The 56,442-nt window shown below is 65.0% G+C and carries 52 protein-coding genes (1 of these 52 only partly in view); 26 read left to right on the top strand and 26 right to left on the bottom strand.

The window, feature by feature from the left end; translation table 11 throughout:
* Together ACQKPS_RS26025 and ACQKPS_RS26020 are read left to right on the top strand one after the other, a co-directional pair.
* On the top strand, positions 1-361 hold the final stretch of the coding sequence (locus ACQKPS_RS26025) for an MFS transporter (protein WP_427606124.1). The gene continues 968 nt to the left of window position 1, outside the view; 361 of the gene's 1,329 nt are visible here — the last part of the coding sequence; its start codon lies off the left edge, out of view; its stop codon occupies positions 359-361.
* Positions 362-489: 128 nt separating this feature from the next.
* Entirely contained in the window at positions 490-1,344 is an 855-nt protein-coding gene (locus ACQKPS_RS26020; protein ID WP_427606122.1) for a LysR family transcriptional regulator, read from the top strand.
* 16 nt (positions 1,345-1,360) lie between these two features.
* Here ACQKPS_RS26020 and ACQKPS_RS26015 read toward each other — a convergent pair whose 3' ends face one another.
* The 13 genes from ACQKPS_RS26015 to ACQKPS_RS25955 all read right to left on the bottom strand — a co-directional run bounded on the left by ACQKPS_RS26015 (position 1,361) and on the right by ACQKPS_RS25955 (position 15,934).
* Positions 1,361-2,158 (bottom strand): cyclase family protein, encoded by a 798-nt coding sequence (locus tag ACQKPS_RS26015; RefSeq protein ID WP_427606120.1) that lies wholly within the window; start codon positions 2,156-2,158, stop codon positions 1,361-1,363.
* Positions 2,155-3,141: an NAD-dependent epimerase/dehydratase family protein gene (locus tag ACQKPS_RS26010; protein ID WP_427606118.1), complete on the bottom strand. Its 987-nt coding sequence runs from the start codon at positions 3,139-3,141 to the stop codon at positions 2,155-2,157. Before ACQKPS_RS26010 ends, ACQKPS_RS26015 begins: the two co-directional genes overlap by 4 nt.
* Entirely contained in the window at positions 3,132-4,124 is a 993-nt protein-coding gene (locus tag ACQKPS_RS26005) for a fumarylacetoacetate hydrolase family protein (protein WP_427606116.1), read from the bottom strand. Before ACQKPS_RS26005 ends, ACQKPS_RS26010 begins: the two co-directional genes overlap by 10 nt.
* On the bottom strand, positions 4,121-4,693 hold the full coding sequence (locus ACQKPS_RS26000; protein WP_254485124.1) for a cupin domain-containing protein: 573 nt from the start codon (positions 4,691-4,693) through the stop codon (positions 4,121-4,123). Before ACQKPS_RS26000 ends, ACQKPS_RS26005 begins: the two co-directional genes overlap by 4 nt.
* 11 nt (positions 4,694-4,704) lie before the next feature.
* Entirely contained in the window at positions 4,705-5,478 is a 774-nt protein-coding gene (locus ACQKPS_RS25995) for an SDR family NAD(P)-dependent oxidoreductase (protein ID WP_427606113.1), read from the bottom strand.
* Positions 5,475-6,665: an MFS transporter gene (locus ACQKPS_RS25990; protein ID WP_427606111.1), complete on the bottom strand. Its 1,191-nt coding sequence runs from the start codon at positions 6,663-6,665 to the stop codon at positions 5,475-5,477. The genes ACQKPS_RS25995 and ACQKPS_RS25990 overlap by 4 nt, the downstream gene beginning before the upstream one ends.
* Positions 6,655-9,120, bottom strand: coding sequence for an efflux RND transporter permease subunit (locus ACQKPS_RS25985; protein ID WP_427606109.1), 2,466 nt, complete (start codon positions 9,118-9,120; stop codon positions 6,655-6,657). Before ACQKPS_RS25985 ends, ACQKPS_RS25990 begins: the two co-directional genes overlap by 11 nt.
* A 3-nt stretch (positions 9,121-9,123) precedes the next feature.
* Entirely contained in the window at positions 9,124-10,185 is a 1,062-nt protein-coding gene (locus tag ACQKPS_RS25980; protein ID WP_427606108.1) for a WD40/YVTN/BNR-like repeat-containing protein, read from the bottom strand.
* A 54-nt stretch (positions 10,186-10,239) separates the two neighbouring features.
* A complete protein-coding gene (locus ACQKPS_RS25975) occupies positions 10,240-11,607 on the bottom strand; it encodes a DUF1329 domain-containing protein (protein WP_427606106.1) in 1,368 nt (455 codons plus the stop codon).
* Positions 11,608-11,621: 14 nt separating this feature from the next.
* The gene (locus ACQKPS_RS25970) at positions 11,622-13,292 is read right to left on the bottom strand and encodes a DUF1302 domain-containing protein (protein WP_427606104.1); all 1,671 of its coding nucleotides are present in this window, start codon (positions 13,290-13,292) and stop codon (positions 11,622-11,624) included.
* 85 nt (positions 13,293-13,377) lie between these two features.
* Positions 13,378-14,502, bottom strand: a complete 1,125-nt coding sequence (locus tag ACQKPS_RS25965; RefSeq protein ID WP_427606102.1) for an FAD-dependent oxidoreductase — start codon at positions 14,500-14,502, stop codon at positions 13,378-13,380.
* 139 nt (positions 14,503-14,641) lie between these two features.
* Positions 14,642-14,989, bottom strand: a complete 348-nt coding sequence (locus ACQKPS_RS25960; protein ID WP_427606138.1) for a Rieske (2Fe-2S) protein — start codon at positions 14,987-14,989, stop codon at positions 14,642-14,644.
* Positions 14,990-14,992: 3 nt separating this feature from the next.
* On the bottom strand, positions 14,993-15,934 hold the full coding sequence (locus ACQKPS_RS25955; RefSeq protein WP_427606100.1) for a VOC family protein: 942 nt from the start codon (positions 15,932-15,934) through the stop codon (positions 14,993-14,995).
* A 276-nt stretch (positions 15,935-16,210) separates the two neighbouring features.
* Here ACQKPS_RS25955 and ACQKPS_RS25950 point away from each other — a divergent pair, with 276 nt between their 5' ends.
* From ACQKPS_RS25950 to ACQKPS_RS25935, 4 genes are all read left to right on the top strand, one after another.
* Entirely contained in the window at positions 16,211-17,149 is a 939-nt protein-coding gene (locus ACQKPS_RS25950; RefSeq protein WP_254485115.1) for a LysR family transcriptional regulator, read from the top strand.
* 182 nt (positions 17,150-17,331) lie between these two features.
* Positions 17,332-18,489 carry an alpha/beta hydrolase family protein gene (locus tag ACQKPS_RS25945; protein ID WP_427606098.1) on the top strand — a complete coding sequence of 386 codons (1,158 nt, stop codon included), beginning with the start codon at positions 17,332-17,334 and terminating at the stop codon, positions 18,487-18,489.
* A gap of 170 nt (positions 18,490-18,659) precedes the next feature.
* A complete protein-coding gene (locus tag ACQKPS_RS25940) occupies positions 18,660-20,003 on the top strand; it encodes an amidohydrolase family protein (protein WP_427606096.1) in 1,344 nt (447 codons plus the stop codon).
* Positions 20,004-20,005: 2 nt separating this feature from the next.
* Positions 20,006-20,449, top strand: coding sequence for a GlcG/HbpS family heme-binding protein (locus tag ACQKPS_RS25935; RefSeq protein ID WP_427606094.1), 444 nt, complete (start codon positions 20,006-20,008; stop codon positions 20,447-20,449).
* Here the strand turns inward: ACQKPS_RS25935 and ACQKPS_RS25930 are convergent.
* The 6 genes from ACQKPS_RS25930 to ACQKPS_RS25905 form a co-directional block, all read right to left on the bottom strand.
* Positions 20,440-21,369, bottom strand: coding sequence for a LysR family transcriptional regulator (locus ACQKPS_RS25930; protein WP_427606092.1), 930 nt, complete (start codon positions 21,367-21,369; stop codon positions 20,440-20,442). The two genes, ACQKPS_RS25935 and ACQKPS_RS25930, sit on opposite strands and share 10 nt — an antisense overlap.
* Positions 21,370-21,462: 93 nt before the next feature.
* Entirely contained in the window at positions 21,463-22,704 is a 1,242-nt protein-coding gene (gene codA, locus ACQKPS_RS25925) for a cytosine deaminase (protein ID WP_427606090.1), read from the bottom strand.
* 4 nt (positions 22,705-22,708) lie between these two features.
* Positions 22,709-23,926 carry a PucR family transcriptional regulator gene (locus ACQKPS_RS25920; protein ID WP_427606088.1) on the bottom strand — a complete coding sequence of 406 codons (1,218 nt, stop codon included), beginning with the start codon at positions 23,924-23,926 and terminating at the stop codon, positions 22,709-22,711.
* Positions 23,923-25,188, bottom strand: a complete 1,266-nt coding sequence (codB, locus tag ACQKPS_RS25915; RefSeq protein WP_427606086.1) for a cytosine permease — start codon at positions 25,186-25,188, stop codon at positions 23,923-23,925. The genes ACQKPS_RS25920 and codB overlap by 4 nt, the downstream gene beginning before the upstream one ends.
* Before the next feature lie 244 nt (positions 25,189-25,432).
* A complete protein-coding gene (locus ACQKPS_RS25910; RefSeq protein ID WP_427606084.1) occupies positions 25,433-26,329 on the bottom strand; it encodes a DUF2950 domain-containing protein in 897 nt (298 codons plus the stop codon).
* Positions 26,326-27,783, bottom strand: coding sequence for a DUF3300 domain-containing protein (locus tag ACQKPS_RS25905; protein WP_427606082.1), 1,458 nt, complete (start codon positions 27,781-27,783; stop codon positions 26,326-26,328). Before ACQKPS_RS25905 ends, ACQKPS_RS25910 begins: the two co-directional genes overlap by 4 nt.
* A gap of 270 nt (positions 27,784-28,053) precedes the next feature.
* Here ACQKPS_RS25905 and ACQKPS_RS25900 point away from each other — a divergent pair, with 270 nt between their 5' ends.
* Entirely contained in the window at positions 28,054-28,197 is a 144-nt protein-coding gene (locus tag ACQKPS_RS25900) for a hypothetical protein (protein ID WP_254485105.1), read from the top strand.
* A gap of 64 nt (positions 28,198-28,261) precedes the next feature.
* On the opposite strand, the gene ACQKPS_RS25895 is transcribed toward ACQKPS_RS25900, so the two are convergent.
* Positions 28,262-28,399: a hypothetical protein gene (locus ACQKPS_RS25895; RefSeq protein ID WP_254485640.1), complete on the bottom strand. Its 138-nt coding sequence runs from the start codon at positions 28,397-28,399 to the stop codon at positions 28,262-28,264.
* A 301-nt stretch (positions 28,400-28,700) separates the two neighbouring features.
* Between ACQKPS_RS25895 and ACQKPS_RS25890 the strand changes: the two genes are divergently transcribed.
* The 3 genes from ACQKPS_RS25890 (at position 28,701) to ACQKPS_RS25880 (ending at position 30,239) form a co-directional block, all read left to right on the top strand.
* On the top strand, positions 28,701-28,952 hold the full coding sequence (locus ACQKPS_RS25890) for a hypothetical protein (protein ID WP_427606080.1): 252 nt from the start codon (positions 28,701-28,703) through the stop codon (positions 28,950-28,952).
* Positions 28,953-29,030: 78 nt separating this feature from the next.
* Positions 29,031-29,414 (top strand): VOC family protein, encoded by a 384-nt coding sequence (locus tag ACQKPS_RS25885; RefSeq protein WP_427606078.1) that lies wholly within the window; start codon positions 29,031-29,033, stop codon positions 29,412-29,414.
* Between the two features lie 105 nt (positions 29,415-29,519).
* Positions 29,520-30,239, top strand: coding sequence for a TorF family putative porin (locus ACQKPS_RS25880; protein ID WP_427606076.1), 720 nt, complete (start codon positions 29,520-29,522; stop codon positions 30,237-30,239).
* Between the two features lie 411 nt (positions 30,240-30,650).
* On the opposite strand, the gene ACQKPS_RS25875 is transcribed toward ACQKPS_RS25880, so the two are convergent.
* Positions 30,651-31,538 carry a LysR family transcriptional regulator gene (locus tag ACQKPS_RS25875; protein WP_427606074.1) on the bottom strand — a complete coding sequence of 296 codons (888 nt, stop codon included), beginning with the start codon at positions 31,536-31,538 and terminating at the stop codon, positions 30,651-30,653.
* Between the two features lie 126 nt (positions 31,539-31,664).
* On the opposite strand from ACQKPS_RS25875, the gene ACQKPS_RS25870 reads away from it, so the two are divergent.
* The 8 genes from ACQKPS_RS25870 (at position 31,665) to dctM (ending at position 40,228) form a co-directional block, all read left to right on the top strand.
* Positions 31,665-32,504, top strand: coding sequence for an FAS1-like dehydratase domain-containing protein (locus tag ACQKPS_RS25870; protein WP_427606072.1), 840 nt, complete (start codon positions 31,665-31,667; stop codon positions 32,502-32,504).
* A 21-nt stretch (positions 32,505-32,525) separates the two neighbouring features.
* Positions 32,526-33,689 carry an acyl-CoA dehydrogenase family protein gene (locus ACQKPS_RS25865; RefSeq protein WP_427606070.1) on the top strand — a complete coding sequence of 388 codons (1,164 nt, stop codon included), beginning with the start codon at positions 32,526-32,528 and terminating at the stop codon, positions 33,687-33,689.
* 10 nt (positions 33,690-33,699) lie between these two features.
* The gene (locus tag ACQKPS_RS25860) at positions 33,700-35,049 is read left to right on the top strand and encodes an MmgE/PrpD family protein (protein WP_427606068.1); all 1,350 of its coding nucleotides are present in this window, start codon (positions 33,700-33,702) and stop codon (positions 35,047-35,049) included.
* Between the two features lie 15 nt (positions 35,050-35,064).
* Positions 35,065-36,264 carry a CaiB/BaiF CoA transferase family protein gene (locus ACQKPS_RS25855; protein WP_427606066.1) on the top strand — a complete coding sequence of 400 codons (1,200 nt, stop codon included), beginning with the start codon at positions 35,065-35,067 and terminating at the stop codon, positions 36,262-36,264.
* Positions 36,261-37,079, top strand: coding sequence for an HpcH/HpaI aldolase/citrate lyase family protein (locus ACQKPS_RS25850; RefSeq protein ID WP_427606064.1), 819 nt, complete (start codon positions 36,261-36,263; stop codon positions 37,077-37,079). The genes ACQKPS_RS25855 and ACQKPS_RS25850 overlap by 4 nt, the downstream gene beginning before the upstream one ends.
* A 164-nt stretch (positions 37,080-37,243) precedes the next feature.
* On the top strand, positions 37,244-38,242 hold the full coding sequence (locus tag ACQKPS_RS25845) for a TRAP transporter substrate-binding protein (RefSeq protein WP_254485095.1): 999 nt from the start codon (positions 37,244-37,246) through the stop codon (positions 38,240-38,242).
* Between the two features lie 70 nt (positions 38,243-38,312).
* Entirely contained in the window at positions 38,313-38,945 is a 633-nt protein-coding gene (locus ACQKPS_RS25840) for a TRAP transporter small permease (RefSeq protein ID WP_427606062.1), read from the top strand.
* The gene (gene dctM / locus ACQKPS_RS25835) at positions 38,945-40,228 is read left to right on the top strand and encodes a C4-dicarboxylate TRAP transporter large permease protein DctM (RefSeq protein ID WP_254485094.1); all 1,284 of its coding nucleotides are present in this window, start codon (positions 38,945-38,947) and stop codon (positions 40,226-40,228) included. Before ACQKPS_RS25840 ends, dctM begins: the two co-directional genes overlap by 1 nt.
* Positions 40,229-40,362: 134 nt before the next feature.
* On the opposite strand, the gene ACQKPS_RS25830 is transcribed toward dctM, so the two are convergent.
* The 3 genes from ACQKPS_RS25830 to pobA all read right to left on the bottom strand — a co-directional run bounded on the left by ACQKPS_RS25830 (position 40,363) and on the right by pobA (position 44,418).
* Entirely contained in the window at positions 40,363-41,244 is an 882-nt protein-coding gene (locus ACQKPS_RS25830) for a LysR substrate-binding domain-containing protein (RefSeq protein WP_176509941.1), read from the bottom strand.
* 65 nt (positions 41,245-41,309) lie between these two features.
* Entirely contained in the window at positions 41,310-43,112 is a 1,803-nt protein-coding gene (ggt, locus tag ACQKPS_RS25825; RefSeq protein WP_427606059.1) for a gamma-glutamyltransferase, read from the bottom strand.
* Between the two features lie 118 nt (positions 43,113-43,230).
* Complete coding sequence (gene pobA, locus ACQKPS_RS25820; RefSeq protein WP_427606057.1) at positions 43,231-44,418, bottom strand: 4-hydroxybenzoate 3-monooxygenase; 1,188 nt, start codon at positions 44,416-44,418, stop codon at positions 43,231-43,233.
* A gap of 128 nt (positions 44,419-44,546) precedes the next feature.
* Between pobA and ACQKPS_RS25815 the strand changes: the two genes are divergently transcribed.
* From ACQKPS_RS25815 to ACQKPS_RS25805, 3 genes are all read left to right on the top strand, one after another.
* On the top strand, positions 44,547-45,425 hold the full coding sequence (locus ACQKPS_RS25815; RefSeq protein ID WP_427606055.1) for a helix-turn-helix domain-containing protein: 879 nt from the start codon (positions 44,547-44,549) through the stop codon (positions 45,423-45,425).
* Between the two features lie 63 nt (positions 45,426-45,488).
* Positions 45,489-45,887, top strand: coding sequence for a MerR family transcriptional regulator (locus ACQKPS_RS25810; protein WP_060513138.1), 399 nt, complete (start codon positions 45,489-45,491; stop codon positions 45,885-45,887).
* Between the two features lie 13 nt (positions 45,888-45,900).
* On the top strand, positions 45,901-46,800 hold the full coding sequence (locus tag ACQKPS_RS25805) for a hydroxymethylglutaryl-CoA lyase (RefSeq protein ID WP_427606053.1): 900 nt from the start codon (positions 45,901-45,903) through the stop codon (positions 46,798-46,800).
* Between the two features lie 532 nt (positions 46,801-47,332).
* On the opposite strand, the gene ACQKPS_RS25800 is transcribed toward ACQKPS_RS25805, so the two are convergent.
* Positions 47,333-47,851, bottom strand: a complete 519-nt coding sequence (locus tag ACQKPS_RS25800; protein WP_254485088.1) for an MgtC/SapB family protein — start codon at positions 47,849-47,851, stop codon at positions 47,333-47,335.
* A 173-nt stretch (positions 47,852-48,024) separates the two neighbouring features.
* Between ACQKPS_RS25800 and ACQKPS_RS25795 the strand changes: the two genes are divergently transcribed.
* The 5 genes from ACQKPS_RS25795 (at position 48,025) to ACQKPS_RS25775 (ending at position 55,013) form a co-directional block, all read left to right on the top strand.
* Positions 48,025-48,264: a DUF3203 family protein gene (locus ACQKPS_RS25795; protein ID WP_254485087.1), complete on the top strand. Its 240-nt coding sequence runs from the start codon at positions 48,025-48,027 to the stop codon at positions 48,262-48,264.
* 122 nt (positions 48,265-48,386) lie between these two features.
* A complete protein-coding gene (gene ccoG, locus ACQKPS_RS25790) occupies positions 48,387-49,757 on the top strand; it encodes a cytochrome c oxidase accessory protein CcoG (RefSeq protein ID WP_427606050.1) in 1,371 nt (456 codons plus the stop codon).
* 39 nt (positions 49,758-49,796) lie between these two features.
* The gene (mapR, locus tag ACQKPS_RS25785; RefSeq protein ID WP_427606048.1) at positions 49,797-51,206 is read left to right on the top strand and encodes a GntR family transcriptional regulator MpaR; all 1,410 of its coding nucleotides are present in this window, start codon (positions 49,797-49,799) and stop codon (positions 51,204-51,206) included.
* Positions 51,207-51,266: 60 nt separating this feature from the next.
* Positions 51,267-52,883, top strand: coding sequence for an ATP-binding protein (locus tag ACQKPS_RS25780; protein WP_427606136.1), 1,617 nt, complete (start codon positions 51,267-51,269; stop codon positions 52,881-52,883).
* A gap of 63 nt (positions 52,884-52,946) precedes the next feature.
* Positions 52,947-55,013 carry a PAS domain-containing protein gene (locus tag ACQKPS_RS25775; protein ID WP_427606046.1) on the top strand — a complete coding sequence of 689 codons (2,067 nt, stop codon included), beginning with the start codon at positions 52,947-52,949 and terminating at the stop codon, positions 55,011-55,013.
* 11 nt (positions 55,014-55,024) lie between these two features.
* On the opposite strand, the gene ACQKPS_RS25770 is transcribed toward ACQKPS_RS25775, so the two are convergent.
* Positions 55,025-55,771 (bottom strand): SDR family oxidoreductase, encoded by a 747-nt coding sequence (locus tag ACQKPS_RS25770; protein ID WP_254485083.1) that lies wholly within the window; start codon positions 55,769-55,771, stop codon positions 55,025-55,027.
* Positions 55,772-56,442: the final 671 nt, after the last annotated feature.

Below are 56,442 nucleotides of genomic sequence, written 5' to 3'. Positions count from 1 at the left end.
CGCCGCTGGCCTGCTGATGACCCTGTTCACCTCCTCGCTGCCGGCCACGGTCGTGATGCTGACAATGGTGCTGGTGGGCGCTTATTCGATGAAGGGGCCGTTCTGGGCGCTGGTCTCCGGCTGGCTGTCGTCGTCCACGGCAGCCGCCGGGCTGGCGGCCGTCGGCGCGATGGCCAACCTGATCGGTGGCGGCCTGATGGTCAACGTCTACGGTGCCATCCACGACGCCACCAACAGCTATGCACTGGCATTGATGCCCCTCGCGACACTGTGCGCCCTGGCCGCCATGGGGGTATTGGTGATCGGCCGCAAGCGCCAGCGCGAACAGGCTGAAGCCGCTAGCGTGGCAAGCGTGAAGTAAGCCCTGGCCACAGCGCTGCGATGGCCACCTTCTGCAAAGGAACGTGGTCATCGCCCAAGCGTATGCTTGCCTCGCACGTTGACCGGTTCGATACTCATGGCCATTCTTCATGGTTTTTATCGATACCCATGCGCTATTCCCCCGAAGCCCTCCTCGCCTTTGTCGAAGCCGCTGCCCTCGGCTCTTTCTCCGCCGCCGCACGCAAACTGCGCAAAAGCCAGTCGACCATCAGCATCGCCATCGCCAACTTCGAAGCCGACATCGGTTGCCCGCTGTTCGACCGTGCCGGTCGCCACCCCACGCTCAATGCCGCCGGCCATCAGGTACTCAAGCACGTCGAGGCGATCCTCGATGCCAGCGCCAAACTGGATGCCTTGGCCGTGCGCCTGGCTGACCAGGTGGAACCGCTGGTATCAGTGGTCATGTCGGACAGTTACAGCGTCACCTTCCAGGGCGCGGCGATGGGCCGCTTCGCCGAGCATTACCCGCACACCGAACTGCGCTGCGGCCCCTCGGAAGACGCCGACGTGATCGACCTGGTGCAACAAGGCCTGGCGCATATCGGCATCCTCGCCGCACAGGACCGTTACCCGGCCGATGTCAGCGTGGCACGCCTGCCCGAGCAGGCGGAGTTCTGCTTGTATGCCAGCAGCGAACACCCGCTGGCGAAGCTGCCGGCGTTACAGCCAGAGCACCTGGAGAACGCGCGCCAGCTGTACATCAAGACCTACGCTGCAAGCCTGCCCCATGGCCACGGCCAGGCCTGGTCGGCACCGGACTACCTGACCTTGCTGGAGTTCGCCGTGCGCGGCTTCGGCTGGGCCGAACTGCCCAAGGCGCTGGTGGCGCGCTTCGGCAGTGGCCTGGTGGAGCTGCCCATGGCCGGCTACCCGCGGCGGGTGGCCATGGATGTGGCCTGGTCGCGCCAGCGGGCGCTGGGGCCCGCCGGGCAGTGGCTGGTGGGGCAACTGCTGGGGCGCTAGGCGCTCTCCCCTAAGACTAGGGCGCTGTCGCCTCATCGAAGATCGCTACTGCGCGGACAAAACCGGCAGAAGCATGGCGGATCTTGTAGGGGAAACAGCTGACCAGGAACCCGTTCGCCGGCAGTTGCTCCAGATTGGCCAGCTTCTCCATCTGCCCATAACCGATGTCGCGCCCGGCCTTGTGCCCCTCCCAGACAAGCGAGGCATCGCCCGTTGCAGTGAAACGCTCACGGGTGTACGTGAACGGCGCGTCCCAGCTCCAGGCATCCGTGCCAACCACCCTTACCCCGCGTTCCAGCAGGTACAGCGTCGCTTCCCGGCCCATACCGACCCCGGCCTCCAGGTAGCCGGGCTGGCCGAACAGGCGGCCGGCCCGCGTATTCACCAGCACGATGTCCAACGGCTGCAATGAATGACCGATGCGAGCAAGCTCGGCCTCGACCTCAGCGGCCGTGACCACGTGACCATCCGCCAGGTCGCGAAAGTCCAGCTTGACGCCCGGCTGCAGGCACCACTCCAGCGGCAGTTCGTCGATGCCGAACGCCGGTTTGCCATGGTCGGTAGTCGAGGCATAGTGCCAAGGCGCATCCATGTGCGTACCGCTGTGGGTGGTGATCTGCAGGCGCTCCGCAGCCCAGGCCTCGGCCCCCGGCAGGTCCTCCTTGCGCAGCCCGGGGAACATCGTTGCCATCTCCGGCCAGCCTTGTTGGTGATCCATGTAGTCGATCTTCGGCAGCAGCGGCGGCGGATCGGTATAAGGGTTGTTGTCCAGGGTCACGGACAGGTCCAGCAGGCGACGCTTGTTCAGGGTCATGCGATGAATCCTTTGCGAATGGCCACGCTTCGGCTGCGCCGCGTTGGCAGGTCAAGGGCGTTGCGCAGCAGGCCGGCTACCGAACCGTCATGGCAAAAGCCCAGTTCGCGCGCCAGCCGGCTGCGCAGTGGCGGATAGCAACCAAACAGGGCCTGGAGCTGCGGATCAGGGTCGAAGCTGATGCGCGCGAGGCTGGCCTCGCCGAAACGCTCGGCCAGGCCAGCCAGTACCTGGGCAACGGACAAATGCAGCACTGGCAGTTGCCAGACGCGCTGGCTGCCTGGGGCGTCCAGTTCTGCTGCGTGCAGCAGGTTGTCCACGCAGCAGCGCGCCGACATCCACCAGGCACACGCGTCGGCTGAAACCGGGCAGGTGTAGGCCTCCCCTGCCGCATAGGCATGCAGCAGGTCGCTCATGAACGCCGAGCGCAAACCGTTGGGCTGTCGCGGCCGGGCGACGATACCGGGCAGCCGCAATGCGCGGCCATCGACCTCGCCGCGTCGGGCCAGGTCCTGCAGGGCGATTTCCACCATGCGCTTGTGCGCCGCGTAGGACAGCTGCGGTGAAGCCGGCTGGTCTTCATCCATCCGCGCCGGCAATTCGCCGCCATACACCGCGACACTGCTGGCGTACACCAACACGGGTGGACAGCATGGGTTGCGCAGCTGGTCGAGCAGCTCCAGGCTGGCCTGCAGGTTTACCTGATAGCCCAGCTCGTACTGCGTCTCGGCAGCACCACCGGGCACACTGACCAGGTGGAAGACCACATCGACCCCATCGGCCAGCACCCGGCGCAGCAAGGCGGCGTCGGTCACACTGCCGTGGTGGCAGCGCAGCCGGGGATCCTCGGGCAAGCCGTCGAGTGTCTGGTCCAACACCAGCAACGCTTCGATTCGCTGTCCGCGCACGTGACCCGCCTGCAACAGGCGCTGCACCAGCTGGCGACCGACGAAGCCGTTGGCACCCGTGACCATTACGCGCATGGCCACCCTCCCTGTACGACACACTGATCGATCGCACCGAACAGCACTTCGCCCTGGGAACCACGGGCTTCCATGCGTATGCGGTCGCCAAAGCGCATGAAGGCCGTGCGAGGAGCTCCGCTGGCGATGGTTTCAATGGCGCGGCGCTCGGCGATACACGCCGACCCTACGCTACGATCGGCATTGGAAACCGTCCCGGAGCCGACCAGCGTGCCGGCACTCAAGCGCCGCGTCAGCGCCGCATGCGCAATCAACTGGTGAAAGCCAAAGTGCATGGCGCCGCCATGGGGATGGCCAAACCACTCGCCGTTCCATTCCACCCGCAACGGCAGATGCACCCGGCCATCGCGCCAGGCCTCTCCTAGCTCATCCGGGGTCACCGCGACCGGCGCAACGCTGGTAGCGGGTTTGGCCTGGAGGAAGCCGAAACCGGTCTTCATTTCCCGCGGTGCCAGCGCACGCAGGCTGACATCGTTGAGTTGCAGCACCAGGCGCACATGCTGCAAGGCCTGCTCGGCGGGGCAGCCCATGGGCACATCATCGAGCAGCACGGCAAACTCACCCTCGAAATCGATACCGTGTGCTTCGCTGGGCAACGGGATGTCCGCACGCGCCCCGAGGAAGTCATCACTGGCCCCTTGATAGATCAGCGGCGTATGCTCGACGCCCTCGATCGGCTCGAGGTTGAAGGCTTTCTGCATCAGCTCGCCATGGCTGAGGAAGCAGGAGCCGTCCAGCCACTGACTGGCGCGCGGCAGGGGCGCGGCCAGGCGCGTCAGGTCGAGTTCGAAGGCCTCCGCCACCCGGTTGTCGTTGAGCCGCTGGTACAGCGCCTGCAAGCGGGCTTCGACCTGCGGCCAATGTTCCAGCGCAAGCTGCAAGGTGGCCGCGATGCCGCTGGCATCGACGGCCCGTCCAAGGTCACGCGCCACCACCAGCAGCCGGCCGTCACGGCTGCCATCGTCAAGCGACGCGAGCTTCATGGCAGCAACGCCTTGAGCTCGTCGGCATAGCGGCCGTCGAGCAGGATGAAGACCATTCGCGCCATCTGCTCGCTGCGGTTGCTCCAGGCGTGGTTGGTTCCACGCTGGACCACGATGTCGCCGCGCTTGAGGTGCACCTCACCGTCATCCAGCACCAGCCAGACTTCGCCCTCGGTGACGATGCCATAGTCCAGCGTCTGGGTGCGGTGCATCAGTTTATGCCGCGAATCGGCCTTGCCGGTCCCGGCACTGGCTTCGCCGATCTCGGCAAAGACAGCCGCTGCCGCTTCGGCGCTGACCTGATTCTGCACGCTGTCCGGTGGGATATCGACCACCCGGATCACGCTGCCCAGCGGACCCGGGCTCAGTTGCAGGGGCTGGGCCGTAGGGTCATCGCCGTTATCCAGCAGCGCCGGGCTGGCGCTGCTGTTCCATACCTCATGAAACAGCGTGCCGGGTACCGCCTTGAGCGGGAAGTTGTTCGGCGTCGGGCCGCAGCTGGCCACAACCGCCTGGCCTTGGGCATCGTGGCCAGTGACCACGCGTTTGAATGCAGGAAGTGCTTGCATGTTGTCTCCTTTCAGTTGCCGTCGCCGATGGTCGTGCCACCGTCGACAATAAGATTCTGTCCGCTGATGAACGCGCCACCCGGCGCCGCCAGCAGCATCGCCAGGGCCGCCACTTCCTCCGGGCGACCGACCCGACGCAACGGCGTCAGGGCCAGGCGGCGCTGCAATACCTCGGGGTTGTCGGTCAATGGGCGGGCGAACTCGGTGTCGATGACGCCCGGGCTGATGGCATTGACCCGAATGTTCGCCGGCCCCCACTCCACCGCCAGGTTGCGCGCCAGTTGCGCCAGGCCGGCTTTCGACAGCCCGTACAGACCAAGGCTCTTGTTACCGCGCACGCCGGCAATGCTGGCCATCAGCACCACGCTGCCGCCACCGCCATCGGCCATGGCAGGCAACAAGGCACTGGTCAGCCACACGGCACTGCGCAGGTTGACGGTGAAGGTCAGCTCCCAGTCGGCATCGTCCGCACTGGCCAGGGGCCCAAGGTGCGGTGCGACACCGGCATTGCACACCAGCGCATCGAGCCGCCCGAAGTGCGCCAGGCAACGCTCCGCCAGACGCTGCACGGCCACGGCGTCGCGTAGGTCGGCGACCAGGGCGATGGCCTCGATGCCCTCCTGCGCCAATTGCGCCAGGGCCAGGGCGCAGCCCTCGGCACTCTCGCTGCTGATGGCGATGCGCGCACCGGCGCGCCCGTATTCACGCGCAATGGCCAGGCCGATGCCACGGGTGGCACCGGTAATGAGGGCGGTTTTGCCAACCAGAGAGAACAGCGCGCTCATCGGGCACCTGCCATTACCGCTGCACGCCCACGGCGCATCAGCACCAGGCACGCCGGCGCCAGCACCAGTTGCCCCACGGCAACCAGCAACAGCGCGTGGGGCAGTTGCGCCGCCACGCCAGCCGTCAATGCCAGCACCAGCAAGGGGCTGAGGAATTCACCGGCGAAGATCGCTGCGGTGAACCCACCCGTAGCACGGCCGCGTTGGGCGAAGCCGACCTGCTGCATCACCCGGGTGATCAGCGTCGGCAGCAACAGGCCAACGCCCAGGCCGTTGACCAGCACAGCCACCACCACCAGGGCGTGGCTGCTGGCCAGCGCCAGCAGGCCTCCGCCGGCCCCGGCCGTGGCGAAACCCAGGGCCAGCAGCCAACTCGCCGGCAGACGTGCCAGCAAGCGAAAAGCCAGGGCGCCGGCCAACACACCGAGCTGGTTGGCGCCCATGGCCAGGCCCACTTGCCGGGGCGCATCGACATGCAGCAACTGCAACACATAGCCGGCCTGTACCGGCACGATGAACAGGCTGATGCCGGCTACTGCGGTGAGCAGGTACAGCGGAGCCAGGGCAGCCCATGGAAAGCCATCGCCAATCGTCGCTGCGGGCGCGACGGCAGCGGCACGCGGTTCCCACAGCAGCATGGCCATCAGCGGCAGGCACAGCACGCCCACGGCATAGAGTGCGAACGGCGTGCGCCAGTCGCTCTCGCCCAGCGCGCCACCCACCCCCATGAACAACGCCGCCGACAACGAGGTGACCACCATCTGCAAGGCAAACAGCCGCTCCCGGCGCTGGCCGTCGAAGTAGTCACCCATCAGCGTGGTACAGCAGGTCATGATGCCGGCTTCCGCCAAGCCGATACCGGCGCGGCTGGCGACGATCAGGCCAAGCGTATCCAGCCACAACGGCAACACCCCGCACAGGCTGTACAGCAGCATGCTTGCCAGCAGCAACGGGCGCCGCCCGACACGGTCCGCCAGGACTCCCGCCAGAGGCGCCAGCAAGGCGATCATCAGTGCCGGCAGGGTCAACGCCACCGGCACCAGCACGGCAACGCCCGGGGTCTCGGCAAAATGTGCCTGCATGCGTGGCAGTACTGGCGCGATCAACACCGCACCCAATACCGGCAGGCAGCTGCCAAACAGCAGCAGCCCGGCCTGGGCGCTGCTAACAGTGCGTTCAACGGCCATGGCTCATCTCCTTGAGCGAGCTAAAACGGGTGTCCTGTTCAAGCTGCAGGGTGGGTTCAGGCGTCGCAGCCCGGTGCGCACACGCCTGGCGTTGCGGTAGGAGGAAATACGCCAGTGCCGGCAGCAGGATCAGCGCGCCGACCATGTTCCAGACGAACATGAAGGCCAGCAGCACGCCCATGTCGGCCTGGAACTTGATCGGCGAGAACATCCACGTGCCGACGCCAATGGCCAGGGTGATGCCGGTCAGCATGACCACCTTGCCGGTGAACAGCAGCGCGCGGTAATAGGCCTCGGACAGGCTCGCACCCTGGCGCAGCTGGGCCAGCACGATGCTCATCACGTACAACGCGTAATCCACGCCGATGCCGACGCCCAGGGCGATCACCGGCAGGGTCGCCACCTTCACGCCAATGCCCAGCGCGACCATCAGCGCTTCGCAAAGTATCGAGGTGAGCACCAACGGCAATACCGCGCAGAGCACCGCACGCCAGGAACGGAAAGTCACCAGGCACAGCAGAATCACGGCGCCATAGACCCACCAGAGCATGTCGCGGTTGGCCTGTTTCACCACCTGGTTGGTAGCAGCCTCGATGCCCGCGCTGCCAGCTGCCATGAGAAAGCTGGCCTGCTCGCTGTCGTTGGCCAAGGCGAACGCCTGGACACTGTCCACCACACGCGACAGGGTGTCGGCCTTGTGGTCGGTGAGGTAGGCGTAGAGTGTCAGCAGGCTGCAATCGTCGTTGTACAGGCCGCGGGGGGCATTGGCAGTGACCATGTTCAGGGTCGCCTGGTTGTCGACCAGTTCGTACCACTTCGGGCTGCCTTCTGAGAGGCCGACCAGCACCTGGCGGTTGAGCTGCGCCAACGAATGGGTCGTGTCCACGCCTGGCAGGCCGCGCAGCTGCCAGTCCAGATCATCCACGCGCTTGAGCGTCCCGTAGGCCGAACAGGCACCGGGCGCGGTGCGCACCATCACCGCGAACACATCGCTGCTGGCACCGTAATGCCGGGTGACGAAGGCATTGTCGCGGTTGTAGCGCGAATCAGCGCGCAGCTCGGGGGCCCCCGCGTCGAGATCACCCACCTTCAGGTGCAAGCTCACGGCATAGCCGCCAGCGGCCAGCAACGCCGCCACAGCGATGCACCCAGCCGCCCAGCGGCGCTGGGTGAACAGGTCGAGGAAACGCCACAGCGCATGCTTGCGCGCCCCGCTCGCCTGCGCCTGTTCGGCACGCAGGCTGCGCCGCGCCGCCTGGGCACTGACGCCAACGTAGGAGAGCAGTACCGGCAACAGGATCAGATTGGTGAAGATCAGCACCGCCACGCCCAGGCTGGCGATGACGGCCAGGTCCTGGATCACCTGGATCTGGATGATCATCAGCACGGCAAACCCCACGGCATCGCACAGCAGCGCGGTCAGCCCGGCGAGGAACAGCCGGCGGAACGTGAAGCGCGCCGCCACCAGGCGATGCATGCCACGGCCGATGTCCTGCATGATGCCATTCATCTTCTGCGCGCCGTGGCTCATGCCGATGGCGAACACCAGAAACGGCACCAGCACCGAGTACGGATCGAGCGCGTAGCCTAGCAGCGGCAACAGGCCAAGCTGCCAGATCACCGCCACCAGTGAACACACCACCACCAGCGCGGTGCTGCGCACGCAACGGGTATACCCGTAAAGCACCACGGCGGTGATGGCGATGGCGGCGGCGAAGAACAGCAGGATCTGCCGCAGCCCGTCGATCAGGTCGCCTGCTACCTTGGCAAAACCGGTGATGTGGATCTGCACGCCCTGCGCCTGGAAGCGCTCACGCAGGTTCTCCAGCTGGTGGGCGAAGGCTGTGTAGTCCAAGGCCTGACCGTCAGGGGTGTGCGCCAGCAGGGGCACATAGAGAATGCTCGAACGCTGGTCGAAGGCCACCAACTGACCGATCTCGTTGGAACGCTCGATGTTGCGCTTGAGCGCTGCCAGGCTCGCTACCCCACCGTCATAACCGTCAGGGATCACCGGGCCGCCTTCCAGGCCCTCCTCGGTCACCCCGGTCCAGCGGGTAGACGGGGTCCATAACGATTTCATTGCCGCGCGGTCCACCCCGGGCAACAGGTACACCGCATCGTTGAGCTGTTGCAGGCTATGCAGGTAGCCCTGGTCATAAATGCTGCCGCGCGGGTTGACCACGGCGATGCGCACTGCGTTGCCCAGGCCGGCAAGCTCGTGGCGATGCTCCAGGTAATTGTGAATGAACGGATGATCACGCGGGGTCATCTTCTCGAAGCTGGCGTTGAGGGTCAGGCGCGTGGCCTGCCAACCGAGCAGCAAGGTCGTTGCCAGGCACAGCAGCAGGACCAGCGCGCGGTGGTTGAACAGCGCACGCTCGAGCAAGGAGCCAGACGACCTGTCGAAGTCATCGAGACGGCCGCTGGAGGGCGCAGGGGAATTCATGGCGTGCATGGCTCAGTCCGTCGTGGTGGGAAGTGAGGAAGTGTCCAGACGGCGGGCACCGGCCATGCCGACCGCGATGATGGCGCCATCGGCAGCGGTGGTGGCTGCGGTCAGCGGCAGGCCTTCGGTGACCGGCATGGGCTGTGCGGCAAAGGCATCGAGACCGCTGCGCAGCAGCATCCCCGCCTGGTTGGCGAGCAGCAGCTGGCCGCCGCTGACGCGCATGCCGTTGAGCGATGCAGACAACGGGTTGACCAGCGCCTGGAAGCTGTCACCGCCGTCATCGGAGGCGAACAGCGAACCCCGCAAGCCACCCACCAGCAACCGGCCTTGGGGCAGCACGGTGCCAGCGAAATAGCTGCCGTCATACGGCCCTTGCAGCGCCTCGAAGTGCGCGCCGCCATCAGCCGAACGCAACAACAGTCCCTGCTCACCGGCGATGTACAACCTGGAGCCCTGACGTGCCAGCGCATACAGATGCAGCCCCCGTTCATTCGGCAGCAGCCCCATGCTCGAACTCCAAGTGCGGCCGCCGTCCTGGGTACTCAGGGCCAGCCCGTAGGCGCCGACGACCATGCCGTGTCGGGCATCGGCGAAGTTCAGCGCCAGCAGCGGCTTGTCTGCGCCATCGGCCTGCAACCGTTGCGCGGCAGACAACCGCCGTGGGTCGGCTGACGCCTCGGCCGCCTGTCGTTCGAGGGCAGCGGCACGCTTGCCATCGAGCTGCAAGGTCCAATGCTCGCCAGCATCCTCGCTGTGCAGCACCACGCCGGCATGGCCAACCGCCCAGCCTTGCCGTGCGTCGACGAACTGCACTGCGGTCAGGCTGACACTGACCGGTACGCCCATGGCCTGGCGCCAGCGCTTGCCGTTGTCGTCGGACAGCAGCACCACGCCACGCTCGCCCACTGCCACCAGCCGCGCGCCGGCCAGCGTCACATCCTGCAACACCGCATTCAGGGCCTGGGCGCCCTGCACCGCGGGCTGCGAGAGCACTTCCACGCCATCCCCGGCAAAGACCGTGGGCAGTCCGCAACAGGCTGCCAGCAGCCAGCCATAGAGCATCTTGTTCATCGCACGCAACCTTTTGTTCTTGTTGTCTGTAAAGCCTGGGCACAAGGCGCCTGCTCAGCGCACACCCTCGCCTGCCATGGCGTCAGCGGTGAACACTGAGTCCTTGTACGGCGGCACGATGCGGTATTGCTCGCTTTTGCCGGCGAACAGGTCACCGGCGAACCAGGCGCCAGAGAGCAGGTCGTAGAAACCGTTGGTGAGGGTCACCACACCCGGCAAGTCCGGCAGCACCACGGGCGAGGTCCAGACCACCTTGGCCAACTGGTCGCGGGCGTCGTAGCGCTCACCCAGCACGGCGGCCCAGGTGTCCTCGTCGAGGTAGTAGGTGCTGCGCGGCATCACATGGCGCTGGCCCTGTTTCAGGGTCGCCTCGACCACCCACACGCGGTGCAACTCCCAACGAATCGACGCGGGGTTGAGGTGGTGCGGGTCGAGCAGCGCTTCGGCACTGGCGGCGGTGAACACCTTGTTGGCGTTGTAAGGGATATACATTTCCTTCTTGCCCACCAGCTTCCAGTCGAAGCGGTCCAGGCGCCCGTTGAACACGTACAACTCATCGAAACTCATGACCCCGGCCGTGGCCGGCGTCGGCGTGTCGCAGCAGGCGTTGGGCAGGCGGCGCACGCGGCGCTGGCCCGGCAGGTAGGTCCACACGGCGGCCTTTTCGGCGTTGAGGTTTTCCAGCCCGGTGATGGCCTCGCCGGCGCGCAATGGCGGGCCGTCGTTGGTCATGCGAATGGACCAGAACACGCCCTTGTCGCCAGCGCCGCCTGGCAGATACCAGGGCATCTGCAGGTCGGCGCGCGAGTCGTTGGTCAACACATGCTTGCCGTCGGCAGTGGTCAGATACTGGTTGAAACTGGCGTGCCACGAAGCGCCACGCCAACGCAGCAGGTGGTTCCACATGGCTTCCACGCCATTGGCCGGGATCGGGAACGGGATGCCTCCGGCCGCGCCCTCGGGCATGGGGCCGGCAGGGCCGTCCACCAGCTTGCCGCTGGTGGCATTGGCGAACGTGGCGTCATAGACCGATTGCGGCGCAGCCGCGCTGCGGTGAGTCGGGTATACGTCCAGCCGATAGCTGTCCGGGTACTTCCTGAGCATCGCCTGGATGCCGGGGGTCAGCTTGTCGGCATATTGCCCCAGATTCTGCGCGGTGATGGTCAGCAGCGGCTTGTCGCTGGCGAACGGGTCGCCGCGCTTGCCGCCCTCTTTGTAAGCCGGATCGGCCTTGGTGTAACCGCCGTTCCAGGCCGGGATGCTGCCGTCGGCGTTGCCGGCGCGCTCGCCACCGAGCGGGGTCAGGGTGGTCTTGAGGGTGGCCGCCTGTTCGGCGCTCACTGCGGCACAGGCGCCTTGGGCGAACAGCAGCGAGGCACTCAGGGCAGTGAACAGGGAAACGACTTTATTGTTGTGTTTCATCGGGTAGTCCTCGGTCAGAAGGTGCGGCTGACGGTGAAGGCGATGAAGTCGCGGTCTTTGAGCGACTGTTCGAAGGTGTAGTGGTTGTCGGCGTCGAGGAAGGTGTTTTCCGGGCCGTAGTAGTGCGTGTAGGTCAAGCCCAGGTTCCAGGTATTGAGGTAGTTGCCCTTCAGGCCGATGTTGAGGTCGCCGCCGTGATCGGTGCCAAAGCCGGTGCCCAGCGCCATCGAAGCACCGTTGGTGTAGCTCGCGCCGAGCGGTACCGAGAGGTCGAGGCCCGGCAGGAACTGCCGGTACATTGGCTCGAACACCAGGCGCAGGCTGGTGGCGTCGCGGTCGGCATTGGGGTCGACGGCGTCGGCGTTCTTGCTCACGCTCATCACCCGGTTCCAGGCGATCTCGCCGAGGAAGCTCGATTCGGCAGCGATGAAGTTCGGCTCCAGGCTGGCCAGCCAGGAGAAGTTGGCGTGCAGGGTGCGGCCAGTGGCGTATACGGGGTTATCGTCATTGTCGATCACCTCGCCAACGGCCAAGGCATGCTGGTTGGTTGAAGCCAGTGGCTGATTCCAGCGCGTGGACAATTCCCCCGCGAGGTTGAAGTTGCCCAAGGTGGTGGAGAAGCTGGCACCAAGCGCCTCGATGCCTTCGGGGTACACCCAGTAGAACTCGCCGGCCTTGCCGCTGACCGGGTCGAGGCTGGCGAAATCAGGGCGCACGTTGAGCTGCGGCGATTTGTCGTGGAAGCGAATGGCATACACGCCCCAGTCGACAGTCTCGGTGCGCCAACGCACTTGCAGGCCGCCCTGCCCCGAGTCTTTGGCTTCCTTGTCATTGCCATGGAAGAACGCCAGTGGCTGGCCGCCGGGGAACACGGGCGAGCCGACGAACATGCGCTCTGCACCCTCGCCGAAGAAATCGTCGGTGGAGAAGTAGCTGCCCGCCGCTGGCAGGCGGTTGGCCTCCCATTCGAACTGGTAGTAGGCCCCCACCGAGACATCCGGGGTCAGCTGCAACTGCCCGGAAATCTGCTGCACCGGGCGGATCAGTTCCTTGAACTGGGTATTGGGCACCGACAGGCCCTTGACCACGTCTACCGGCGCCATGCCCCCGGCGATGCCGTTCATGCCGTAGAACAGGCTTTCGCCCCACTGCATGGCGTATTGCCCCAGGCGGCCGGACAGCGGCATGTCGCCGATTTCGGTCTTGCCGAAGATGAAGGCATCAAGCAACTCGCCCTTGCGCCCGTGCAGCGTGCGGGTGTCGTCGGTGAATGCGTCGTAGTCCACCGAGTAGCTGTTGGCACGGCTGGGGTCGTTGTTGTCGGTGCCCCGGTTGTAGACATCGTCGTACCAGGCCGCGCCGCTGACCCGCGCCCCGATGTCGTGGTAGGTGATGTCAAGCTCCGACAGCAGGTCCAGGCGGTTGGAGATCAGGCCCTTGTCGAAATTGCGGTCGCCGTCATCCAGGTTCAGCGCGGTCTGGCCCTCGGTGAGCTTGCTGCTGGCATCCTGGGTACGCCAGGCGGCGCTGTACTTCAGGGTGTTGTCCCAGCGCACGCGCAGGTCAGGGTTGCCGGTGGCAAATTCGAAGGCCTGGGCCTGGCCGGCGGCCAGCGCGAACAACGCCAGGCTGATGGGTTTGAGCGACGGCAATGGCCGTGCGAGTGCTCCTTTGCGAGTCAACATCGGGGTTTCCTCATTCTTGTTATTGTGCGTCGGTGTTGGCGTGTGAGCTGGCGCCAGCCAGGCAGGCAGCGCCGGATTCGCAGCATCAGATGGGGCGCGCAGTGACCTCCAGCATCTGCTTGACCAGGCCGATGCGGTCGAACGACGGATCGCGCTGGACTTCCTTCTCGCCGGCCAGCAGGGACATCTCGCTGATGTACTTGCAACGCTCGAAACGCCGGGCCATGAAGCGCTGCAGTTGCGCCTCCAGGTGGCCCCCAGCGGTAAGCTCTTCGGCCAGCACCACCGCGTCTTCGATGGCCATGCCGGCGCCCTGCCCCAGGTGCGGCGTGGTGGCATGTGCGGCATCGCCGATCAGCAGCACGCGGCCGCGGTACCAGGGCTCATCGACGAACACTGCTTCCAGCGGCTTGTAGACCACGTCGGCGCTGTCGACGATCTGCCCGCGCAACTCGCCGATCAGCCCGCCGAAACCGGCCAGGCGCTGGCGCAGGCCGTCGGCCAGGGTGGCGGGTTGCATCCACGGGTTGCCCGGCTCATGGGAGGTGGTGAACAGATACATCAGGTCATCGGCCAGCGGCACCAGGCCGGCGTTGCCCGAAGGCCCCTGGTAGTTGGCCAGGTGGTCGATGCCGGCAGCCCGCGGGAAGTTGTAGCGCCACACCGACTGGCCGGTGAAGCGCGGTTGATAGCGGTCACCGAACAGCAAACCGCGCACCTTCGAGAACAACCCGTCGGCGCCGACCATCAGCCCATACCGGCCGTGGCTACCGTCGCTGAACAGCACATTTACTGCGCTGTCGTCCTGCTCGAAGCGCTCCACCGAAGTGCCCAGGCGTATCTGGGTGCCCAGTTCGATGGCAGTTTCGCTCAGCACCTTGTGCAGGGCACGGCGTGAGATACCGACGTTGGCCGGGTAATCCGGGCCGGCCAGGCGCTGCCCGGGGATGCGCGCCAACTGCTGGCCTTCGGTGGTATAGATGGCCACGTCTTCAAAGGCGTAGGCCGCGTCGAGATAGGCATCGAGCAGGCCCAGGCGGTGCATCTCGCGCACCACATTGCTTTGCTGGATGATGCCGACACCGTAGACGGTCCATTCAGTCTTCAGCTCGACCAGGTCGACGGCGATACCCTTGCGGCGAAGGGCGATGGCGGCGCACAGCCCGCCAATCCCGCCGCCCACGATCAGCACGTTGTTCACAGAATTCATGGCATGTCTCACGTCTTGTTCTTGTTGTCCGCCCCGGCATGCGCGGCGACCGTTTTCTGTGCCTGGGCACAGCTTCCCGGCTGCGCCGGGCTTTGACCAATCGAGTCGCGGGATGCGACCTATCGCGCGGCGCGATAGCTCAGCGCTCGAGCTGCGCCAGTGGCAATAGCAGCCAACCGTCCACTTGCTGATGCGCCAGTGCCTGCAAGGCCTGACCACGGCAGGGGCCGTGGACGCAAGTGCCGTCCTCGGGCCTGAAGCGCGCGCCATGGGCATAGCAGATGACCCACTGCCCGTCGGCACTCATGAAACGGTCCTTGCGGTATTCCAGCGGCACCTGCAGGTGCGGGCAGAGGTTTCGATAGGCACGTAGCTGGCCCCTGTGGCGCAGCACGAACAGGCTGTCCGTGCCCTGGCCCTGCGGGTCGAAACCACGGGCCTGCCCTTCCTCCAAGGCGTCCAGCCGGCACAACGCCACGCAGCGCATCAATCAGGCCTGCTTGGGCGGTGGACCACCCGGTGCCCATTTCTCCCGCGAGCTGAACAGGAACAGCTGCGAATTGTCGGCCGACATCGGCGCCACGCGCGCGGCCCAGGCGTCATCGTGCTTGTCCATGTCGGCGTCGTACTCGATGTGGCAGCCGAGCGGGCTGTTGAAGTACCAGAACCAGTTGGAACCCAGCAGGTGCCGACCCGGGCCCCAGAAGCTGGTCCAGCCCCGCTGCTGGAAGCGCGTACCGGCCAGCAGCACCTCGGTGCCGCTGCCCATGTGGAAGGTGAAGTGTTCGCAACCCTGCATGTGCGGCGGGGTCTGGATCATGAACAGGCAGTGGTGGTCGTCCATGCCGGCGCTGCGCATGAACGGGCCGACGCCGCTGAAACTGTCGGTGGTGACGAAGCCCAGGCGATCACGGTAGAAGGCTTCGCCCTTGGCCGCGTCAGGCACGAAATACACCACGTGCGACAAGGTGCGCGGGCGTGTCGGCATGTCCAGGCTGATGCCCAACTGGTTGAGCGGGCGCTGCGGTGCGCTGCCGGGGGCGTTGGTGAGGTCAGCGGGGGCTTCGAAAGCACGCCGGCAGGTGACCTGGAAAGCGATCGCAAACCCCAGGTCGTCGACGGTATGCAGCGCGCCATCGGCATCGCGGTGCACCGCTCGATCACGGCCAAGCTCATCGGCGATGGCCTCCAGATCAGCGGCCGAAGCGACGCCGTAGACGGTTTCGCGAAGTGAAGGGGTTGGCCCGAGCGCGGGCGGCAGGCTGCTGTCGTCGCCCCGGCGGATGACGATCGCGGTACCGTCGAGCGCCTCGAAGCGGCCACCGTCAGCATTCAGCCGGGTGGCCGTAAGGCCATAGTCACGCAGGCAATCGGCACAGGCCTGGATATCGTCGACGCCGAACACCAGCGCGTCGAGACCAAGAATGTTCATGGCTACCACTCCATTGCAATTGTTATTCGGCGAGGCAGGGTCACCGTTCTGGGTCGTGGCGGCGCAGCGGCCGTTCGACTGGTGTGCAGGTTGCTCGGTGCCGGGGTGGCGTGACCAATCGCGACGCAGGATGCGAGGCATCGGCAATCGCGATACCTGTGCGCCAGCCCATGGCGCCTGGCGTTGGCCCGCCGGCAAGGCGCGCAGGTCTTGACGTATCGGCAATGCAGCGGGAAGGTATCGCGAAAATAACTACAAGAACCGAGAGCTATTCCCATGCGCTTTCACCACCTGGATCTGAACCTGCTGGTCGCCCTGGACATCCTGCTCGAGGAGCAGAACATCACCCGTGCCGCCGAACGCCTGCACATGACCCAATCGGCCACCAGCGGTGTGCTGGGCCGTTTGCGCACGTTTTTCGAGGATGAGCTGCTGGTGCAGGTCGGCCGCAAGATGCAGCCCACGCCCTATGCCCTGGAGCTGGCCAGGCCGGTGCGCGAGGTGCTGCTGACCATCCGTTCCTCGATCACCGCCAAGCCGGTGTTCGAACCTGCCAGCAGCAAGCGGCACTTTCGCCTGGTGGCCTCGGACTACCTGATCAGCGTGCTGTTCGCCCAGGTCATCCAGAACATCCACCAGCAAGCGCCGCACATCACCTTCGAAATGATCAGCCCCGGCGACAACAGCGCCGAGCTGCTGATGCGCGGCGAGGTCGACATGATGATCGTGCCCGAGCGCTACCTCATCGACGGCCACCCGGCGCAGTTGCTGTTCGAGGAAGACCATGTCTGCGTGGTCTGGCGCGACAACCCCGAGGTCGGCGAGCAGTTGACCCTGGAGCAGTACATGCAGATGGGGCATATCTCAGTGGGCTTTGGCCGCAACCGCCACTTGAGCATCGAGGACTGGTTCATGAGCCAGTACGGCTTCAACCGGCGCCTGGAAGTGATCACCAACGACTTCAACACCCTGCCCCAATTGCTGGTAGGTACGGCGCGGATTGCTACCATGCACCGCCGCCTGGCCGAGCTGTATGCCGGTTACCTGCCCCTGCGCATCCTGCCGCCACCGGTGAAGATCCCGGTCATGCGCGAATTCATGCTCTGGCACCGCAGCATGGACGGCGACCCCATGCACCGCTGGCTGCGCGAGCGCATCAGCGCCTTCATCCGACGCGCCGAGCAGCAGCCGGCGCCGCTTCGCGCCAGCGCCTGAACCCTGGCCATCGCCCCGGCCTGCACCACCGCGCCGGGGCATCGCGTTTGGCGATACCTTGCATCCCCGATCACGATTGGCCTCGCCCTGCCCTGCCTGCGTACCTTGCCTTCGAACCGTGCCCTGCGTGCCTGCCACAGTCGCGGGCACCGGACTCAACGACCGCAGAAGGACAACAACAAATGTTCCGTTACTTCCCCACCAATTACGTCTGGAACCTCTCGGTGGACCTGGCCATCGAGATGGGCGCCCGCCTGGGCGAGATCGAGGCAATGTGCGCCCCGTTGCAGGACGCCGCCAGGCAGCCCGACGCCGCGGGTACCCAGGCCTTCCGGGAAACCTGGGCAAACATGGCCGACAAGCTCTGTGCGCTGGCCGAGGAAGACCAGGCCGCTGGCCGGCGCCTTTCTGCGGGCGAGAAATACAACCGCGCCGCCACCTACTACCTGACCTGCGAACGCCTGCAGGCCCACGGCGCGCCGGGGCGTGCGGCACTGTACCAGCGCTTTCTGGAGACCTTCGCCCGAGGTATCGACCTGGCCAGGGAAAACTGCGAGCGGGTCGAAATCCCGTATGAGGGCAAGCACCTCTCGGGCCTGCTGGTACGGGCGCAAGGCGTGAGTGGCCCGGCGCCACTGCTGGTGCAGGTCAACGGTCTGGATTCGACCAAGGAGATGAAATACCGCGTCGGCCTGCCCGCCTGGCTGGCCAAACGCGGGGTGTCGTCGCTGATCGTCGACCAGCCTGGCACCGGCGAAGCGCTGCGCCTGCAGGGGCTGAATGCACGCTACGACAGCGAGCACTGGGCCAGCCGCGTGGTCGACTGGCTGGAGCGCCGCGCTGACGTAGACGCCAAGCGCATCGGTATGGAAGGCGTGTCCCTGGGTGGCTATTACTGCCCGCGCGCGGTGGCTTTCGAACCGCGCTTCGCCTGCGGCGTGGTGTGGGGTGCCAACCACGACTGGCGCGATGTGCAGAAACGTCGCCTGGAGAAGGAAGGCGACTTCCCGGTGCCGCACTACTGGGCGCACGTGCAGTGGGTCTGGGGGGCGAAGGACATGGACGAATTCATGGCCATCGCCGAGAACGTGCACCTCGACGGCGTGCTCGATCGCATCCGCGTGCCGTTCCTGGTCACCCATGGCGAGAAGGACTCGCAGATCCCGCTCAAATGGGCGCACCGCACTTACGAGCAGCTAGTCAACAGCCCCAAGCGCGAGCTGAAGATCTTCACTGATCGCGAAGGCGGCGTGCAGCACTCCAGCTTCGACAACAGCATCAATGCCGGCCATTACATCGCCGACTGGGTGGCCGAGACCCTTGGTGGCCATACCGACTGACCCGCTGCACTGAACAAAACGGCGCCTTTGGGCGCCGTTTTTCATTCCTGCACGCGCAGGGGGCCAGCTATCGATGGCGTCGATGGCAGGGCATCGACAGCAACTGTTGGTGCCGGGCAATGGCCACGGCCTAGCCTGTTGCAACACAACAAGACGAGGAGATTTCGTCCATGCCTGCCCTGCACCTGCATTGCTCCACCCTGTTCGACGGCACCAGCCTGCAGGCCCGCCCGTTGCACACGCTGATCATCGAAGGCGGCGTGATCCGCCATGTCGGGCCGACCCGCGAGGCACCGCCGCCACGGCCTGGCGACCGTGAAGTCAAAGGGCATTTCGTCATGCCCGGGCTGGTGGATGTGCACACCCACCTGGCGTTCGGCAATGCCCAGAGCGAGGAAGACATCGATATCTGGACCAGCGACGAATTCCGCGCCTTGCGCGGGCTGTTCTTCGCCCAGCACGTGCTGGCTGCCGGCGTGACCTCGATGGTCTGCCCCGGCGACAGCGGCCAGCTCAGCATCGCCGTGCGCAACACCGTCAACGCCGGGCTGTTCGAGGGCCCGCGCATCGCCGCCAGCAGCCGCGTGATCACCAACCGGCAAAGCCTCAACGACTGGTTCCCCAGCCGTGTTGGCGCACCCGAATACTTCACCGCCGCGCTGGTCACCAGCCGCAGTGATGCCATCGCGCAGATCCGCAAGCAAGCCAAGGACGGCGTGGACCTGATCAAGATCGCCATGGACGGCACCCACCGGCGCCCCAACGGGGAGATCATCGCTGCCTTCACCGCCGATGAAACCCGCGAAATGGTCGATGAAGCCCACCGCCTCGGCTGTCGCGTCGCGACCCACGCCTACGGCCGCGAAGCCGTGATGTACGCGGCCAAGGCCGGTGTCGACCTGGTGTTCCACGCTTTCTACATGGACGACGCCTGCATCGAGGCGCTGCTCGAAGCCGGCAGTGTGCTGGCACCGACCATGACCTTCCCGCAGAACACGGTGGACTTCTGCCAGCCCCACGACCCCGCCATCAGCACCGGTTACGCCGGCTACTGTGCTCGCACCCTGGAGCTGGGCACGCCAGTGCTCAAGCGCGCAAAGGCGGCCGGAGTACCTTTCGCCTGCGGCAGCGACAGCGGTTTTGCCGTCACCCCGTATGGCGAATGGCATGCCCGCGAACTGGAGTTGCTGGTGCGGCGCCTGGACTTCACGCCGGCCGAAGCGTTGTTCGCCGCAACCCATGTCGGTGCACGCCTGATGCCGCGCGGCGAGACCCTGGGTACCCTGGAGCCCGGCAAGCAGGCCGACCTGCTGGTGCTTGACGGCTCGCCCCTGGACGACATCCGCATCCTTCAGGACCGTGATCGCCTGCAGGCCGTGTACAAGGCCGGCGAGCCGGTGCGGCTGCAACGCACCGCCTACAACCCCAAGCAAGTGTCGGACTTCAACTCGCTGAAATGGACCGACCTGTATACCCGTGACCGCGTTGCCGAACTCGGCAAATGGAGCCTGTGAACATGCCCGCCCTCGATTGCGAACTGGCCGTGCAACTGGCCCTCGCCACCCTTCACCACGCCCGGGCGTTGGGCATGCAGCCTGTGGCGGCTGCCGTGCTCGACCACGCCGGCCATCCGCTGGCGGTGCTGCGCGACCAGCAGGCCAGTTTCCTGCGCCCGCAGATTGCCACCGGCAAGGCCCGCGGTTGCCTTGGCATGGGTTTCGGCGGCCGCGAACTGGCCCGTCGGGCCCAGGCGATGCCGGTATTCTTCGCTGCCATCAACAGCCTCACCGCGGGCGAAGTGATCCCGGTACCCGGGGGGATTCTCCTGCGTGATGCAGAAGGCCGTGTACAGGGAGCGATCGGGGTCAGTGGCGACACATCGGACAACGACGAGCGTTGCGCCTTGCTGGCCATCGAAACGCTCGGGCTGATCGGCGATACTGGCGACCTTCAGCCCTGATCCAGCGCTTGGGCCTGCTCCGCCAGCAGCTGGCGAAGCCAGGCCAGCGCCGGGTCGGCGGCCTGCTGCGGGTGCCATTGCAGCACCTGCGAAGCCAAGGGAAAGGCAACGGGCGAAGGCAATACCTGCAACGGGTAACGTCGCGCCAGCGCTTCGGCCTGGCGGCGGAACAGGGTGGCGATGCGCGGCGTGCCAACGACGAACTCCGCCATCAGGGCGAAGCTCTGCACGGCCACCTCGACCCGCCGTTCGATACCGGCTTCGCGCAGGTGCTGGGTGTCCAGCGAGAGGTTCTGGCCATCGGTGAACTCGCGCACCACGTGCCCCGCCGAGCAATAGTCGGTCAGGCTCAGGCCATGCGGGTAGGCGGTTTGGTGGGCACAGGCGATGCAGCAAAGTTCATCCTTGAGCAGCAATGCGTGGGGGTAGCGCGGGTTGATTCGCGCCTGCGGCACGATCACCAGGTCACTGCGACGGTAGTCAAGGGCCTCGGCGACCACATCGCCATCGCGTGGCAACGGCAAGTCGCGCACCACCAGCGACGCCCGGGGCGCCAAACACGCCAGGTTACGGCTGACCGCAGGTATCAGGGTCGCAGCCACGTAATCCGACGCCACCAGCACGAAGCGGCGGTCGCAACGCGCCGGGTCGAAGCCCGTCGTGGTTTCGACCAGCTCGCCTGCCAGGCCCAGCACTTCACGCACCTTGGGTGCCAGTTGCCGCGCCAGGGCGCTGGGCTCCAGCCCCCGCCCCTGCGGAATTAGCAACGGGTCCTGAAAGTGCTCGCGTAGGCGCCCCAACGCGGCACTGGTCGCCGACTGGCCGAGGTTGAGGCGCTGCGCGGCCCGGCTGACGCTGCACTCTTCGAGCAACGCATCCAGGGCGACCAGCAGATTGAGATCCAGACGTCGATAGCGCATCACTGGCTTATACCGCAAAGCCGTCAGGCGCAGGAGGCGTGTTTCACGCTGGCTGGTATCCATTTTCTCGATACCGGACTGTGGCGTGAACCGTCAGGCAAAGCGCTCAACCTGCGCCGGGGTGCGGCGCATCAGCACCTTGCCGTTGCGCACCGATACCAGCGCGTGGCCCTGGCTGCGGACCATCTCGTAGTCATCCGGCGCCGACAGCAGCAGCAGGTTGGCCGGCCGCCCGACCTCGATGCCATAGCGCTCGCCGAGGTGGAGGGTGCGGGCGCTGTTGTCGGTGATCAGGTCGAGGCTGCGTTGCAGGTCTTCGTAGCCGAGCATGTGGCAGATGTGCAGCCCGGCTTCGAGAATGCGCAGGATGTTGCCATTGCCCAGCGGGTACCACGGGTCGACGATGGAGTCCTGGCCGAAGCACACGTTCATCCCGGCCCGGTCGATCTCGGCCACGCGGGTCAGCCCGCGGCGCTTGGGATAGTTGTCGAAGCGTCCTTGCAGGTGGATGCTTTCGGTGGGGCACGAGACGAAGTTGATCCCCGACATTTTCAGCAGGCGGAACAGCTTGTAGCAGTAGGCGTTGTCGTAGGAACCCATGGCCACGGTATGGCTGGCCGTGACGCGCGCGCCCATGCCGCGCACCCGAGCCTCTTCGGCCAGCACTTCGAGGAAGCGCGACTGCGGGTCGTCGGTCTCATCGCAATGCACGTCCACCAAGCAGCCGGTGCGCTCGGCCAGGTCCATGAGGAACTTGATCGACGCTACGCCCTGGTCGCGGGTGTTCTCGAAATGCGGAATGCCGCCGACCACATCGGCGCCCATGGCCACCGCTTCGGTCATCAGCGACCGGCCATTGGCGTACGACTCGATACCCTCCTGGGGAAACGCGACGATCTGCAGGTCGACCAGGTGGCGAACCTCATCGCGCACCTCGACCATGGCCTTGAGTGCGGTGAGCTTGGGGTCGGTGACGTCGACATGGGTGCGCACATGCTGGATACCGTGGTCCACCAGCATGCCGATGGTCTTCCTGGCGCGGCTCTTGATGTCGTCGTGAGTGGTGATTTCCTTGCGCTCGGCCCAGCGCTCGATGCCTTCGAACAAGGTGCCGCTCATGTTCCACTTCGGCTCGCCTGCCGTGAGGGTGGCGTCGAGGTGGATGTGCGGCTCGACGAAGGGTGCCACCACCAGGTTCTGCCGGGCGTCCAGGTCATCGGCGCTGGCCAGCACGGCCACGTCAGCCTGCGGGGCGATGGCGGCGATGCGCTCGCCGTCCAGCTCGATGCGGAACAGGCCGGTCTTGCCACGCAGGCGGGCATTGATGATGTTCATGGCGTTACTCCTTACCTTGGGCTTCGTTCATCCGCCATACCAGCATGGCGACAGAAGCGTTCATCCGAAACAGCGGGTCGTCAAGGGACTGCCCGCTCAGTTGTTCGATGCGTTGAATGCGTTGGTTGACGGTGTTGCGGTGCAGGCCCAGGCGCTGGGCGGCCTTCAGGCCGTTGCCGTTTTCCTTGAGCAGGGCGTCGAGGGTGTGCACCAGCACATGCGGCTGCTTGCGCCCAGGGGCGATCAGCGTGCCCAAAGTCTGGGCAACGAAGTCATCGATCAGCGACCGGTCGGCGATACCTTGCAGCAGGCGCAGCACACCCAGCTCGCTGAAGTCGCAAAAGCCGTTGGCCGGGTGCAGCTGCTGCGCCACCTCCAGGGCCTGGCGCGCCTCGCTGAGCGCCTGACGGTAGTGGGCGCAATCGGCAGCCAGGCGCGACAGGCCCATGTACAGTGCCAGCTCACCCACTACCGCGTTCAGCTGCCGGTGCAGTGTGGCCAGGGTCTGCGGCAGGCCGGGAGCATCCGCCAGCAACAGCACCTGCAGATCGCCCGGCAACTGTGCGGTGAGCGTGCCCGGTCGTTCGCGGCACCAGGCTTCAAGCTGGTCTTCCAGGGCCTGGCGGGTAGCCTGCCAGAGGCGTTCACCCTGGGTCAGGCCATGGCGCTCGAACAGCTGCTCGACGTGCAGCAAGCGCAGCGCCACCACGCGACGCGGCTCATCCAGTGCCAGTTCCAGGTGCGCCGCACGCTGGCGGGCAATGGCCAGGCTCGGGTAGTCGCCGCTGAGCAACTGGCCGAGGATGTCGTTGCGCGAGCGGCGCACCTGGTTCATCTGCACAAGGGCCGTGCCGATCACGTGGGTGACGACTACCATCTTCAGGGCATAGGGCTGCTCGATCAACGGCAGGCCCAGTTGCTCGGCACGGGTGATCACTGCCGGCGGGATGGCCTGGATGAAGGTGCCGCCCGTGAGGATCACCATCCCGGCAATGCCCACCGCCTCGCCGTCCTCGACCAGGCTCAGCAGGTTGGCCTCGCCACGCGGGTGGTTGATGCCGGTGACGAACACCAGTTCGCCGCCCATCACCCACTCGGCGATACCTTCGTTCTCGGCCACGTAGGGCCAGCGCACCCGCCGCTGCAGGTTGCGCGCACCGGCACGCACGGTCATCTCCTGCAGGCCCGGCAGGTGCAGGATTTCGTCCAGCGCCAGGCTCACGGCTCGACGCTCGCCTGGCCCGGCGCCCGGCGCCGGCCGCTGACTTCAAGCAGGACGATGTAGCACAGGGCCGAGGCGCCAATGCCTACCAGCGGCGCGACCCAGGGCGAGGCGTAGGCCAGCACCGCACCCAGCGCATAGGCCCCCAGGCCCAACAGGTTATAGCGCGGCAGCTGTACCGAGGCCAGCGCCGGGTACTTGCCACGGTGGCGATACCAGAAATCGGCCATGATCACCCCGCCCACGGGCGGAATGATCGAACCCAGCAACACCAGGAACGGGATCAGCATTTCATACATGCCACCGATCGCCAGCACGATGCCCACCGCTGCCGCGACCAGCGTGGCAGTGCGTCGACGCTCGCTGCGCAGCAGGTGGCAGGCCGCTGCCGAAACGTTGTAGATCGTCGGCCCCTGGATGGTCCACAGGTTCAGGCAGAGCATCACCACGGCTGCGAACGACAAGCCTTGCAGCATCATCACTTCGACGATGTCGGCCTGCTGGTAGACCATCGCACACCAGGCCCCGGCCACCACCATCAGGCCGTTGCCGAGCAGGAAGGCGACGATGCTGGCCACCACCGCCACCCGCCCGCTGCGCGACAGCCGGGTCCAGTTGGTGGCCTGGGTCGCCCCGCTGGCGAAGGTGCCAAACACCATGGTCACCGCTGCCGAGAAGGTCATGGTTTCATGGGGCACCACCGCAGCCAGGCCGGCAAAGCCCCCGGCATCGGCGGTGGCGATGTACATCGACACCAGCAGCAGCGCGAACATCAGCGGCACCGACACCCGCGACAGCAGGTCAAGGCCCTTGAAGCCGATGATCGCGGTAATGCTGAAGCCCAGGCCGAACAGCACCATCAACGGCACGGTGAAACCACCCGCCAGGCCGAGCAACTTGACCAGCACGATCGCCACGGTGGCGGTGCCCCAGGCATACCAGCCCAGTTCGGCGAAGCCCAGGATGAAGTCGGAAAGCCGGCTACCCGCTTCACCGAAACAGAAGCGCCCCATCAGCACGGTGTTCAAGCCGCTGCGTGAGGCGATAAAGGCCAGGGCGGCGGCATACAGCGCCAGCAGCGTGTTGCCGATGGCGGCGACCCACAGCATGTCGACGAAATTGAAGGCCATGCCCAGCTTGCCACCGGCGAACATGGTGCCGGTGAAGAAGGTAAAGCTGAACAACACCATGGCAATGGGCAGCAGCCCCTTGCGCGAGGATGTGGGGGCTTCGCATAGCGGGAATTCGGTAGGTGAGCTCATGGCACGGTGCTCCGGGTTGTCGTTGCCACCAGGAGAGCAATATGCGGGCCGCTTTTGCCAAGTGCGAAAAACCGGAAATTTGCGGGCAATCGGCACAACCTTACCTGTTCACCCTGCACACTTTTTGCCTGACTGCTTAAGCAGACCTGTGCGATCAGACCTGTATTGAGGCAGGCGCGCACCAAAGCGGAACAGCACCGGGTAGTTTTCACCCAGCCTGCCGCTGGCGGTGCGCACACTGCCTTCATTCGCTGGCGTTGACGTCCACCTCTTTCCAGCTGTCATCCGGGTCGAAGCGCTTCATGGCCTTGGCAATCTTGTCGCCCTGCGGCCCCAGGTCCTTTTCGAACACCTGGCCGTCGTGGCTGATCATGAAGCTCATGACGCCGCTGTCGTTGTATTTCGCCGGCCAGGCGACCAGGGCGAAGCCGCGGCTCATCTGGTTGCCGATCAGGTAGCTGTAGGCGCCGCCCGGTGCCGACGGGCCTTGGCCATCGAGGATGCGGAAGTGGTAGCCGTACCAGGCATCTCCTACCACATCCTTGCCGAACAGCGGCCCCAGCGGGCTGATCTCGCCGCCCTCCTCGTCCTCCCAGAACAGGCCGTCATGCTTGCCTGGCGTGCTGAAGATCTGCTGGGCATATTCCAGCGCGCCGTTGCCGTTGCGGTCCTTCGAGGCGTAGTCCATCTGTGCGTCGTGATAGGCCAGCACCGACTGCAATGCCGCCAGCTCGTTGCGGCCGATGCGCCGGGCGCGGATTTCGGCGCTGCCGGCCTTGAGGTCGAAGCGCCAGCCGTTGCCAGCCTTGGTCAAGGGAATGGGCAAGGTCCAGTGATCAGGGCCAACGGCCAGGATGGCCTTGTCATCGCCCTGCTTGTCGATCTGATGCGCGGCCTTGTACTGCTCCAGGAAGGCATCGACGTCACTGCGCTGCACGCCTTCACGTGGGATGTAGGTGCGCCAATCTTCGCCGAGCAGCTGCGTCAGGCGCGCTTCATCGGCGTGCTCGACGCCCAGCGCCTGAACGAACGAATCGACGGCCTTCTCCGGCGTCGGGAAGGCTTCCTGCGCTGCGGCCAGGTGGGGCCAGGCCAGGCCCAGGCCGATCAACAACGTTGCAATCGTTGTCCTGGTGTTCATCGACGGCCACCTCCACCACCGCGACGCGCCGGGGCGCTGGGCCTGGATATCTGATGCCCCGCTGCGCGCGAGGCGTTGGGCCGCTGGGCGAACGACTGGCTGATACGGCCACGGTTAGCCTGCGCCGTGGTACGCGACGGCGAACGCACGCCGTCGAAGGCATTGTTGCGGGCGCGGCCTGCCGTGTTGCTCGGGCGGGTCTGCGCGGCCTGGCGGGCCTGGCCGTCACCCTGCCGACGCGGGTTGACCTGATTACGCGCATGCTGGTTGTCGCGGGTGTTGTCACGCATGTTGCGCGGTTCTGCTCGGCGCGAATTGTCGTTGACGCCTTGCATGCGATTGCCCACACCGCCTTCGGCGCGGGCCTGGCGTGCACTGTCGAGGGCCTCACGATTGCTGGTGGCCGGGCGCTCGAAACCCGCACGGTCCATCGAGCTGCGGGCACGATCACGGGCCTGGGCACGCTGGGCATCATCGCCACGGAACGCAGCACGCTGGTTGGCGCCGTCGAGCTGGCGACCGTACTGCTGGCGGCTGCGGTTGTCGCGGTACGGCACGCCATCGCGGTGCGCGGGGTTGTGCTGCCACTTGTTCTGGTTGTTGGTGATGCGGTTGTTGCCGTTGATGTTGTTGTAGCGATTGACGTCGATATCGACATCGCCGTGGTTCCAGTCGCAATCGCCCCACACCGAATCGATGATCGCCACGCCCGCGCCGAACGCCAGCCCGGCCATCAGCGCGGTACCTGCGTAGTACATCGGCGACGGTGGGTAATACACCGGCGGCGAGGCCGGATAGGCCCAGGTGCCGTAGGTGGTGGTCGGGTTGTAGGTGGGCACGTAGACCACCTGTGGGTCGGCCGGCTGAATGATGATGGTGCTGGTCGACGCACTGCTGGCAGGCGCGCTCTGGGAACTGGCTGAGCTGGCCGGGGCCGCTGCGGGCGCGGCCTGCACGGTGACGTTCTGATACTGGTTGCTGGTCAGGTTGCCAGCCGCCTGGGCTTGATGGCGCAGGCGCTGGACGCCGGCCATGACGTCATCGGGCTGGGCCAGGAAGGCGTCGCCCAGGCGCTGCAACCACACCGGGTCCTGGCCGAGCACCACCAGCACCTGCGGGAACGCCACCAGCGACTGCACGCTCGGGTCCCAGGTCTGGTTGGCCACTTGCTTGACCGCGTCATCACCCTGGGCCTTGGGGTTGGCCTTGGACCAAGCCACCGCCTCGGTCACCTCGCCCGGGTAGGTCGACGCCATCAGCACCTGGGCCAGCAGCGGATCGGGATACAGGGCAATCGGCGCGAGCATCTGGTCGAGCTGCTCCTGGCTGAACACTGCCTGCTTGGCTTGCGCAGGTGCCGGGTCGGGCGCTGGCACATCCTCGGCCAGCGCCAGGCTGGCAACACCGTTAAGGCACAACACGACCGACAAGACGCATAACAGTGGCATGCGCATCGCATTCCTCATCTGGCCATACCGCGTGAAAAGAGTGGATTGCCAACCCGGCAGTCGCTGCCGTGCGGTAAGGGTAGCAAAGGCGGCATTTTCGACCACTTTGCGCATTGGATTTCAATGCACTAATGGCAACTACGCTTACTGCCTTTAAATCTAGATCGCCTTGAAACGCAACTGTACTGAACAGGCGTCGAGCGATTAGCGGCAATAAACCCATCCATCAGGAGCCCGATTACCGAGCGCGCCGAACGGCGCCAGCAAGCCCGCGAGGTGCGCCAGGAAACCCGCCAGGATGCACGCCAGACCAAGCAGGACTGCCGCCACGCCGACCAGAAGAGCAACGCTGGTTGCCGCCAGGACAAACGCCACACCAAACAGCAAGGTCGCGAACGCGCCAGGGACATCAGGTACTGACGCCTGGCTCAGCCACCGAGGGCGATGATGGCCAGGATCAGCGCCACCCCGACCAGCGACATGATCACGCCAGTGACATCAGCCGGGCATCTTCGCGGCCGGCCGTGGCGACGCTCAGCGAGCCGGTGAAGGTGGTGGCCATCAACAGGCCGAACATCACTTCGGTAATGCGATCGATGGGTTCCAGTGCACGTCCACTCATACGCTGCCCTCCCGGATTGCCCTGAACTAACGGATGCCATGTTTCAAACGAGCATGTTGCGCATTCCAGTACTTGCATGTATCCGGCGGCAATTGATGAGACGCCTCGACCCGCTCCGCCAGTTTGCTGGCAAAACTGTGCGCCGCAGCAATGTTTTTCCAGCGTAGCGCAACAGCACCTGCACACGAGACTTGCAGCAGCCTCGATAGTCACTATCGACAACACCAATTTCTACCCATCGCCATCAATCAATAACCTAGCCCCATCGATTCCCACCGCCCGAATCCTGGAGCTTCCCCCGATGAACACCACGGCCCGCCTGCTGCTTGCTGCCCTCTCCGCCACCGCAATCGCCGTGCTCAGCGGTTGCGCCAGCCACCCGGAACTGCGCCCTTACACCGCCGAGGAAACCCGCCAGCTGCAACTGGAGGCCATCCAACGCCAGGGCCTGTCGCTGGACGAGTACGAACTGCGCAAGCGCGTCATCGAACGTTCCGCCAGCACGCAGGTGATCACCGAGGTTGCCGAAGGCCAGCCTGCAATCAAGGGCTGAGTTGAAAGACCGGCTAACCGCACTATCATGGCCCTGCCCGGACTGATCGCCTTCAGTCCCTGTCACCGAGGCTGGCCAATGATCGATCACCTGGACCACCTGGTCCTCACCACCACCGATGTCGAAGCCTGCACCGCTTTCTACACGCGGGTGCTGGGCATGCAGCTGGAAACCTTCGGCGATAAGCGCCTGGCACTGCGCTACGGCAACCAGAAAATCAACATCCATGTTCGCGGCCATGAGTTTGAGCCCAAGGCGCATCTGCCGGTACCCGGCGCCCTGGACCTGTGCTTCATCAGCAAGGTCAGCCTGGAACAGGTGATCGCTCACCTGCAGAAGGTGCAATGGCCCATCATCGAAGGCCCCGTTGCACGCACTGGCGCAACCGGCCCGATCCGCTCGGTGTACGTCCGTGACCCTGACCTGAACCTGATCGAGATCGCCGAACCACTCGTGGTTTGAGCGGCCCTTGACCAATGGTCGAGTAAAGGCCACCACCGGTAGCCTCCTGGCGGCTGAGGCAGGTATCCTCGACCGCTCAAGAGCAAGCCTTCCAGGACGGTGACCATGATCAGGCCCCTTCTCTTGCTGACTGTTGCCCTTCTCTCGAGCCCGGCACTGCACGCGCAACAGATCCAGCGCCAATTGGGCGACTTCGACTTCAAGCTCGGCACCACGCCCTCGCGCAGCATGGCCCAGGGGCTCATCTCGCCGAGCGCGGTGGGCGCCTTCCACGGCGGCCTCGACCTCAGCCACCCCAGCGGTTGGTATCTCGGCCAGTACGCGCCGAGCATGGGCCTGACGCCCGACTCCACCCTGCGCCTGGACAGCTACACCGGCTACAAGCATCACTTCGACAGCACCCTGGGCTATGAAATGGGCCTGATCCACTACAGCCAGCCGAACATCGCAGGCCCCGACAGCTACGCCCTGTACGGCGGCATCTCGGTGCTGGGCAGCCGCTTTGGCGGCGCCTGGCGCGACAATCCGGGCAACCGCACCGGCACGCTGTTCGCCGACTTCGGCCAGTTGCCGCTGTTCGATGTCGACCTCACCGTCAAGCTCGCCCACCACCGCCTGGGCACGCCTTTCACGATTGGCGACGGCAGCCAGATCAACGGGTTTTCCGACTGGTCGCTGGAGCTGTCGCGGCCATGGCTGGGCATCGACCTGAATCTGATCTACAGCAACTCCGACCTCAGCGGCAGTGGTTGTGACGCCTATGCCGGCATCAACACCTACTGCCAAAGCATGGTCACCCTGAAAGCCCAGCGCAGCTTCTTCTGATGTGGCCTCAGCATGCTCCCGGACCGCCTGAACGCCGACCTGACCTCGCTGACGGTGCATGCCTTGGGTTTTGTGAGGTGTTCGGATGTGTTCGCCGTGAAATGCTCAGCGCCTATGAGATCGAGCGCCGCCCGCGCGGCGCATCGCGGATAAATCCGCTCCTACATTTGTTGCAACGTGCCGAACCTGTTACGCCATGGTTGCCAGCCTTGGCGCATGTCTTGAGCCGTGCAAACCGCTGACAACCATGGCCTCACAGGCATGGCCACGTTGCAACAAATGTGGGAGCGGATTTATCCGCGATGCGCCGCGCGGGCGGCGCTCGATCTCATAGGCGCTGAAGATCCCCAGCCAAACACATGAGCAACCACCCAGGTGTCAAGCTACGACCGTACCCTTGAGTGGCACGTATCAAGCCTCCGGCATCAACGTCGCAATCAACGCCCGCACCGTCCCCGGCAATGCCTCCAGTTCACGCACCAGGATGCTGCGCTCACGCACCGCCCAGGGTTCATCCAGGCTGATGGTCACCAGCTCCATGGTCTGGCTGTGCCGCAGCGCTGCCGACTCGGGGATGATGCCGATGCCCACCCCTGCCTCCACCAGCCGGCAGATCGCCTCGAAGCTCGATAGCTGGATGCGCAGCGACAGGTTCAACCCCATGCGTTCCACATGGTCCCGCAGGAAGCTCAGCAAGGTGCTGCCGTCGTGCAGGCCGATATGCTGGAAGTCCAGGGTCTGCTTCAGGGTCACCCGCTTGCGATCTGCCAGTTCATGCCCCGCCGGGACGATCAGCACCAGGCGGTCAGTGCTGAAGTGCATCACTTGCAAGCCGCTGGCCTCAACCGGCCCGGCGATGATGCCCATGTCGCTGCTGCCATCGAGCACACCGCGCACGATGTCGCGCGACAGGCGCTCCTGCAGGTCGACCGTCACCCCGGGGCGCTTGGCCATGAAGCCGGCCAGTACTTCGGGCAAGAACTCGGTGACTGCCGTGGTGTTGGCGAAGATGCGAATGTGGCCGGCCAGGTCGGTGCCGAACTGGGTGAACTCGGCTTTCAGGTAGTCGACCTGGCGCATGATCAGGCGGGCATGCATCAGCAGCTGGTGCCCGGCCGGGGTCAACTCGACGCCGCGACTGTCGCGGTACAGCAGGCGTGTATCGAGCTGGGCCTCCAATGCCTTGATCCGTGCGCTGGCGGCGGCCGGCGACAGAAACGCCCGGCGTGCACCCTGGGTCAGGCTCGGCGATTCGCCGATGTGGATGAAAAGCCGCAGGTCTGCCAGGTCGAAATGCATGGGAAGCTCCGGTCGTGGCGAAGGCGTTCAGCATACCTGAACGCTGCCTTATACAAATGCAAATTCACAGAATGCCAGGGCCCTCGCATGATCGGCGCATAACAACAAATGCAGAGGCCCCTGGTTATGACTGCTTCCCACCCTCCCATCGACTACAGCGCCTGGATCGGCCGCACCGAAGAGGCCGTCGATGAGCTCAGCCGCAACCTGCTCAAGCGCATCGCCGCCACCTTCGGCGAAAGCGCCCCCGCCGTCGGCCAACCGCTGCCTCCGCTGTGGATGTGGTGCTTCTTTCAGGAGCCGATGGCCGAAGCGCAGCTGGGCACCGGCGGCCACCCGGCACGCGGCGGCTTCCTGCCCCCGGCCGACAACCGTAACCGCATGTGGGCCGGCGGCAGGGTCGAGTTCATCGCCCCGCTCACCGTCGGCGCCGAAGCCCATCGCCTGTCGACCATCCTGCACATCGAAGAAAAGCACGGTCGTACCGGCGCGCTGCTGTTCGTCACCGTGCGCCACGACTACTCGCAACACGGCCAGCTGTGCGTGCGCGAGGAACAGGACATCGTCTACCGCGAAGCCAATCCGCCCAAGCTTGAAAGCGCCCCAGCCGAGGTGCCAGCCGACTGGAGCGAAGCGGTCACACCGACGCCCACCCTGCTGTTCCGCTACTCCGCCGTGACCTTCAACGGCCATCGCATCCACTACGACTTCCCCTACGTCACTGAAACCGAAGGCTACGCCGGCCTGGTCGTGCACGGCCCGATGATCGCCACCTTGAACCTGCGTGCGTTCATCCGCGCCAACCCTGGCAAGCGCGTGCGCCATTTTGCCTACCGCGGCGTGCGCCCGCTGACTGTACCGACCCCCTTCGAAGTGGCCGGGCGCATCAGCGCACCCGGCCAGGCCCAGCTGTGGGCCGGCAATGCGGCCGGCGTGGCGCAGAGCGCCGACGTGCTTTTCGACTGATACCAGACAGAGAACACCCCCATGCATACGTACGACAGCGATGACCTCAACGCCATCCGCGAAGGCGTGCGCGCCTTGTGCGCCGAGTTCGACGCCAGCTACTGGCGCAAGATCGATGAAGAAAAGGGCTTCCCCGAGGCCTTCGTCAAGGCCATGACCGAGGCCGGCTGGCTGTCGGCGATGATCCCGGAAGAATACGGCGGCTCGGGCCTGGGCCTGGCCGAGGCGTCGGTGATCCTCGAAGAGGTGAACGCCTGCGGTGGCAACTCCGGCACCGTTCACGGGCAGATGTACAACATGTTCACCCTGCTGCGCCACGGCAGCGAAGAACAGAAGCGCCACTACCTGCCCAGGCTCGCCAGCGGCGAACTGCGCCTGCAGTCGATGGGCGTGACCGAACCCACCACCGGCACCGACACCACCAAGATCAAGACCACCGCCGTGCGCCAGGGCGACAAGTACGTGATCAACGGCCAGAAGGTGTGGATCTCGCGCATCCAGCACTCGGACCTGATGATCCTGCTGGCGCGCACCACGCCCTTGCCGGAGGTGAAGAAAAAGTCCGAAGGCATGTCGATCTTCCTGGTCGACCTGCGCCAGGCCATCGGCAACGGCCTGACGGTGCAACCCATCGCCAACATGGTCAACCACGAGACCAACGAGCTGTTCTTCGACAACCTCGAATTGCCGGCCAGCAGCCTGATCGGTGAAGAAGGCAAAGGCTTCCGCTACATCCTCGATGGCCTCAATGCCGAGCGCACGCTTATCGCCGCCGAGTGCATCGGCGATGGCCGCTGGTTCATCGAAAAAGCCAGCGCCTACGCCCGTGACCGCGTGGTGTTCGGCCGCCCGATCGGGCAGAACCAGGGCGTGCAGTTCCCTATCGCCGAAGCCCATATCGAGATCGAGGCCGCCGACCTGATGCGCTGGCGCGCCTGCGCCGAGTACGACAGCGGGCAGAACGCCGGGGCCAGCGCCAACATGGCCAAGTACCTGGCGGCCAAGGCCTCGTGGGAGGCGGCCAATGCCTGCCTGCAGACCCACGGCGGCTTCGGCTTTGCCTGCGAATACGACGTCGAGCGCAAGTTCCGCGAAACCCGCCTGTACCAGGTGGCGCCGATCTCCACCAACCTGATCCTGTCCTACGTGGCCGAGCATCTGCTCGAACTGCCACGCAGCTTCTGAGGGCCTGAGCATGCAAGCTACCCAAGCCCTGGCGGAATTCCTCGCCGACCTGCAATACGCACAAGTCCCCAGCCACGTGCTCGACCGCACCGAAGACCTGTTCCTCGACTGGCTCGGCTCGGCCCTGGCCAGCCAGGGTGCGCACCCGATCCCGCTGTTCGAGCGCTACGCCGAGCGCATGGGCCCCGCCCAAGGCAGCGCCCGCGTGCTGACCAGCGGGCGCAGTTCATCGCCCTACTTCGCCGCCCTGGTCAACGGCGCCGCCTCGCATCTTGTAGAGCAGGACGACCTGCACAACAGCTCGGTGCTGCACCCGGCCACGGTGGTGTTCTCCGCTGTGCTGGCGGCGGCACAGGACCTCGGCAAGTCCGGCCAGGAGCTGCTGCTGGCCAGCGTCGCCGGCTATGAGGCGGGCATCCGCATCGGCGAGTTCCTCGGCCGTTCGCACTACCGCATCTTCCACACCACGGCCACCGTCGGCACCCTGGCCGCTGCCGTGGGTGTGGGCAAGCTGCTGGGCTTCGACAAGGAACAGTTCATCAACCTGCTCGGCAGCGCCGGCACCCAGGCCGCCGGGCTCTGGGCATTCCTCCGCGATGCGGCCGACTCCAAGCAACTGCACACCGCCAAGGCCGCCGCCGATGGCCTGCTCGCCGCCTACCTGACCGCCGATGGCCTGAGCGGCGCGCGCAATATTCTCGAAGGTGACCAGGGACTGGCTGCCGGGATGTCCAGCGATGCCGACCCGGCGCGCCTGAGCGACCGCCTGGGCACGCGCTGGGCGCTGGCGGAAACTTCGTTCAAGTTCCACGCTTCTTGCCGCCATACCCATCCCGCCGCCGATGCACTGTTGCAGCTGATGCAACGTGAAGGCCTGAGCCATGAGCAGATCGCCAAGGTGGTCACCCGCGTGCACCAGGGTGCCATCGATGTGCTGGGCCGGGTCACCACGCCAACCACCGTGCACCAGGCCAAGTTCTCCATGGGCACCGTACTCGGGCTGATCGCCGTGCACGGCAGCGCGCAGCTCATCGAATTCCGCGACCTGGCGCTGACAGATCCACGGGTCGCCAGCTTCCGCGAAAAAGTGCAGATGCAACTGGACCCTGAAGTGGATGCTGCCTACCCGGCCCGTTGGCTGGGCCGAGTCGAGGTCACGTGCAGCGATGGCCGCCGCTTCTACGCCGCCATCGATGAGCCCAAGGGCGACCCCGGCAACACCCTTTCCCGCCCGGAGCTGGAAGCCAAGTTCCAGCGCCTGCTGGCCTATTCCGGCGCCCGCAGCCCGGCCCAGGGCCAGGCCCTGATCGAGCAGGTCTGGCAATTGCGCGATGCACGCTCGCTGGCCGCACTGCACTGATGACGAGGTGACTCCATGACCCAAACTGCACCCCGCCCGCTGGACGGCATCACCGTCGTCAGCCTGGAACATGCCATCGCCGCACCCTTCTGCACCCGCCAGCTGGCCGACCTGGGCGCCCGTGTGATCAAGGTCGAACGGCCCGGCAGCGGCGACTTTGCCCGCGGCTACGACCAACGCGTCGACGGCCTGGCCTCGCACTTCGTATGGACCAACCGCTCCAAGGAAAGCCTGACCCTCGATCTCAAGCAGCAGGCCGCCGACGGCATCCTCGATGCCCTGCTGGCCAAGGCCGACGTGCTCGTGCAAAACCTCGCGCCCGGCGCCGCCGCCCGCATGGGCCTGTCGTTCGAGGCCTTGCACGCGCGCTTCCCACGGCTGGTCGTCTGCGACATTTCCGGCTACGGCGCAGGCGGCCCGTATGAAAAGAAGAAGGCCTACGACCTGCTGATCCAGAGCGAGGGCGGCTTTCTGTCGGTGACTGGCGGCCCCGGCGACGAGGAAATGGCCAAGGCCGGCTGCTCGATCGCCGACATCGCCGCCGGCATGTATGCCTACACCGGTGTGCTGTCGGCGCTGCTGCTGCGCGACAAGACCGGCCTGGGCAGCCGCATCGACGTATCGATGCTCGAGAGCCTGGTGGAATGGATGGGCTACCCGATGTACTACGCCTACAACGGCGCGCCGCCACCGCCGCGCGCGGGTGCATCGCACTCGACCATCTACCCCTACGGGCCGTTCCCCACCGGCGGTGGCGGCACGATCATGCTCGGCCTGCAGAACGAGCGGGAATGGGCGCTGTTCTGCGAGAAGGTACTGCTCGACCCGGCGCTGGCGAGCGATGAGCGCTTCAACGCCAATTTCAAGCGCTCGGAGCACCGCGAGGTGCTGCGCCAGCTCATCGTCGAGCGCTTTGCCGCGCTGCCACTCGACGAGGTGGTAGCGCGCCTGGAGCAGGCGCAGATTGCCAATGCCCGGGTCAACGACATGCACGGCGTGTGGCAGCACCCACAACTGCAGGCCCGCGACAGCTGGCGTGAAGTGGACAGCCCGGCTGGCAAGCTGCCGTCGCTGCTGCCACCGGGGCGCAATGCCGCCTTCACCCCACGCATGGACGCCGTGCCGGCGCTGGGCCAGCACACCGCGAGCATCCTCGCCGAGCTGGGCCTGAGCGCCGAACAGCGCGCCAGCCTGGCCGCAGGAGGCGTGGTATGAACACGGTACGCTCCGCCCTGTTCGTGCCCGGCAGCCGGCCTGAACGTTTTGCCAAGGCCCTGGCGGCGGGTGCCGATGTGGTGATCGTCGACTTCGAGGATGCCGTGGAGGAGCCGCTGAAACAGCAGGCTCGCGACCACCTGGCGGCCTTCCTGCAGGTCACGCCGCAGGCCTCGGTATGGGTGCGGGTAAATGCACCGCAGCATCAGCAGCACGCCAGCGACCTGGCCTTCTGCGCGCAGCAGCCTGGGGTCGCCGGGCTGCTGTTGCCCAAGGTGGAGAACGCGACTCAAGTCGCGCTGGCCTGGCGCGGCGGCAAGCCCGTGTGGCCCATCATCGAGAGCGCCAAGGGCCTGCTGGCACTGGCCCGGATTGCCGCAGCTGAAGGCGTCGAGCGCTTGTCGTTCGGCAGCCTCGACCTGGCCCTGGACCTGGGGTTGAACACCGAGAGCGAGGCGGCCCGGCAGTTTCTCGACCAGGCGCGCATGGCGGTGCAGCTGCATTCGCGGGGGGCCGACCTGCTGCCGCCACTGGATGGGGTGTTCCCGGCCATCGCCGATACACAGGGGCTTCAACGGGCCATGCGGCATGCCTATGACATGGGCTATGGCGGCGCCTTGTGCATTCATCCGCAGCAGGTGCCGGTGATTCATGCTGCGTTGGCGCCGAGCGCCGAAGAGCTGGCGTGGGCGCGGCGGGTGCTGGCGGCGAGCAAGGCGGCCAACGGCGCCGGGGCATTCCAGCTGGAGGGGCAGATGGTCGATGCGCCGGTGGTGTTGCGGGCGCGGCGGTTACTCAGCCAGCAAAGCGGTTAAGGCTGCTGGCCTCTTCGCGGGTGAACCCGCGAAGAGGCCGGTACAGGTCACAGTGTTAAGCAAACCCGAACGCTGCCTTACACAAATGCTGATTCTCCACACGCAAGCCGTTGGTCCATCTTTACCCTCACTCCTCCTACAACAATAAATCAGAGGTGACACCGATGTTGAAGCTGACCCAGGCGCTGTGCTGCGCCGCCGCAATGTCCATGGCAGCCCTGGCCCAGGCCGCCGACCCCATCGTCATCAAGTTCGCCCACGTGGTTGCCGACAGCACACCCAAGGGTCAGGGCGCGCTGATGTTCCAGAAACTGGTCGCCGCCGACCCGCAGCTCAAGGACAAGGTCAAGGTCGAGGTCTACCCCAACTCGTCGCTGTTTGGCGATGGCAAGGAAATGGAAGCCCTGCTGCTCGGCGACGTACAGATGCTGGCGCCTTCGCTGGCCAAGTTCGAGCACTACAACAAACAGGTGCAGATCTTCGACCTGCCGTTCCTGTTCAATGACCTGGCCGCCGTCGATCGCTTCCAGCAAGGCCCCCAAGGCAAGGCGCTGCTGACGTCGATGGAGGACAAGGGCATCCGTGGCCTGGCCTATTGGCACAACGGCCTGAAACAACTGTCGGCGAACAAGAAGGTGATCCTGCCCAAGGACGCCCGTGGCCTGAAATTCCGCGTGCAGGCCTCCAGTGTGCTTGAAGAGCAGTTCAAGGCGATCCGCGCCAACCCGCGCAAGATGAGCTTCGCCGAGGTCTATCAGGGCCTGCAGACCGGCACCGTCAACGGAACCGAGAACACCTGGTCCAACTACGAGAGCCAGAAGGTCAACGAAGTGCAGCCCTTCTTCACCGAGACCAACCACGGCCTGATCGACTACATGGTGATCACCAACGCCAAGTTCTGGAACAGCCTGCCTGAGGACGTGCGCGGCGAGCTGCAAGCGATCATGGACGAGGTCACCGTCGAGGTGAACAAGCAGGCCGAAGCGCTCAACCAGACGTCGCGGCAGAAGATCATCGACGCCAAGACCAGCGAGATCGACCCGCTCACCGCCGAGCAACGCCAGCAATGGCGTGAGGCCATGCGCCCGGTATGGGAGAAGTTCTCCGACCAGATCGGCGCCGAGCTGATCAAGGCCGCCGACGACGCCAACAAGGCCTCCTGACCCTGCCTGTGCCCAATCCCGGCCACCTGCTGCACAGGTGGCCTGCCCTGTGTCTGTCTGGAGAATCCTTATGCAATCGCTCAGGCGTGTCTGGGAGCACTTCGAGGAAGGCATGATCGCCTTTCTCCTGGCGGCCATGACCCTGGTGACCTTCCTCTACGTGGCGCTGAACAACCTCTACACGATGTTCTACAGCCTCAGTGACCACTGGGCCTTCGCCAGCGACCTGCTGCTCGGCATCGGCGACCACCTGATGGCCTATGCCCAGGACATGACCTGGAGCATCGCCCTGACCAAGGCCCTGTTCGGCTGGCTGATCTTCTTCGGTATTTCCTATGGCTTGCGCACTGCCGGCCACCTCGGTGTCGACGTGCTGGTGCGGCGCACGCCCAAGCCGGTGCAACGAGTGCTGGCGATGATCGCCTGCGCCTGCTGCCTGGCCTATGCCGGGCTGTTCCTGGTGGCGAGCATCAAGTGGGTGAGCGCAGTGCTGGTGGCCGGCATCGGCGCCGAAGACCTCGACCGCTACGGCATCAAGGTCGGCCATATCGCGCTGATCGTGCCGCTGGGCTTTGCCCTGGTGATCGTGCGTTACCTGGAAATCCTCTACCGCCTGTTCACCCACCGCCAGTACGGCCTGGGCCTGGCCGACGAGGCCGCCGAAGCCAGCAAGCTGGCCAACCCCGGTGAGGAGCACCACTGATGACGGTAATCTGCCTGTTCCTGCTGCTGTTCGTGTTCATGTTCCTCGGCGTGCCGATCGCCATCTCCCTGGGCCTGTCGGGGGCGCTGTCGATCCTGATGTTCAGCCAGGACTCGCTCAGCTCGCTGGCGATCAAGCTGTTCGAGACCTCCGACAGCTACACCTTCCTGGCCATCCCGTTCTTCCTGCTGTCGGGGGCGTTCATGACCACCGGTGGCGTGGCCCAACGCCTGATCGACTTTGCCAACGCCTGCGTCGGGCATATCCGGGGTGGCCTGGCGATTGCCGCAGTGCTGGCGTGCATGCTGTTCGCGGCGTTGTCGGGGTCGTCGCCAGCCACCGTGGCCGCCGTCGGCTCGATTGCCGTGGCCGGCATGGTGCGCTCGGGCTACCCACGCGAGTTCGGTGCCGGGATCATCTGCAACGCCGGCACCCTGGGCATCCTGATCCCACCGTCGATCGTCATGGTGGTGTACTCGGCGGCCACCGAGACGTCGGTGGGCAAGCTGTTCATGGCAGGCGTGGTGCCTGGCATCTTGCTCGGCGTATTCCTGATGATCACCATCTACATCGTCGCCCGCATCAAGAAACTGCCGGCACAACCGCGGGCCAGCTTCGCCGAATGGCTGAGCACCGCCCGGCGCGCATTCTGGGGGCTGTTGCTGCTGGTGATCATCCTCGGCGGCATCTACAGCGGCATGTTCACCCCCACCGAAGCGGCGGCCGTGGCGGCGGTGTACTCGGCCTTCATCGCGCTGTTCGTATACAAGGACATGCGCCTGCGTGACTGCCCGAAGGTGCTGCTGGAGTCGGGCCGGCTGACCATCATGCTGCTGTTCATCATCGCCAACGCCATGCTTTTCGCCCATGTGCTGACCACCGAGCAGATCCCCCAGCAGATCACCCAATGGGTGATGTCCGAGGGGCTGACGCCGATCGGCTTCCTGATCATGGTCAACATCGTGCTGCTGGTGGCCGGCAGCTTCATGGAGCCATCGGCGATCATCCTGATCCTGGCGCCGATCTTCTTCCCGATCGCGATGAAACTGGGCATCGACCCGATTCACCTGGGCATCGTGATGGTGGTGAACATGGAGATCGGCCTGGTGCACCCGCCGGTAGGGCTTAACCTGTTCGTCACCTCGGCGGTGACCGGGTTGACCCTGGGGCAGACGATTCGTGCGGCGCTGCCGTGGCTGTCGATTCTGCTGTTGTTCCTGGTGCTGGTGACCTATGTGCCGTTCATCTCGCTGGCGCTGCCAGAGTGGTTGGGCATGCCGTAGCCATCGATTTCAAATGATGCTCCTGTGGGAGCGGGTTTACCCGCGAACACCGGCATAGCCGGTGCCATGCACCACGGTGTCATCTTCGCGGGTGAACCCGCTCCCACAGGGGGTGTGCAAGCGTTGAGTCTGAGTCAGATCCCACCCCCGGCCAGCAGCTGCGACATCACCCCGGCCAGGTCCTTGACCATCACATCCGCCGTCTGCTTGTGCACGATGACAATCTCGTAGCTGTCCACCTCCGGCAACCCTTGTGCCTGCCCCAGCACCCGGTGCTCGCCGGTTGCCGCTCGCGGTGGCAGCAGGCTGATGCCCATGCCGTCGGCCACCGCCGCCTGGATGCCGCTGAGGCTGGAACTGGTGAAGCTGATGCGCCAGCGCCGGCCCATGCCTTCGATGGCACTGATCATGTCCTCGCGGTACAGCCCGCGTGGCGGGAAGGTCACCAGTGGAACCGGGTCAAGCTCGAACGCCGGCATGCGCGCACTGTCGATCCACTGCAGGCGCTCAGGCCAGCAGGCTACACCCTCGCGGCTGTTGCGCCGCTGCTTGAGCAGCACCAGGTCGAGCTCGCCATTGTCATAGGCCTGGCTGAGGTCGCGGCACAGGCCGCTGGTGACTTCCAGCTTGACCTGCGGGTGCAGGCGGCTGAATGCCGACAGCGCGTTGGTGGTGCGCCCGCCGACAAAATCCTCGGGTACACCCAGACGCACGGTGACCCCGACCATTGCCCCAGCCAGGGCTTCGAGCATCTGGTCGTTCAGCGCCAGCATGTGCCGGGCATAACCGAGCAAGGTCTGCCCGGCGTCGGTCGGCAACACGTCACGGTTGCCGCGCACCAACAGGCGGTGGCCAACCATGTCTTCGAGGCGGCGCACCTTCTGGCTGATGGTCGACTGGGTCGAGTGCAGGCGTGCAGCGGCAGTGGTGAAACTGCCGCAATCGGCCACTACGACAATGGCGCGCAACAGATCGAGGTCGAACAGGGCTCTATTCGATTTAACGCTGATGGACATCTTGGTATTCGGCGAATGAATGACAAGACTGACTTCTACCACGCCACTTCTGGCCCGGCAACGCGCTAGTCACCCAGCGCCACACCTTCTCGCCGTGGATCGGCACCACCGGCCCAACCTTGGCCGCTGCGCTGGATGATCTGCAGGCCACTGGTCATGGTCATCGGCGTGACCTCGTGGCCCCACGCAGCCAACTGGCGGATCAACGCCGGGCTGAACAGCCCGGCTTCCACTTCAGTGCCGGCATTGCGGCTGCCGAAATTAGGCAGGTCGGCCGCCTGTTGCGGATCGAGATGCCAGTCCAGCAGGCCAATCAGCGCCTTGTTCACGTAGCCGATGATCTGCGAACCGCCAGGGGAACCGAGGCTCGCCACCAGTTCGCCTGAGGCACGCGAGAACACCAACGTTGGCGCCATCGCCGACAGTGGGCGCTTGCCGGGCTGCACCCGGTTGGCTACTGGCTTGCCATTTTCCGCAGGCACGAACGAAAAGTCGGTCAGGTGGTTGTTGAGCAAGAAGCCACCGACCATCAGGTGCGAACCGAAGGCGGACTCCACCGACGTGGTCATGGCCAGGGCCTGCCCGCGGTCATCGACGGCAGACAGGTGCGAGGTGGAAATCCGCAGCGGTGAGCGGTCGGGCGCCAGGGCCAGGTTGGCACCCTGCGGTGTGCCCGGGCGGGCGTGCTTCATGCTGTATTCGCCGACCTGCCTGGCGCGTTCGGCGAGGTAGGCCGGGTCGAGCAATGACTTGACCGGCACCGGCACGTAATCGCTGTCGGCCAGGTACTGGGCACGGTCGGCGTAGGCCAGGCGCTCGGCTTCAGCCATCAGGTGAACGGCCTGCGGCGCGGGTTCGAGGCCTGCTACCGACGGCACCTGGCGTGGCGGCAGCCTGGCCAGGTCGCGCTGCGCCGAGGCCTGCTGCAGGGCGTCGAGAACGCCCAGGGTCTGCAACACGGTCACCCCGCCGGACGACGGCGGCGGCATGCCGCAAATGTTCCAGGCCTTGTATGGGCCACAGACCGGCTCGCGCTCCTTGGCCTGGTAATGCTGCAAATCCTCGAGTGACAACTGCCCGGCATTGGTGTGGTGACGCACTTGCGCCACCATGGCTTCGGCAATCTCCCCCCGGTAGAACGCCTCCACGCCATGCTCTGCAATGCGTTCGAAGGTCTGCGCGAGTGCAGGGTTACGCAGGATCGTACCGACTGCCAGCGGCTCGCCCCGGTCATCCAGGAAGTAGCGTGCCATGGCCGGCGAGCGGGCAATGAAGGGGTCGCCGGCCACCAGCGTATGCAGCCGTTCAGAGACCGCGAAACCCTTGCGCGCCAGGGCGATGGCCGGCGCGAACAAGTCCCTCCACGGCAGTCTGCCGTGCTGGTCATGGGCCAGTTTCAGCGCCCGCAGCACGCCCGGCACACCCACCGAGCGCCCGCCGATCTGCGCGGCACGAAACGGCATGGGCGAGCCATCCGCTTGCAGGAACAACCTTTCCGTCACCCCTGCCGGTGCGGCTTCGCGGCCATCGAAGGCCTGCACGCGCTGGCCATCCCAATAGAGGATGAACGCGCCGCCACCAATGCCGCTGGACTGCGGCTCGACCAAGGTCAGCACCATCTGCATGGCGATCGCCGCATCGATGGCGCTGCCACCGGCACGCAGCATTGCCCGCCCGGCTTCACTGGCCAGCGGGTTGGCGGCCGCGACCATGTGCCGGCTGGCGTGCACCGGCTGCAGGCCGCCGCGGTAGCCGGATTCCAGTTCAGGTGGCGTGGGCAGCAGCTGGTCGGCCCAGGTTGCGGTACCGGCGGTGGCCAGGCAAAGGGCGGTTATCAGATGATTGAGGAATGGCGGGTGGCGGAACATTCGGGCTGCGTCCTTTCGGGTGTTCGCCGGCAGTGGGGGTGCGCCCTTGAAATCAAGGGCAGCCCACGTGGCGCTTGATCTTACGAGCGCCAGCTCTCTTTCGCCACCCCGAGCGCCCCTAGACCACCTCTTCGTACGGCAAACCCACATAGTTCTCGGCGATGTTCACCAGCCCCGCCGGCGATGTCAGGAAATACTCGCGATCAGCCTCCTGCATCTTCTGGTCCCAGGCATCCTTATGCTCGCCAAAGTCATGCAGCAACTGGGTCATGAACCAGCTGAAACGCTCGCCCTTCCACACCCGGCGCAGGGCCAGCGGCGAGTATTGCTCCAGCAAGTCGGTGCGCCCCTCGCGGTACACCTTGACCAGGATCCGGTACAGGTAATTGACGTCGGACGCCGCCAGGTTCAAGCCCTTGGCGCCAGTCGGCGGGACAATGTGCGCGGCATCGCCGACCAGGAACAGACGGCCGTACTGCATCGGTTCGACCACCAGGCTACGCAGTGGCGCGATACTCTTTTCCAGCGCAGGCCCGATGACCAGTTGCTGTGCAACGTCTTCGGGCAGGCGCGCCTTGAGCTCGTTCCAGAAGCGCTCGTCGGACCAGTCTTCCACCCGCTCGTCCAGAGGCACCTGCAGGTAGTAGCGGCTGCGGGTCTGCGAGCGCTGGCTGCACAGCGAAAAACCTCGTTGGTGGTGGGCGTAGATCAGTTCATGGTTGACCGGTGGGGTATCGGACAGCATGCCCAACCAGCCGAACGGATAGACCCGCTCGTACTCCTTGAGTACGCCTGCGGGGATGCTCTTGCGCGAGACGCCGTGAAAACCATCGCAACCGGCGATGTAGTCGCACTCCAGGCGGTGGGCCTTGCCGTCCTTCTCAAAAGTCACGTAGGGCCGTTCGCCCTTGAGTTCGTGCGGCTGCACGTTGCTGGCTGAATAGATGATCGGCGCGCCGCTGGCGTCTCGCGCCTGCATCAGGTCGCGGGTGACTTCGGTCTGGCCATAGACCATCACGGTCTTGCCGCCGGTCAGGCCCTTGAGGTCCAGGCGCTGACGACGGCCCGCGACCAGCAACTCGACGCCCTCGTGCACGAGGCCCTCACGGTCCATGCGTTCAGCTACGTCGGCTTCGCGCAGCAGGTCTACAGTGCCTTGTTCAAGCACCCCGGCGCGAATGCGGCCGAGGACGTATTCAGGGGTCTGGCGTTCGAGGATGACGGTGTCGATGCCCGCCTTGTGCAGCAACTGGCCGAGCAGCAGGCCGGAAGGGCCGGCCCCGATGATTGCAACCTGAGTGTTCATTGTTTTTATCTCGTTAGAGGGGGTGCCCTTGCATTTTTAATGGCAATAATCGCCAAATAAGTGTGCTATCCAATGCAAAAAATGCACTTTTAAAAAAACCGTTCGATTAACGGACAAGCGATCAAGCGATGAAATCCACCCTCCCCGGCGTGCCGCTGTTTCAGTTGTATGGCGAAAACCAGCACTGGCCCGGTACCGACCTGCTGCACTGCGAGTCGATTCCGGCCCGCAGCCGCTTGCACCACTGGGAAATCAAGCCGCACCAGCACGCCGAACTGTTCCAGTTGCTGTATGTGCAGCGCGGCGAGGCTCAGGTAGAAATCGAGGGCGTGCGCAGCGCCATCCTCGAAGCGGCGATCCAGGTGGTACCGCCGCTGACCGTGCATGGCTTTCGCTTCAGCGCCGATATCCAGGGCCATGTGCTGACCTTTGGCACCGCGCTGGTGGCCGACCTCGAACAGCGTCTGGGCGCACCACTGGGGGTACTGGCGAAAGCGGCGTGCTACCCGTTGGGCAAGGACCGCATCCAGCTGCGCGGCCTGATCGAAACGCTGCAAGAGGAATACCAGGGCAATGCCACTGCCCGTGCGGCCATGCTCGACGCGCTGGTGACCGCGCTGATGGTGTGGATCAGCCGCCGCCAGCAACTGGGCCAGGCCCCACGCAACCGGGATGAGCGTGACCGGCAGTTGTTGGGGCAGTACCTGCGCCTGGTGGAAGCGCATTACCGCGAACACCTGTCGGTAGAGGAATTCGCCGCACGCTTGAACATCTCCAGCCTGCAACTCAACCAATTGTGCCGGGCGCTGAGCGGGCAGACCGCGTTGCAGGTCATCCATCAACGCCTGTTGCTCGAGGCACGGCGCAACCTCATCTATACGCGCATGAGCATCGGCCAGCTTTCGGACAGCCTGGGCTTCAGCGACCCAACCTACTTCGCCCGCTTCTTCAAGCGCCTGAGCGGGCAGACGCCCAATGGTTACCGGCGTGCGGTACAGCCCGACTGATCTGCTTGACGTATACGTCAACCTGCCCTCAGGATACTGCCATACCCCACGCCGAGCCCAAGCATGAGCAGCCAGACCTACAGCATCTCCGACCTCTCCCGCGAACTGGACATCACCACCCGCGCCATCCGCTTCTACGAGGAACAAGGCCTGCTGAGCCCCGAGCGGCGTGGCCTGGAGCGCATCTATTCGGCCCGCGACAAGGTCAGCCTGAAGCTTATCCTGCGTGGCAAGCGCATCGGCTTCTCGCTGGCCGAATGCCGGGAGCTGATCGAGCTGTACGACCCCAGCAGCGGCAACCTCAAGCAGCTCCACAGCATGCTGGCGAAGATCGCCGAGCGTCGCGCCCAGCTCGAACAGCAGATGCTCGACATCCACCAGATGCAACTGGAACTGGACACCGCCCAGGAGCGCTGCGAACAAGCCCTGGCCGCCACCCTGAACAACAACGACAAACGCTGACAGGAACCCCACCATGCCCATGCCCGCAACAGTCCGCCTGGTCGAAGTCGGCCCCCGCGACGGCCTGCAGAACGAAGCCCAGCCCATCAGCGTCGCCGACAAGGTACGCCTGGTCGACGACCTGACCGACGCCGGGCTGAGCTATATCGAGGTCGGCAGCTTCGTTTCGCCCAAATGGGTGCCACAGATGGCAGGCTCTGCCGACGTGTTCGCCGGCATTCAGCAGCGCGCCGGTGTTACCTATGCCGCGCTGGCGCCGAACCTGCGCGGTTTCGAGGACGCCCTGGCAGCCGGGGTGAAGGAAGTGGCCGTGTTCGCCGCAGCTTCCGAGGCGTTCTCCCAGCGCAACATCAACTGCTCGATCAGCGAAAGCCTGCAGCGCTTCGAACCGATCATCGAAGCCGCGCGCAGCCACGGCGTGCGGGTGCGCGGTTACGTGTCCTGTGTGCTGGGCTGCCCTTATGAAGGCAAGGTCAGTGCCGAGCAGGTAGCCCCGGTCGCCAGGGCCCTGCACGACATGGGCTGCTACGAGGTATCGCTGGGTGACACCATCGGCACCGGCACGGCAGGTGACACCCGTCGGCTGTTCGAGGTGGTCTCGGCCGTGGTGCCCCGCACGCAAATGGCCGGCCACTTCCATGACACCTACGGCCAGGCCCTGGCCAACGTGTATGCCAGCCTGCTCGAAGGCATCAGCGTGTTCGACAGCTCGGTGGCCGGGCTGGGGGGCTGCCCTTATGCCAAGGGCGCTACCGGCAATATCGCCACCGAGGATGTGCTGTACCTGCTGCAGGGGCTGGGCATCGAGACCGGTATCGACCTCGACCGCCTGATCGCCGCCGGGCAGCGCATCAGCGCGGTGCTCGGCAGGGCCAATGGTTCGCGGGTGGCACGAGCGCGCAGCGCAGCATGAGCATCATGCAGGTGTCACATGAGTGTGGGTGAGTGTTACCTCCCCCACAGGTTCCAGCAAAAAATCGGGTAACAGGGAAACAAATCGACAGATTGTCAGGCTGCCCGATTTCGCCAAATTCAACTAACTCTTTGATTTTAAAGGATTTGCAAAAGTTGGCACGGCACCTGCTATAGCTTTGGTACAACAACAAGAAAAACGCGATAACCAATAAAAACAACATGTAACGGCTCTGACATAACAAGAACAACACGGCAGAGGCGCAGCAAGCAGATTTTTTTGGAGTCGACAGGCTTTTCAGGGGTTCGCCCCGCGGACTGACACAGAACAATAAAACTACCTCAAGGTAGCGGCAGTCAGCTTCGGATCCACCGGATGAAAGCAGGTCAGCGCTCAAAAAAATACGTTTGCTCTTGATCCCGGATGGGGGTCGCACGCGACACCAAGGCTAGCCTACAAAAACAACAAAAGGCCGGCCTCAATAATAAGAAAAGAGCAAGCAACAACGCTTTGAGGGGAGCTTCGGCTCCCCTCAGTGCTTCCTGCCCTCCTCCTCTTTCTGCTTCTCCTCGTCCTGCCCCTCGACCTTCTCCACCAGCAGCGGCATCGTGCCCAATACCAACAGCGCCAGCACCGTGCTGATCAGCGCCGTGGCCTCTCGCCCCATGCCTGCAGCAGTACCGATTGCCGCCGTCATCCAAAGCCCCGCAGCGGTAGTCAGGCCTTTCACGTGGCTGGGGTCCTGGCCGTTACCCTTGAGGATGGTGCCCGCACCGAGAAAGCCGATGCCGGCAACGATACCCTGGATCACCCGGCTCAGCGCCTGCCCATCGGCCCCCGCCATGCTGGGCGCGAGCACGAACAGCGCCGCGCCCAGGGAAACCAGCATGTGCGTACGCACCCCGGCGGACTTGCCTTTGTGTTCGCGCTCGAAGCCCAGCACGGCGCCAAGCAGTGCCGCCATCAGCAGCCGCACAAGGATCTGAATCACTTCGCGAACATCGGTGATATCGGCGAACTCGGCTTGAATGGCTTGCCAGATCAGCTCCATGGATGCCCTACCGGGTTGAAAATATGCTCCGCCTTTGCCCGCGAAGAGGCCGGCAAAGGCGCCTAACAAAGTTGACCCCTGCACGCACCGCAAAGTGCCCACCCGGCACTCCGATGCAGCATCCAGCCGCCGCCTGCGGTCACAAGCTGTAACCGCCACCGGAGGACCACACCATGCCCATCGAAGTCGACGCAAGCACCCAACGCTGCACCCTGATTGGCGACAAGCTGCGCATCGAAGGCAAAGGGCCCGAAATCGAGATCGTCACCGACGAACAACTGCGCATGTCCGTGGCCATTCTCGCCGGCGAGCGCTTCCCGATCACCGAAGCCGAAGCCGACGCGCTGACCGTGGCAGGTGCGGTAGATAGCCGCAGGCACCTCAAGGCCAGCACCCCAGGTTCTGTAATCTAAGGCGTCGGACACACTTCGCAGCAATCTGATATGGTTTTTATTGCCTGACCTGAGCCTGTGCTGAAAACAGTTCGGGGGCCATAGTGCTCGTGCCTGATCGAGGCCGTAAGAGCACCGACGCCATGACCGAACGTATCCCAGCCATTCAGATTGCCGCCACGGGCATCCACACCCGCAGTTTCACCGGCCTGTACCGCACGCTGCGCATTGCCTTCGCTGGCGCGCTGTTCGTGCTGTTCTTTGGCACCGCCTGGCTCGACTGGAACGGTCGCCAGGCCGTGCTATGGGACTTGGCCGAGAGCAAGTTCCACATCTTCGGCGCCACCTTCTGGCCGCAGGATTTCATCCTCCTTTCGGCCCTGTTGATCATCTGTGCCTTCGGCCTGTTCGCCATCACGGTCTACGCCGGCCGGGTGTGGTGCGGTTACAGCTGCCCACAAAGCATCTGGACCTGGCTATTCATGTGGTGCGAAAAGGTTACCGAAGGCGACCGCAACCAGCGCATCAAGCTGGCCGCCGCGCCGTGGAGCCTGGACAAACTGGCCCGGCGCACGCTCAAGCACAGCCTGTGGCTGGCCATCGGCGTGCTCACCGGGCTGACCTTCGTCGGTTACTTCACCCCGATCCGCCCCCTGGCCCATGAACTGCTCACCCTGCAACTGGGCGGCGTGGCGCTGTTCTGGGTGCTGTTCTTCACGGCGGCCACCTATATCAATGCCGGCTGGCTGCGCGAGGCGGTGTGCCTGCACATGTGCCCTTATGCACGCTTCCAGAGTGTGATGTTCGACCAGGACACCCTGGCCGTGGCCTACGACCCGCGTCGCGGCGAATCCCGTGGCCCACGCAAGAAAGGCAGCGATCCCCGTGCCCAGGGGCTGGGTAATTGCATCGATTGCACCTTGTGCGTGCAGGTGTGCCCCACGGGCATCGATATCCGCGATGGCCTGCAGATGGCCTGCATCGGTTGCGCCGCTTGTATCGATGCCTGCGACAACGTGATGGACAAGATGGGTTACAGCCGCGGCCTGATCGGTTACAAGTCCGAACATAGCCTGCAAGGCGGCACCACCTGCTGGCTGCGCCCACGGTTGTTGGGTTACGCCGCGGCCCTGCTGCTGATGGTCGGCGCCCTGGTTGCGGCCCTGCAGATGCGCCCGATGGTGTCGCTGGACGTGATCAAGGACCGCGGCCTGTTCCGCGAAAACGCCCGAGGCCAGATCGAGAACATCTACCTGCTCAAGGTCATCAACAAGACCGCGCAACCGCAGCGCTACCACCTGCGCCTGCTCGATGCCGAGGGTTTCGAACTGCATGGCACCACCGAACTCAGTATCCCGGCCGGGGAAATGAGCGAGATGCCGGTGTCGGTAGCCCTGCTGGCCGAGCGGCCGACCAGCAGTTCACAGGCACTGGCTTTCGAAATCCGCGACAGCGACCAGCCCGCCGTGCGCAGCGTGGCTCACAGCCGCTTCGTGGCACCACTGAACCGCTGATCCCTTACACTAACACTTCACCTTGCCTGCCGAGCCCCCATGAAACGCTACGAACGCTTCGCCGACGACATTGCCGAACTGATCCGCTCCGGGGTGCTCGGCCCAGGCCAGCGCGTACCTTCGGTGCGCTACGCCAGCCAGACCCACGGCGTCAGCCCGTCCACCGTGTTCCAGGCCTACTACCTGCTCGAGCGCCGTGGGCTGATCCGCGCACGGCCGCGCTCGGGCTACTTCGTCAATGCCCACGCCCCGCGCCAGTTCAGTGAACCCCAGGCGCTGGAGCCTGTCAGCGAATCGACCGAGGTCGATGTCAGCGGCCTGGTGTTCTCCATCCTCGACTCGATCAAGGATCCCGCCACCGTACCGTTCGGCTCGGCCTTCCCCAGCCCCGAGCTGTTCCCGCTGCAGCGCCTGTCACGCTCGCTGGCCAGTGCCAGCCGGGCCATGGACCCACGCATGGTGGTCACCGACCTGTCGCCGGGCAACCCGCAACTGCGCCGCCAGATTGCCTTGCGCTACATGGTCGGCGGGCTGATGCTGCCGATGGAAGAACTGCTGATCACCAATGGCGCGCTCGAAGCCTTGAACCTGTGCCTGCAGGCGGTCACCGAGCCCGGCGACCTGGTGGCGATCGAGGCGCCGGCCTTCTATGCCTGCCTGCAAGTGCTGGAGCGGCTCAAGCTCAAGGCCGTTGAAATCCCGGTGCACCCGCGCGAGGGCATGGACCTGGCGGTGCTGGCCCAGACCCTCGACAAGCACCCGGTCAAAGCGGTGTGGTGCATGACCAATTTCCAGAACCCGGTCGGCGCAAGCATGCCCGAAGCGAAGAAGCAGGCGCTGGTCGAGTTGCTGAGCCGCCACCAGGTGCCGCTGATCGAAGACGATGTCTACGCCGAGCTGTATTACTCGCAGCAAGCCCCCAAACCGGCCAAAGCCTTCGACAGCCAAGGCCTGGTGATGCATTGCGGCTCGTTCAGCAAAAGCCTGGCGCCGGGTTATCGCATCGGCTGGGTCGCGGCCGGGCGCTTCGCACAGAAGATCGAGCGGCTGAAGCTGATGACCTCGTTGTGCGCCTCGATGCCGACCCAGGCGGCCATCGCCGATTACCTGCAGCACGGCGGCTACGACCGTCACCTGCGCAAGTTGCGCTACGCCCTTGAGGGTCAGCAGGCCAACATGCTGGCAGCGATCGCCCGTCATTTCCCGGCGCAGACCCGCGTCAGCCAGCCTTCCGGCGGCTATTTCCTGTGGCTTGAGCTGCCCGAGCAGATGGATGCGCTGAAACTGTTCCACATGGCCCTGGCCCAAGGCATCAGCATCGCACCGGGGCCGATCTTTTCGCCTACCCGGCGCTTTGGCAACTGCATACGCCTGAACTACGGTTCGCCCTGGAACGAGGCCGCCGAACGGGCCATGGAAACCCTGGGGCGTATCATCCGCTCGTTCTGAAGGAAGGCGTGAAAAACTGCGGCTATAGTTGGGCGACCCACACGCTGGATCGCCACGATGATGCCTGACGACTCGACGCCTTCCACACTGCAACTGCAGGCACGTATCGACCAGGCCCAGGCCAACAGCAGGCTGCTGGGCGAGCTGGTCGACCATAGTCAGGCCAACGTGTTCGCGGCTGATCGCAACTTCCGTCTGCTGGCGATCAACCGCACCGCGCAAGAGACCTTCAAGCGCCTGCGCGGCTTCGTACCAAAGGTGGGCGACTATATCCCACAGTTCATTGCCAACCAGCCCGACATCGTCAAATGGCTGGAGCCGGTATGGCCGCGCGTGCTGGCCGGCGAGGCGTTCACCGACACCATCGCCCTGGGCCCGCCCGACGCCCTGCGCCACTACGAAATCAGCTACAACACCCTGCGCGACGCCGAGCAGCAAATCCAGGGTGGTTACCTGTTCGCCTACGACATCAGCGCGCGTGTCGCTGAACAGGAGCGCGTGCGCAAGATCGAAGAAGCCCTGCGCCAATCGCAGAAAATGGAAGCCGTGGGCCAGCTGACTGGCGGCATTGCCCATGACTTCAACAACCTGCTCGGTGGCATCCTCGGTGCCCTGGAAATGGCCGAGCAACGCCAGGCTGAACAACGCTACCAGGACTCCACCCGGCTACTGGGCCTCGCCCGGCAAAACGCTCAACGGGCGGCCTCGCTGGTTCAGCGTCTGCTGGCGTTTTCGCGCCAGCAGACGCTGGTGCCGCAGGCGGTAGACGTGCAGCAGCTGGTGGCAGGCATGCATGAGCTGATCGCCAGCTCGCTTGATCCGCGCATCACCTTCATTGACCAGACCCTGGGCAACCAGTGGCGGGTGCGCATCGACCCGCACCAGCTGGAAAACGCATTGCTCAATCTGTGCATCAATGCCCGCGATGCCATGCCTCAGGGGGGCACGCTGCGCATTGCCAGTGAAAACACCTGGCTCGATGACCTGCAGGCACGCGCGTTGGACCTGCCCAGCGGTGCCTACCTGCATCTGAGTGTCTGCGACACCGGCGTTGGCATGTCCGCCGACGTCCTGCAAAGGGCGTTCGAGCCCTTCTTCACCACCAAACCACTGGGCCACGGTTCCGGCCTTGGCTTGTCGATCGTGTATGGTTTCGTGCGCCAGTCCGGCGGACAGTTGCGCATTGCCAGCGAACCGGAACAAGGCGCCTGCATCCACCTCTACCTGCCCCGTGCCGGCGGCGACGATACCGGACAACCCAGCGCGCAGCCACAAGCGCCAGAGCAGCAGGCTCACGCGACGCCCCGTGTAGTACTGCTGGTGGAGGACCAGGACACCCTGCGCCTGCTGATCAGCGAGATGCTCGAAGAACAGGGTCATGACGTCCACGCCTGCAGCGACGGCCGCCGCGCACTGGAAACCCTGGAAAAAGGCGTGCGTCCTGACCTGCTGATCACCGATATCGGCTTGCCGGGCGGTATCGATGGCTACCAGGTCGCGGCGGCCTGCCAGCAACTGCCTGGCGCCGTCGACGTCCTGTACATCACCGGCTATGCCAGCAATCGGGTCGATATCAGCCCCGACAAGCATTGCGCGGTCATGTACAAACCGTTCGCGCTGGCCACCCTCAACCAGCAAGTCGAGCAATTGCTGAAAAACCGGGGGGTGCCCCCTTAGGCCGCTATGCGGCCGCCTTGCGGGCAGGTAAAGTCTGGTCACTCATTTGTGCCGGACGTCGCCATGCCCCAACGCGAGCTGCTCGCACTGCGTCAGGAAATCGAAACCCTGCGCCAACGCAACGCACAGCTGGAAGCACAGCTGCTGCAGCACCACGAACATCAGGATGCAAGCATCTATCGTTTCCTGTTCGACACCATGGATGAAGGGTTCTGCGTCATCGAATTCTTCGACGGCCCCCATGGCCCGCTCAGCGACTATGTGCATGTCCTCGCCAACGCCGCCTACACCAAGCATGCCGGCATTCCCAACGTAGTCGGGCAGAAGCTGCGCGAGATGGTGCCCGACGAGGCGGACGACTGGGTCGCCCGCTACGGTGCGGTATTGCGCACGGGCGAGCCGCTGCAGTTCGAGCAGGAGCTGGTCGCCACCGGCCGTGTGCTGTCGGTGATCACCTTTCGTGTGGAGCCTGCCGAACGCCGCCAGGTCGCAGTGCTGTTCACCGATGTCACCGAGCGGCGCAAGGCCGAGGTGGCCCTGCAGCGGCTGAATGCCGAACTCGAACAGCGGGTCAGCGCAGCCTTGGCCGAACGCCGCCGGTTTGCCGAACTGGTCGAGAACAGTCTGCTCAATGTGCATGTGGTCGATACCCAGCTGCGCTGGCTGGCTGTCAACCGCCAGGCCAAACATGACTTCCACGCCTTGTATGGCCACACCCCCGAAGTCGGCGAATACCTGCCAGCGGTGCTGGCCAGCCACCCGGCGGACCATGACCTGATCATGCCGATGTGGCGCCGGGCGCTTGCGGGGGAGCGGTTCACCGAGATCGGCAGGTTCGGGCCACGCCACTATGAGCTGCGTTTCAACGCCCTGCGCGAGCATGACGGCAGCGTGCAAGGCGCTTATCTGTTTGCCTACGACATCACTGACCGGGTTGAAGAACAGCGGCGCCTGGCCGAGGCCGAGCAGGCGCTGCGCCAGGCGCAGAAAATGGAGGCCGTCGGCCAACTCAGCGGTGGCATCGCCCATGACTTCAATAACCTGCTGGGCGGCATCATCAATGCCCAGGAGCTGATGCAGCAGCGCCTGGGCCAGCAGCGTTACGCCGAGCTTGAGCCATTGCTGGCGCTGTCCAGCGGCTCGGCGCAAAAAGCGTCGGCCCTGGTACACCGGTTGCTGGCCTTCTCCCGCCAGCAGACCTTGCAACCGCGTTCGACCGACGTCGCGGCGCTGGTGCATGGCATGGAAGAACTGGTTCGCCGCACCATAGGCCCATCCATTACCTTGCACAGCCGCTTCCTGGCTCGGCCATGGCCGACCTTCATCGACCCGCCACAACTGGAAAGCGCCCTGCTCAACCTGTGCATCAATGCACGCGACGCCATGCCGGGCGGCGGCACCATCGACATCCAGGGTGACAATCTCACGCTCGACGACGAGCAGGCCCGTGCGCTGGAACTGGCCGCCGGGGACTACGTAAGGCTCAGTGTTGCCGACACCGGCTGCGGCATGACCGCAACCGTAGCGGCGCGCGCAATCGACCCGTTCTTTTCGACCAAACCCATGGGCCATGGGACGGGCCTGGGGCTGTCGATGACCTATGGTTTCGTGCGCCAGTCGGGTGGCCAGCTACGCCTGATTTCCTCGCCTGGCCAGGGCACACGGGTCGATCTGTACCTGCCACGTCACCCTGACCAGCCTGTTGCTGCGGCCCGGCCGGCAGAGCGCAAGACGCTGGCCAGCAGCGACTCGGGTGGGCAACGCATCGTCCTGGTGGAAGACCAGGCGGCGCTGCGGCTGGTGGTCGGCGAAGTGCTGGAAGAACTGGGCTACCAGGTCGAAGCCTTCGCCAATGGCACGGCCGCGCTGGCGCATATGCAGCAGTGCGCGCAACCCGACCTGTTGCTGAGTGATATCGGCCTGCCCGACGGCCCCAATGGCCGCCAGGTGGCGGAGCGTTGCCGGCAACTGTATCCGGACCTCAAGGTGCTGTTCATTACCGGCTACGACGCGAGCGCGGCACTCAGCGATGGCCAGTTGCTGCAGGGCACCAGCGTGCTGACCAAACCCTTCGAGCTTGAAGCGCTGGCCGAACGGGTCCGTCAGTTGCTGGCGGGTGAGCTGCCCTGACGGGGCAGCGTTCAGCGCCCGCCGCCGAGGTCGATGAAGCTGCCGGTGGAGTACGAGGCCTTCTCCGACAGCAGCCAGAGGATCGCCTCGGCCACTTCTTCAGGGCGGCCGCCGCGGCCCATGGGCAGGCCAGGTTCGAGCTTGGTCACGCGGTCTGGGTCACCGGACAGGGCATGGAAACCGGTATGGATGTAGCCCGGTCGTACACCGTTGACCCGCACGCCCTCGCCCGCCACTTCCTTGGCCAGGCCGATGGTGAAAGTATCCAGCGCGCCTTTGGAGGCGGCGTAGTCGACGTACTCGTTGGGTGAGCCCAGGCGCGCCGCGACCGAGGACACATTGACGATCGCCCCGCCAGCCCCCCCGTGGCGGCGGGCCATGCGCAGCAGCGCGTGCTTGGCACAGAGCATGGGGCCGACGACGTTGGTCTTCATCACCTTCAGCAGGCGAAACTCGGACATGGCCTCGACACGGCTTTGCTGGCCGATGGTGCCCGCGTTGTTGACCAGGGCGGTCACCGGGCCGAGTTCCTGGTCGACGCGGTGGAACAACTGGATCACCTCGTCTTCGACACTGGCGTCGGCGCGCACGGTGATGGCCTCGGCGCCAAGGGCGCGGACCTGTGCGAGGATGCCCTCGGCGGCCTGGTCGTCGGCGTGGTAGTTGATGCAGATGCGATAGCCCTCACGGGCGGCCTGCAGGGCGGTGGCGGCACCGATGCCACGGCTGGCACCGGTGATGACGATGACTTTCTCCATGGGACTGCCGATCGCTAGGAAAGAAGAGCTCGACAATAGGGGAAAAGGCATCACATTGGAATGACCCGCCTCAACCCAGCCATGGATACGCTCTTGCTCTTGCTCTTGCTCTTGCTCTTGCTCTTGCTTTGGCTTCTAAGCGCGCGGTAGTCCAGGCGACGCAGAGTGCGACTTCAGGAGGCCGAACGCAGGCGTCTGGAGGGCCAGGGTGCGTAGCACCCCTTCGGCGTAGCCGAAGGCGCGAGATGTAGACTTGCGCAGCAAGTCGTAGGCCGCGCGGGCCCGGAAGGCGCCGGAGTGAGGGGACCCCGGAGCGTAGCGTAGGGGCCGGATGATGGGAGCCGGGGTTTTTGGTTACTTTTTGCCCAGTCAAAAAGTGACCCGCCGTAAGGGCGGAAAGGTGACTATGCGTCGCCATCGCCAATAAATACAGTCGTCTAAATCAAAACCATTGCGTTTGTGCTTTTAGCTTTTAGCTTTTTGGGAAGTGGGCTTTCAATCCGATCAACATTCATTCGCCATGGTGGCGCTGAATCAGCTTTTCGCCTTTACGGCGACCTACTTTTTGACTGGGCAAAAAGTAGGCAAAAACCCCCGCTCCCATCATCCGGCCCCTACGCTTCGCTCCGGGGTCCCCTCACTCCGGCGCCTTCCGGGCCCGCGCGGCCTAC

It is taken from the genome of Pseudomonas sp. NPDC086566 (genome assembly GCF_050280885.1).
GTDB classification, from domain to species: domain Bacteria; phylum Pseudomonadota; class Gammaproteobacteria; order Pseudomonadales; family Pseudomonadaceae; genus Aquipseudomonas; species Aquipseudomonas vlassakiae.
Note: the sequence above shows the minus strand (reverse complement) of the source record. Positions and strands in the feature narration are given on the sequence as shown.

Coding starts and splice junctions, on each gene's coding strand:
- ACQKPS_RS26020 (WP_427606122.1), top strand. CDS start 490: ATGCGCTATTCCCCCGAAGCCCTCCTCGCCTTTGTCGAAGCCGCTGCC.
- ACQKPS_RS26015 (WP_427606120.1), bottom strand. CDS start 2,158: ATGACCCTGAACAAGCGTCGCCTGCTGGACCTGTCCGTGACCCTGGAC.
- ACQKPS_RS26010 (WP_427606118.1), bottom strand. CDS start 3,141: ATGCGCGTAATGGTCACGGGTGCCAACGGCTTCGTCGGTCGCCAGCTG.
- ACQKPS_RS26005 (WP_427606116.1), bottom strand. CDS start 4,124: ATGAAGCTCGCGTCGCTTGACGATGGCAGCCGTGACGGCCGGCTGCTG.
- ACQKPS_RS26000 (WP_254485124.1), bottom strand. CDS start 4,693: ATGCAAGCACTTCCTGCATTCAAACGCGTGGTCACTGGCCACGATGCC.
- ACQKPS_RS25995 (WP_427606113.1), bottom strand. CDS start 5,478: ATGAGCGCGCTGTTCTCTCTGGTTGGCAAAACCGCCCTCATTACCGGT.
- ACQKPS_RS25990 (WP_427606111.1), bottom strand. CDS start 6,665: ATGGCCGTTGAACGCACTGTTAGCAGCGCCCAGGCCGGGCTGCTGCTG.
- ACQKPS_RS25985 (WP_427606109.1), bottom strand. CDS start 9,120: ATGCACGCCATGAATTCCCCTGCGCCCTCCAGCGGCCGTCTCGATGAC.
- ACQKPS_RS25980 (WP_427606108.1), bottom strand. CDS start 10,185: ATGAACAAGATGCTCTATGGCTGGCTGCTGGCAGCCTGTTGCGGACTG.
- ACQKPS_RS25975 (WP_427606106.1), bottom strand. CDS start 11,607: ATGAAACACAACAATAAAGTCGTTTCCCTGTTCACTGCCCTGAGTGCC.
- ACQKPS_RS25970 (WP_427606104.1), bottom strand. CDS start 13,292: ATGTTGACTCGCAAAGGAGCACTCGCACGGCCATTGCCGTCGCTCAAA.
- ACQKPS_RS25965 (WP_427606102.1), bottom strand. CDS start 14,502: ATGAATTCTGTGAACAACGTGCTGATCGTGGGCGGCGGGATTGGCGGG.
- ACQKPS_RS25960 (WP_427606138.1), bottom strand. CDS start 14,989: ATGCGCTGCGTGGCGTTGTGCCGGCTGGACGCCTTGGAGGAAGGGCAG.
- ACQKPS_RS25955 (WP_427606100.1), bottom strand. CDS start 15,934: ATGAACATTCTTGGTCTCGACGCGCTGGTGTTCGGCGTCGACGATATC.
- ACQKPS_RS25950 (WP_254485115.1), top strand. CDS start 16,211: ATGCGCTTTCACCACCTGGATCTGAACCTGCTGGTCGCCCTGGACATC.
- ACQKPS_RS25945 (WP_427606098.1), top strand. CDS start 17,332: ATGTTCCGTTACTTCCCCACCAATTACGTCTGGAACCTCTCGGTGGAC.
- ACQKPS_RS25940 (WP_427606096.1), top strand. CDS start 18,660: ATGCCTGCCCTGCACCTGCATTGCTCCACCCTGTTCGACGGCACCAGC.
- ACQKPS_RS25935 (WP_427606094.1), top strand. CDS start 20,006: ATGCCCGCCCTCGATTGCGAACTGGCCGTGCAACTGGCCCTCGCCACC.
- ACQKPS_RS25930 (WP_427606092.1), bottom strand. CDS start 21,369: ATGCGCTATCGACGTCTGGATCTCAATCTGCTGGTCGCCCTGGATGCG.
- codA (WP_427606090.1), bottom strand. CDS start 22,704: ATGAACATCATCAATGCCCGCCTGCGTGGCAAGACCGGCCTGTTCCGC.
- codB (WP_427606086.1), bottom strand. CDS start 25,188: ATGAGCTCACCTACCGAATTCCCGCTATGCGAAGCCCCCACATCCTCG.
- ACQKPS_RS25910 (WP_427606084.1), bottom strand. CDS start 26,329: ATGAACACCAGGACAACGATTGCAACGTTGTTGATCGGCCTGGGCCTG.
- ACQKPS_RS25905 (WP_427606082.1), bottom strand. CDS start 27,783: ATGCGCATGCCACTGTTATGCGTCTTGTCGGTCGTGTTGTGCCTTAAC.
- ACQKPS_RS25895 (WP_254485640.1), bottom strand. CDS start 28,399: ATGAGTGGACGTGCACTGGAACCCATCGATCGCATTACCGAAGTGATG.
- ACQKPS_RS25890 (WP_427606080.1), top strand. CDS start 28,701: ATGAACACCACGGCCCGCCTGCTGCTTGCTGCCCTCTCCGCCACCGCA.
- ACQKPS_RS25885 (WP_427606078.1), top strand. CDS start 29,031: ATGATCGATCACCTGGACCACCTGGTCCTCACCACCACCGATGTCGAA.
- ACQKPS_RS25880 (WP_427606076.1), top strand. CDS start 29,520: ATGATCAGGCCCCTTCTCTTGCTGACTGTTGCCCTTCTCTCGAGCCCG.
- ACQKPS_RS25875 (WP_427606074.1), bottom strand. CDS start 31,538: ATGCATTTCGACCTGGCAGACCTGCGGCTTTTCATCCACATCGGCGAA.
- ACQKPS_RS25870 (WP_427606072.1), top strand. CDS start 31,665: ATGACTGCTTCCCACCCTCCCATCGACTACAGCGCCTGGATCGGCCGC.
- ACQKPS_RS25865 (WP_427606070.1), top strand. CDS start 32,526: ATGCATACGTACGACAGCGATGACCTCAACGCCATCCGCGAAGGCGTG.
- ACQKPS_RS25860 (WP_427606068.1), top strand. CDS start 33,700: ATGCAAGCTACCCAAGCCCTGGCGGAATTCCTCGCCGACCTGCAATAC.
- ACQKPS_RS25855 (WP_427606066.1), top strand. CDS start 35,065: ATGACCCAAACTGCACCCCGCCCGCTGGACGGCATCACCGTCGTCAGC.
- ACQKPS_RS25850 (WP_427606064.1), top strand. CDS start 36,261: ATGAACACGGTACGCTCCGCCCTGTTCGTGCCCGGCAGCCGGCCTGAA.
- ACQKPS_RS25845 (WP_254485095.1), top strand. CDS start 37,244: ATGTTGAAGCTGACCCAGGCGCTGTGCTGCGCCGCCGCAATGTCCATG.
- ACQKPS_RS25840 (WP_427606062.1), top strand. CDS start 38,313: ATGCAATCGCTCAGGCGTGTCTGGGAGCACTTCGAGGAAGGCATGATC.
- dctM (WP_254485094.1), top strand. CDS start 38,945: ATGACGGTAATCTGCCTGTTCCTGCTGCTGTTCGTGTTCATGTTCCTC.
- ACQKPS_RS25830 (WP_176509941.1), bottom strand. CDS start 41,244: ATGTCCATCAGCGTTAAATCGAATAGAGCCCTGTTCGACCTCGATCTG.
- ggt (WP_427606059.1), bottom strand. CDS start 43,112: ATGTTCCGCCACCCGCCATTCCTCAATCATCTGATAACCGCCCTTTGC.
- pobA (WP_427606057.1), bottom strand. CDS start 44,418: ATGAACACTCAGGTTGCAATCATCGGGGCCGGCCCTTCCGGCCTGCTG.
- ACQKPS_RS25815 (WP_427606055.1), top strand. CDS start 44,547: ATGAAATCCACCCTCCCCGGCGTGCCGCTGTTTCAGTTGTATGGCGAA.
- ACQKPS_RS25810 (WP_060513138.1), top strand. CDS start 45,489: ATGAGCAGCCAGACCTACAGCATCTCCGACCTCTCCCGCGAACTGGAC.
- ACQKPS_RS25805 (WP_427606053.1), top strand. CDS start 45,901: ATGCCCATGCCCGCAACAGTCCGCCTGGTCGAAGTCGGCCCCCGCGAC.
- ACQKPS_RS25800 (WP_254485088.1), bottom strand. CDS start 47,851: ATGGAGCTGATCTGGCAAGCCATTCAAGCCGAGTTCGCCGATATCACC.
- ACQKPS_RS25795 (WP_254485087.1), top strand. CDS start 48,025: ATGCCCATCGAAGTCGACGCAAGCACCCAACGCTGCACCCTGATTGGC.
- ccoG (WP_427606050.1), top strand. CDS start 48,387: ATGACCGAACGTATCCCAGCCATTCAGATTGCCGCCACGGGCATCCAC.
- mapR (WP_427606048.1), top strand. CDS start 49,797: ATGAAACGCTACGAACGCTTCGCCGACGACATTGCCGAACTGATCCGC.
- ACQKPS_RS25780 (WP_427606136.1), top strand. CDS start 51,267: ATGCCTGACGACTCGACGCCTTCCACACTGCAACTGCAGGCACGTATC.
- ACQKPS_RS25775 (WP_427606046.1), top strand. CDS start 52,947: ATGCCCCAACGCGAGCTGCTCGCACTGCGTCAGGAAATCGAAACCCTG.
- ACQKPS_RS25770 (WP_254485083.1), bottom strand. CDS start 55,771: ATGGAGAAAGTCATCGTCATCACCGGTGCCAGCCGTGGCATCGGTGCC.